This window comes from Neobacillus terrae, from assembly GCF_011393025.1.
Classification (GTDB): Bacteria; Bacillota; Bacilli; order Bacillales; family Cytobacillaceae; genus Neobacillus_A; species Neobacillus_A terrae.
Genome location: NZ_JAAOEO010000004.1, coordinates 173,015 through 230,685, shown reverse-complemented (window position 1 = coordinate 230,685; position 57,671 = coordinate 173,015). Strand labels below are relative to the sequence as shown.

Genomic DNA, 57,671 nt, shown 5'->3' with positions numbered 1-57,671 from the left:
CGATGCCCTTATGGTCCAAGGTCCAAATACGAAGTAAAAAAATTCACCTGGCAATTAACCAGATTTTTATTGAAAAGAAACATAAAAATGCTGGTCATTGCCTGCAATACAGCAACTGCAGCTGTATTGGAAGATATTCAGCAAGAATTATCGATTCCTGTAATTGGTGTAATTTTCCCTGGTGCCCGTGCCGCTATTAAAACAACAAATAATTATAGGGTAGGGATTATAGGAACTATAGGAACAGTAAAAAGCGGAGCTTATGAAAGAGCTTTAAAAGCGTTAAACAGCAGGCTGCATGTTGAAAGTCATGCGTGTCCAAAGTTCGTCCCTCTTGTTGAAAGCGGTGAGTATAGCGGGAGTATCGCTGAAAAGATTGTTTCTGAGGCGCTGCAGCCTTTATTAAATCAAAGGCTAGATACTCTCATCCTCGGATGTACCCACTATCCATTGCTAGAACCGTTAATTAAAAAGGTAATGGGTCCTGAAGTAAGTGTCATAAGCTCAGGAGATGAAACAGCAAGAGAAATCAGCACCATCCTTCAATATAAAGGTTTGTTGACTGAAAATGATGAGGAACCTGTACATGAATTTTACACTACAGGCTCCAGGGCAATTTTTTCACAAATTGCTTCACAATGGCTTCACGAGAAGATTGATCATGTTGAAACTATAAAGCTTGAACATTAACTCCCCAAGTGGGAGTTTTTTTGTTTTTTGAGGATTTTTCTCGCAGCCAGACCAAATTTTGTCTTTCATAGACCGGCAGAAGGACTTTCTTTTCAAGCAGCCACAACACGATTTGTCCTTCGAAGAACGGCTATCCCTGTAAATATTTTCAAAAGATTGTCCATAAATTTTCTCATTAAGGGTCTAAAATCTGAGCAGGCTCGTATACATGTAGTACAAACTGTCTCAGGAGGGATTTAAATGTCCAAAAATAAAACAACAACGATTGTTTCAGCTGTGCTTGTTTCGTCTGTCCTTTTGTCAGGCTGCGGGCTGTTTAATACGGAAACCCAGAAAAAAATTGATCCGCCCAAAAGTGTGACATATACAAGCGGAAAAACCAGCAACGCAGCATCAGGAAAAAAGGAGAATGCAAAGGGTGCAGTTAAAACAGAGCTGTATTTAATTAACAAAAATGGATATGTGGTTCCACAGACATTAACCCTGCCGAAGACATCCTCAGTCGCCAAGCAGGCACTGGAATACCTGGTAGATAGCGGTCCGGTTTCGGAAATCCTTCCTAACGGATTCCGGGCAGTGCTCCCGGCTGATACTGAGTTTACTATTGATATTAAAGATGGCATTGCAAGCGTAGACTTTTCAAAAGAATTTAAGAATTATAAAGCTGAGGATGAAATGAAAATCCTTCAATCGGTAACCTGGACCCTGACCCAGTTTGACTCTATTAAAAAAGTGAAATTAAAAATGGCGGGCCATGAGCTGAAGGAAATGCCGGTAAATGGCACACCTATTAGTGAAAGTCTATCAAGGGCCAGCGGTATCAACCTTGATACTGCAGATGTACTTGATATTACAAATACAAGGCCTGTTACTGTTTACTACATTGGCGGCAAAGAGGGAGCGTATTATTATGTTCCTGTCACTAAGCGTGTAAGCAATACGGAAAAAGACAATATTGCAGCTATTGTTGAAGAATTAGTAAAAGGGCCTAACCAAAAGTCGGATTTAGTAACCGACTTCCTTCCAACAGTTAAATTAAAAGAAGCACCTAAAGTAGAGAATGGAAAGGTGACCTTGAATTTCAATAACTCTATTTACGGCAGCTTTGACAAAAAGATCATTTCACAGCATTTACTTGACTCGCTGGTCCTTTCCTTAACAGAGCAAAAGGGAATTGAAAGCGTGGCTGTAACGGTAAATGGCAAACCAGAACTAGTTAAAGAAGATGGAAAGAAATTAACTGCGCCTGTAACCCGACCTGAAAAAGTAAATACGGGTAGTTTTTAAAAAAAAATTTTTGTTATACTATTATAGAGACAATGGAAGAGGTTGGCTGAAGGCCTGCCTTTTCTTTATTTAGCGGGAAAGCCATTATGGGTTGTTCATGATTGATAATAAGTATAAAGTTTTACCTATTAAATTGTGTCTAGCTCCAGCGCCCAGCGAGTTTTCAGCCTGAAAAGCTTCTTTGAATATCTTGCATTAAGTATGACCGTAGGTGATACTTGGTCCAGCTAGTGTCCATCCCGCTTCTCCCTACGATAAGTCAACATCGAAATGCTTTGCATTTCGTGTATCCTTTATCTCAGTCGAAGTGGAGGCCCACAGGATGCGGGTCAGAAAGGCGTTGCCACAGGAAGTGGCGACCTTAGCCTTTCTTCAAATGGCCATACGTCGCTGAACGGGCGCTTGCGCTTTTCTTATGAAGAGGAGGAAAAAATGTTGCGTTTTGATGGAAGAGAAAAACTACAATTAAGACCTGTACATATAGAAACAAATTATTTGATCCATCCGGAGGGTTCTGTTCTAATTTCAGTAGGAAATACCAAAGTCATTTGCACTGCCAGCATAGAAGATCGTGTGCCCCCATTTATGAGGGGCGGAGGAAAAGGGTGGATTACAGCAGAGTATTCCATGCTTCCAAGGGCAACAGGACAAAGAAACATAAGAGAGTCTTCGAAAGGAAAGGTATCAGGAAGAACAATGGAAATCCAGCGTTTAATTGGACGTGCCTTGAGAGCCGTTGTCGATTTGGAGGCAATTGGTGAAAAGACAATTTGGATTGATTGTGATGTCATTCAGGCAGACGGAGGCACACGTACAGCTTCTATTACCGGGGCATATACAGCATTGGCTTTAGCTTTAAATGGCCTCCTTGAAAAAAGGGCAATATCCAGATTTCCTGTGAAAGACTACTTAGCAGCTACTAGTGTAGGTATACTAGAGAATCAAGAAGTTGTATTAGATCTCAATTATCATGAAGATTCTCAGGCAAAGGTTGATATGAATATTGTAATGACTGGAAGCGGGGAATTTGTTGAGCTTCAGGGGACTGGTGAGGAGTCGACTTTTTCCTATAGTCAGCTTCAAGAACTATTAGCAGCAGCACAGACAGGTATAGCGGAACTTTTTGACTTTCAAAAAATGGCCTTGGGTTTGGAGATTTCTAATAAAATAGAAGACAACAGAAAAAATAACGAGGAGAAATAATCGTGAATGAAGTTATAATTGCAACCAAAAATCCTGGTAAAGCAAAAGAATTTGAACACCTTTTTGCCTCTAAAAATATTTCAGTACGTACTCTTCTTGATTATCCTGAGATTGATGACATCGACGAAACAGGTGAAACATTCGAAGAAAATGCAGTCATAAAAGCCGAAACCATTGCAGAACAGCTGAACAAAATGGTAATCGGGGATGATTCCGGACTTATAGTTGACGCTTTGGATGGCCGGCCAGGGATTTATTCTGCACGTTATGCAGGAGAGCAAAAAGATGATCAGGCTAATATAGATAAGGTTCTGGATGAACTATCTACTGTTGCTGAAGAGAACCGCAGTGCCCGATTTTATTGTACTTTGGCCGTTGCCATTCCTGGAAAGGAAACAATCACAGTTTCGGGTACCTGCGAGGGGGAAATCCTGAGTGAACGGCGTGGTATAAATGGGTTTGGTTATGATCCGATTTTCTTTGTTCCTGAATTAGGTAAATCAATGGCCGAGCTGCCTTCTGATGAGAAAAACAGAATCAGCCATAGGGCAAACGCTATTCAGGAACTTAGCGGAATCATTGAATCAATAATTGAAAGAGCCGATCTGTTATGAGCAAGGTTTTGATTGTAAGTGACAGCCATGGCTTAACAGAGGAACTTCAGCTAATTAAGGACACTCACGGTACCGACATTGATTTAATGGTCCATTGTGGTGATTCAGAACTTATGAAGGACGACCCTGCTATTCAGGGGTTTTTAACAGTCCGAGGGAATTGTGATTATGAAGCTGGATATCCTAACGAAACGACTGCAGATGCTGGAGGGAAAAAATTCTTTATTACCCATGGCCACCATTATTCTGTTAAATCAACATTAATGAATCTTCACTACCGAGCCAAAGAAGTGGGTGCCGATGTGGTGTGCTTTGGGCATTCACATCTTTTGGGTGCCGAAGAAGTGGATGGGATTCTCTTTCTAAATCCTGGCAGTCTTCGTCTTCCAAGACGCAGACTGGAAAAAACATATGTAATTCTTGATTTACAGGAAAAAGATATTGTTTTGAAGGTCTTTGACCTTGAAAATGGTGAGCTTAAAGAGCTTTCAAAAAAATTCACACTGTCAAAATAGCTAAAAAGCGTATATATTATAAGCAGGGGAGTAATTTATCCCCTTGCTTAAAAAAATGTGAAAATGAGTATTGACTTTTAAATGCTAGCCTAATATAATAAATATTGTCTTTAATAAATGTCCCAGTAGCTCAGCCCGTTCGAATAATCTTCTTAGTATAAGCTACAGCGTACTGATCGAGCTGCTCCTTGAATCTTCTTTCTGAGATCAGGACGGGATATGGAAACATTAATTGTGAAGACAAAATTATATATTTTACCATTACATGTCCCAGTAGCTCAGCCGGATAGAGCATACGCCTTCTAAGCGTACGGTCGGGAGTTCGAATCTCTCCTGGGACGCCACTTTTACACTACATAACCATTCAGCTTGCCGACACCGGCAAGCTTTTTTTATGTACATACCTTAAAGATAATCAACAAAAGCCCATGCTTTTGTTTTTTCGCGATTTACATGCTAAACTAGTTTTCAACAATAAACATAAGGACGGTAAATGACAATGAAAAAGCAGGATCGAATAAAGCAGGCAGACAATGTTGTCTTCTTTCCCGACCTGGACAAGAGGCTTACGGAAAAAGGGATAGATAGCCTTCAGCAAAAAAAATATAGAGATGCCATCCGTTATCTTGAGGAGGCAAAAGAACTTGACCCGGAAAATAGCGATATTTTGTTCGGATTGGTTATATCCTATTTTGAAGCGGGTTCCTATCGAAATGCCAGAGAGCTTGCAAAAGAGATGTTGTTTAAAGGTATAGGCGACTATATGCAAATGGTTGATTTGTATTTAACCATTTTGATCCAGCTTCATGAATACCACGAAATTGTTTCTGTTATTGAAGCTCTTTTAGATGAAAAAGAGGTTCCTCGAGAAAAACAAGATCATTTTTTAACATTGCTTCAATTTAGTAGAAGAATGGCCGAAAATCATATTCCTGTTCCAAGTGATGAAGAACTGCTAAAGATGGAAGAAAAAAGTGAGCAGCTTCAGGAATTGAATCTTTTTTCTTTGCAGGATCCGAAAGAACAACTTCTCCTGATTTCAAAACTTTCCAACCAAAACATAAGACCCTTTATGAAAGATATTAAAGCATACTTAATTGCTGAAAGTGGTCATCCGTTTTTAAAGACAATTTTAATCAATATTTTAAAAGAGCAGGAATATGAGAAAGAGGTAGAAGTAACAAAATTTGGATTGAAAGAGACTTGCGTTCCTGCTTTGCTGCCTGATATGTATTCGCAGGATGAAATGGTCACTATTATCTCGCTTCTTGGAAATGAAATCGAAAATGATGATCCTGTTTTATTTGAAAATTTGAAGAGCCTTATTGAACGTTATTTCTTCATTGCTTATCCTTTTTTACTAGAGCCAGGCAGCCCAGAGGCCTGGGCTGCCGCGTTCCACTTGACGGCCCTTAAATACCATGGGATGAATGAGGAAAAGCTTGAAATCCGAGGCAAGTACAATGCTTCCACCGAAGATATAAACCTAGCAGTAAGCAAAATAAAAGAAATTGAAGAAATTTCTTATCCGATAATATAGCCTTCACTGTTGAAAGAAAATAAACCTATGTTATAATGTAGGGGTTGTAATGTGAGAAAATGGGCATTACATGGTGCGTGGATATTGACTTGAAGGACAAGACGTATTCATAACAGATTCGTACAAATGGAAATGAGAATAGATGTTGGAGGGAAAAACGGTATGTCAGCAAAATGGGAAAAGTTAGAAGGAAACCGCGGTGTCCTTACAGTTGAAGTAAGTGCGGAAAAGGTAAACGAGGGTCTTGACGCTGCGTTTAAAAAAGTAGTGAAACAAATTAATGTTCCTGGTTTCCGTAAAGGAAAAATGCCTCGTCCAATGTTTGAAAAGCGTTTTGGTATTGAATCTCTTTACCAGGATGCTATAGATATTATTCTTCCAGAAGCATATTCTGAGGCTATTGATGAAACTGGCATTGAGCCAATTGATCGCCCTGAAATCGATATCGAACAAATCGAAAAGGGTAAAGAGCTTGTTTTCAAAGCTACTGTTCAAGTTAAGCCGGAAGTTACTCTTGGTGAGTACAAAGGTCTTGAAGTTGAAGAATTCGATACAAACGTTACAGATGAAGAAGTGGATGCAGAGCTAAAATCTCTTCAAGAGCGCCACGCTGAATTGGTTGTTAAAGAAGAAGGACCTGCAGAAAATGGTGATTCAGTTGTTATCGACTTTGAGGGCTTTGTTGATGGTGAAGCTTTTGAAGGCGGAAAAGCTGAGAACTATTCTCTGGAATTGGGATCAAATTCTTTTATCCCAGGTTTTGAAGAGCAATTGGTTGGTGTTTCTGCAGGCGAGTCAAAAGATGTTGAAGTTTCTTTCCCGGAAGAATACCACGCTGCTGAATTAGCTGGAAAACCTGCAGTATTCAAAGTAACTCTTCACGAAATCAAAACAAAAGAACTTCCTGAAATTGATGATGAATTCGCTAAAGATGCAGACGATGAAGTTGAAACTTTGGACGAATTGAAAGCAAAAATTCGAACACGCCTTGAGGACAGCAAGAAGCACGAAGCTGAGCACCAAGTTCGTGACACTGTTGTAGAAAAAGCTGGAGCAAACGCTCAAATCGAAATCCCAGAAGTAATGGTTGAAAACGAAGTAAACCGTATGCTTCAAGAATTCGAACAGCGTCTTCAAGCGCAGGGAATGAACCTTGAACTTTACTTCCAGTTCTCTGGCCAGGATGAAAACGCACTTCGTGAGCAAATGAAGGAAGAAGCAGACGGCCGCGTTCGCAACAACCTGACACTAGAAGCTATCGCAAAAGCTGAAAACCTTGAAGTTTCTGAAGAAGAGGTAAATGCCGAACTTGAAAAAATGGCTGAAATGTATAATATGACTGTTCCTAATATTGTGAACGCTCTTGGTGGCCTAGAAGGCGTTACAACTGATCTTCAATTAAGAAAAGCTGTTGATTTCCTTGTTGAAAATAAGAAAACTGTTACAAAATAATGTATATTACTTGCAGGGCACGATATTATTCGTGCCTTGTTTTATACTTTTTCTCCATTACATATTATAATAAGAATAGGCACAGTTTTAGGACTGGAAAATATACATAACAAAAGGAAAAATTTTTAAAAATCGTCACTTGCGATTTAATAGCCAAAAATATGGATAAGCTGAATGAGTACATAACTTTTCGAATAGGATATCTCAAAACGGATAATAAGAGTTCATAAAGAAAACTCTGCGATTGCGACTTTTAGTGAGAGCAGAGCCATATTTCCACTTATCACGCTCAAAACGGTACATCCCTGTGCCATACGCCTGAATAGTACTTCCCAGGAAAAGCAGGTGCTTTTCCGGCGTGCGTTCAGAATTTATGGATATAAATTCTGATTAGCTAAAAAAGAAATATGCTTTGAGAGTTTTCATTTCCAGTCCTTCGCCTATATATGTTACAATGCAATACATAACGCTGAATTTTTAGAAAAAATCTCTTGCTTCTATCCGTTTTGCTGGTGATCCGCAACTTTAAATATTGCTTAGACGTTTCCAAGGGGTGAAAGTATTGTTTAAATTTAATGATGAAAAAGGGCAATTAAAATGTTCATTCTGTGGCAAAACACAGGATCAAGTACGTAAATTGGTTGCCGGTCCTGGTGTTTATATATGTGACGAGTGTATCGAACTCTGTACTGAAATAGTGGAAGAAGAACTAGGAACAGAGGAAGAAGTTGAATTTAAGGATGTTCCTAAACCAAAGGAAATCCGCGAAATTCTAGATGAATACGTTATTGGTCAGGAGCAGGCAAAAAAGTCGTTGTCTGTTGCCGTATATAATCACTACAAACGAATCAATTCTAACAGTAAAATTGATGATGTTGAATTATCCAAGAGTAACATTTGTATGATCGGGCCAACAGGAAGCGGTAAAACACTTCTTGCCCAGACTCTTGCAAGAATTCTAAATGTACCGTTTGCAATTGCTGATGCTACTTCATTAACAGAGGCTGGCTATGTGGGCGAAGATGTTGAAAACATCTTATTGAAGCTTATTCAGTCTGCTGATTATGATGTAGAAAAAGCTGAAAAAGGCATTATTTATATTGATGAAATCGATAAAATTGCCCGCAAGTCAGAAAATCCTTCTATTACAAGAGATGTGTCTGGAGAAGGTGTTCAGCAGGCATTGCTTAAAATTCTTGAAGGCACAATAGCCAGCGTTCCGCCTCAGGGAGGAAGAAAGCATCCTCATCAGGAATTTATCCAAATTGATACCACAAATATTCTCTTTATTTGCGGGGGGGCCTTTGATGGCATCGAGCCAATTATAAAGCGCCGTTTAGGCCAGAAAGTCATTGGTTTTGGTTCGGATACGAAGCAGGTGGATATCAGTCAAAAAGAACTTCTTTCTAAGGTTTTACCAGAAGACTTATTGAGATTTGGTCTGATTCCAGAATTCATCGGCCGTCTGCCGGTTATTGCAAGTCTTGAACAACTTGACGAAGATGCCTTAATCGAAATTCTCACAAAGCCTAAAAACGCATTAGTTAAGCAATATCAGAAAATGCTTGAGCTTGATGACGTTGAATTGGAATTTGAAGAAGGTGCATTAAACGAAATCGCGAAGAAGGCTATTGAACGGAAAACAGGTGCCCGTGGACTACGTTCCATTATTGAAGGCATTATGCTTGATGTCATGTTTGACCTTCCGTCCCGCGACGATATCACAAAATGCATTATCACAAAAGAAACGGTTGCGGAAAACAGCATTCCAAAACTAGTTCTTGAAGATGGAACAGTTGTGGAAGCAGAAAGAAAAACTTCAGCTTAAAGAAAACTTATGCAGCACTGTGCTTTTGGCAAGAGTGCATAGAAGTTAGGCCTGGCAGACTGCCGGGCCTTTTTTACGCTTTTCTGAGTATGATTAATGTTTCTGTCAATTTCTTGTTTATTCCAACTCCTGAAAGGAAATACTATCAAGTAATCAGAGTTGATTTTTTCAGGAGGGAATAGGATGAGTTGGACGGGGATTGCTTTATTTATACAGCTCTTCTTTGGCATTGTTATCGGGCTGTATTTTTGGAACTTATTAAGAGGCCAAAGAACACAAAAGATTTCCATTGATAAAGAATCGCGTAAAGAGATGGAGCAGCTGAAAAAAATGCGGTCCATTTCCTTGACAGAACCATTGTCTGAAAAAGTACGGCCTACCAGTTTTGATGATATAGTTGGACAAAGCGATGGGATAAAGGCACTGAAAGCTGCACTTTGCGGTCCTAACCCACAACATGTCATTGTTTATGGACCACCAGGGGTAGGAAAAACAGCTGCAGCGCGTCTTGTGCTTGAAGAAGCGAAGAAAAATTCCAAATCTCCATTTAAAGCTGCATCTGTTTTTGTTGAGTTGGATGCTACAACCGCACGATTTGATGAAAGAGGAATAGCTGACCCATTAATAGGTTCTGTCCATGATCCGATTTATCAAGGGGCAGGTGCAATGGGGCAGGCGGGAATACCACAGCCGAAGCAAGGAGCTGTAACCAATGCTCATGGCGGGGTTCTATTCATAGATGAAATTGGCGAACTGCATCCTATCCAAATGAACAAACTTCTAAAGGTATTGGAAGATCGAAAAGTTTATCTTGAAAGTGCATACTACAATGAAGAAAATGCCCAAATCCCGACGCACATCCATGATATTTTTAAAAATGGCCTGCCCGCAGATTTTAGATTAATTGGGGCCACAACAAGGACACCAAATGAAATTCCGCCTGCAATTCGTTCTCGCTGTATGGAAGTTTTTTTCAGGGAATTATCTCAGGAAGAAATATCTGTTGTTGCTAAAAAGGCAGCAGATAAGGTAGAAATGAAAATTTCAGAAAAAGGTTTAAATACTCTTTCAAACTATGCTAGAAATGGCCGTGAAGCAGTGAATATGATTCAAACTGCAGCTGGTTTGGCTATTACGGAAGAAAGAAGTTATATAAAAGATGAAGATATTGAATGGGTGATCCATTCCAGTCAGTTAACGCCTAGAATGGAAAGAAACATTAACGATATTCCATGCATTGGTCTGGTAAACGGCCTGGCTGTTTATGGCCCGAATTCAGGTGCACTTCTTGAAATTGAAGTAACCGTTATTCCTGTTCGGGATAATAAGGGTACAATCAACATTACAGGCATTGTAGATGAAGAAAGCATTGGCGGACAGGGAAAATCAATTCGCCGAAAAAGTATGGCCCGCGGGTCGGTTGAAAATGTAATTACAGTCCTTCGTTCCATGGGTGTTCCGGCTGATGAATTTGATATACATGTTAATTTTCCTGGAGGGGTCCCAATTGATGGACCTTCCGCAGGAATTGCCATGGCTACTGGAATTTACTCTGCCATTTATAAAATCCCAGTTGATAATAGCGTAGCTATGACTGGTGAAATAAGCATTCACGGAAATGTTAAACCAATTGGCGGTGTTTATCCTAAAGTAAAGGCAGCTAAAAAAGCTGGTGCAAAAACAGTTATTATACCTGCTGAAAACATGCAGTCCATATTAAATGAGATAAATGATATAAATATTGTCCCAGTAACAAATTTGTCTGAGGTTTTTGATATAGCCCTTAATAAGGATAGGGGGAAAATTATTCCGGCTCCTATCGAGTTATCAAAAAAAGAGACCATTTAAAAATAAACTTCGGCTTTCCTCTTTTAACACAGGCGAGCCGAAGTTTCTCTTTTTACGTAAGGGTAGTTTTCCTATTCTTAGGCAAGGCATAAAGAATGGTTTTTTTAGGATACTAATAATATCTATCGACGGGCACTATTATTAGACACACTATTTTAAATAAGATAGAATTGTACAAAGGCTCATCCTGTTTTAGAATTGGAATGGAAGTAATTTGAATCGCATTTGGAGGTGCAATATTTATGGCGAAAGAGAAAGAAATGATCGTCCCCCTCCTGCCTCTTCGGGGCTTGCTAGTTTATCCGACAATGGTTCTTCATTTGGATGTTGGTCGTGAGAAATCGGTGCAGGCGCTTGAAAAAGCAATGGTAGATGACCACATGATCTTTTTGACTACACAAAAAGACATAACAATAGATGATCCATCAGAAGATGACTTGTATAAATTGGGGACCCTTACAAAGGTTAAGCAAATGCTTAAATTGCCAAATGGTACAATCCGCGTTCTGGTAGAAGGGCTTAACAGAGCAGAGATTGTCTCTTTTTATGATGAAGGGGACCATTTTGCTGTCAGTCTCAAAACATTTGAGGAAAGCACAGAAAAAGATGTAGAAGATCAGGCATTAATGAGAACTATGCTGGATTATTTCGAGCAATACATAAAGATGTCGAAAAAGATTTCTGCTGAAACTTACTCCTCGGTTGCAGATATAGAAGAGCCAGGCCGTATGGCGGACATTATCTCTTCACATCTGCCCTTAAAACTGAAGGAAAAGCAGGAGATTTTGGAGACGATTGATGCCAAAGAGAGAATGAACCGCGTAATTGATATTATTCATAATGAAAAAGAAGTTTTAAACCTGGAGAAAAAGATTGGCCAGAGAGTAAAGCGCTCTATGGAGCGTACGCAAAAGGAATATTATTTGCGCGAACAAATGAAAGCCATTCAGAAAGAATTGGGTGACAAAGAAGGGAAAACCGGTGAGATTGCTGATCTTACTGAAAAGATCGAGCTTGCCGGAATGCCTGAAAATGTAAAAAACATCGCTTTGAAAGAGCTGGACAGATATGAAAAGGTTCCAACAAGTTCAGCCGAAAGTGCCGTTATTCGAAATTATATAGAGTGGCTTGTATCCCTTCCATGGTCAAAGAAAACTGAGGACGATCTCGACATTTTGCGCGCGGAGAAAATACTAAATGAGGACCATTATGGCCTTGAAAAGGTAAAGGAACGTGTTCTTGAATATTTGGCAGTTCAAAAGCTGACTAATTCACTGAGAGGACCCATTCTCTGCCTTGCAGGACCTCCCGGAGTTGGTAAAACAAGTCTGGCAAAATCAATTGCAGCTTCCCTTAACCGTCATTTTGTTCGGGTATCTCTTGGAGGAGTTAGAGATGAATCAGAAATAAGAGGACACAGAAGGACTTACGTTGGCGCAATGCCTGGACGTATAATCCAGGGAATGAAAAAGGCAGGAACTATAAATCCTGTATTCCTTCTAGATGAAATTGATAAAATGTCCAGTGATTTTCGTGGAGATCCTTCATCAGCGATGCTTGAGGTATTGGATCCCGAACAGAACTTTAACTTTAGTGACCATTATATAGAAGAACCTTATGATTTATCTAAAGTTATGTTCATTGCAACGGCAAACAATTTATCCACTATCCCTGGCCCTCTTTTAGACAGGATGGAAATCATCACCATTGCGGGCTACACGGAAATTGAGAAGGTCCATATTACACGCGATCATCTTTTACCAAAACAAATCAAGGAAAATGGTCTTTCAAAGGGAACTTTGCAGGTTCGTGATGATGCCATTCTTAAAGTGGTCCGATACTACACCCGTGAAGCTGGGGTTAGGAGTCTGGAAAGACAAATGGCGACCATTTGCCGCAAAACCGCAAGAATTGTTGTTTCAGGAGAAAAGAAACGTGTGGTCGTTACGGAAAAAAATGTAGAAGAATTTTTGGGTAAACCAAGGTTCAGATATGGTCAGGCAGAACTTGAAGATCAGGTTGGAGTTGCCACTGGTCTTGCTTATACAACTGTAGGCGGAGATACACTTCAAATCGAGGTGTCTTTGTCACCGGGTAAAGGAAAGCTAGTTTTAACCGGTAAATTGGGAGACGTCATGAAGGAATCAGCTCAGGCAGCATTCAGCTATATTCGCTCGAAAGCTGAAGAGCTAGGAATTGATCCTAACTTCCATGAAAAATTTGATATACACATCCATGTTCCAGAAGGTGCCGTCCCTAAGGATGGGCCTTCTGCCGGCATTACAATGGCAACAGCCCTTGTTTCCGCTCTTTCAGGAAGAGCGATTCGCCGTGAAGTGGGAATGACGGGTGAAATTACGCTAAGAGGAAGAGTGCTTCCAATTGGCGGCTTGAAGGAAAAATCATTAAGTGCTCATCGTGCCGGTCTAACAAAGATTATTATTCCAAAGGACAACGAAAAGGATATTGATGATATTCCTGAGACAGTCCGAAATGAGCTTGACTTTGTTCTTGTATCTCATGTGGATGAGGTGCTCAAGCACGCACTTACGGAAGGTGCCGCTCAATGAAGGTAACAAGTTCGGAAATAGTTATAAGCGCAGTGAAGCCCGATCAGTATCCTGAAGGGGATATGCCAGAGTTCGCATTAGCTGGAAGGTCAAATGTGGGAAAGTCCTCTTTTATTAATAAGATGCTGAATCGGAGGGGGCTCGCCCGGATTTCTTCCAAGCCGGGGAAAACCCAAACTTTAAATTTTTATATCATTAATGAAATTCTGCATTTTGTTGATGTTCCGGGATACGGATATGCCAAGGTTTCCAAATCAGAACGTGAAGCCTGGGGGAAGATGATTGAAACCTATTTAACTAAGAGGGAGCAATTAAGGGCGGTTGTTCTGCTCATTGACCTTCGCCATCCTCCTACCCGTGATGATGTGACAATGTATGATTTTTTAAAGCATTATGAAATACCAGTTATTGTTATTGCGACTAAAGCAGACAAAATTCCCAAAGGTAAATGGCAAAAACATTTGAAAATTGTCAAAGAAACATTGGATATGGATCCTAACGATCATCTTATTCATTTCTCATCCGAAACAGGTGAAGGAAAAGACAAGGCTTGGGGAGTAATTGAGAGCTTTATGTAGGTTCGTAAAAAACGTCCGGACAATTGTCCGGACGTTTATTTTTTCTTTATAAAAAGGAGAGAACCTCCAATAATTATGAGAACAGCAGGCCAGAATTTCCACGCTATAGAAACTCCATTTTGTAAAAGGCCAAAATAGGCTGCAATTTTATCGTAGAACAAAAGAAGTACTGAGAGAATTAAAAATAATACTGCCTGAAAGAGTCCTGTACCTGTTTTCTGATACCTTAAAAGAAAACCAAAAGCAATTATAAAAATAAAAGTTCCTATATGATCAGGCCAGAAGGTCACTCGGTGAACAAGGTGGAAATGCAGTCCAAAGCCTGCCAGGATAACGCCCGGGAGAATAGCCTCGTAATCCTTTGCAAGATAACCTTGTCCTAAAAAGCCAAGTCCGACGATGAGTAAAAGTGTCGGCCATGTATAAAACTGCTGAAATAATGTAATGCCTGATTGCTGCATAAAAAAGTATGCCCCAAATCCTATTAAAATAATTCCAGGGAAAATTCTCTGATTTTTCATAAATACACCACTTCCAGAAAGGTTCACTTGAATCATTGCTTGTTTTTTGGTACTGTACTTAGGGAAGTATTTTGTCGACTTATCTGATGAATAATCTATTCATTTTAATATATTAACACACAGTTTCGTTTTCTGTTCACATTTTTTGGGCAAAATGCAATTATACACATGATATAATTAGACTAGTTAGGAATGGAAATTTATTTGGGGGTGTCATTATTAAATGCATATTTTAGTGGTGGGTATTAACTATAAAACAGCCCCTGTAGAAATCCGTGAAAGGCTGACATTTAATCAGCCCGATCTTGGAATAGCGACTGTTAACCTTAATGCGAAAAAGAGCATTCTTGAGAATGTTATCGTCTCTACCTGTAATCGTACGGAGATTTATGCAGTGGTTGATCAGCTGCATACAGGCCGTTACTATATTAAAGAGTTTTTATCTGAATGGTTTAACATAGATCAGGACGAATTTTCACCATTTCTTTTCATTTATGAGGAGGATGGGGCTGTCGAGCATTTATTTAAAGTAGCTTGCGGATTAAATTCAATGGTTCTTGGGGAAACTCAGATCCTTGGCCAGGTGCGAGACAGCTTTTTGCTTTCTCAGAACGAAAAAACGACAGGAACCGTGTTTAACCACTTATTTAAACAGGCTATTACTCTTGCCAAGCGCGCTCACTCTGAAACAGATATTGGAGCCAATGCTGTTTCGGTCAGCTATGCGGCTGTCGAGCTTGCGAAAAAGATTTTCGGTTCTCTTGAAAATAAGCATGTACTTATTTTTGGAGCAGGGAAAATGGGTGAACTGGCTGCTCAAAACCTCCATGGCAGCGGAGTTAGAAAGGTTACAGTTATCAACCGTACCTTTGAAAAAGCTGTAAGTCTTGCTGAAAAATTCGGCGGTCAGGCGAGAACTTTGGAAGAACTCCAGAGGGCCTTGGCGGAAGCTGATATTTTAATTAGTTCAACAGGTTCAAAAGACCTTGTTATTACCAAAGATATGATGGCAAACGTAGAAAAAATGCGTAAAGGTAAGCCTCTTTTCATGGTTGACATAGCTGTCCCAAGGGATCTTGACCCAAATATTGGGGAGCTTGAAAACATCTTTTTATATGATATAGATGATTTGGAAGGCATTGTGGAAGCAAACCTTCAGGAAAGAAAGAAGGCTGCCCAACAAATTATGTTAATGGCAGAAAAAGAAATTGTTGAATTTAAACAATGGATTGGAACACTTGGTGTTGTACCTGTTATTACAGCATTAAGAGAAAAAGCACTTGCTATTCAATCAGAAACAATGGAAAGTATCGAACGTAAAATTCCGAATCTCTCCGACCGCGATCGGAAGGTTTTAAATAAGCATACAAAGAGCATTATTAACCAGCTTTTAAAAGATCCAATTCTCCAGGCGAAGGAATTGGCTGCACGTCCGGACGCCGAGAACGCACTGGACTTATTCGTGAAAATCTTTAATATTGAGGATCTTGTTGAAGAGCAGGCAAATACGAAAGCAGCCGAAACTGAAAAAGTTTTTGTTCGAGCATCTCAGGCTTCCTTTCAGTCATAAGAGAGGTTAATCCTATGTATGACATTCAAATGACCCGCCTGCATGAGCTGACAGTAGTAATATATGCCTTCAGTGTGCTGTTATATTTCTTTGATTTTATTCACCATAACCGGAAGGCAAACCGCATTGCCTTCTGGTTACTTGCATTTGTATGGGTTTTACAAACTGTATTTTTGTTTTTTTATATGATGAAAACCGGGAGATTCCCGGTACTAACAATATTTGAAGGTCTTTATTTTTATGCCTGGGTCCTTGTCACCTTATCACTGGGAATTAACCGTTTGTTAAGGGTCGACTTTATCGTTTTTTTCACTAATATACTAGGTTTTATAGTAATGGTTATTCATACCTTTGCTCCTGTTCAATACCAGTCGCATGTTATGGGTGAAAAGCTTGTCTCAGAATTGCTTCTGATTCATATTACAATGGCGATTCTTTCTTACGGTGCATTCTCATTGTCCTCCGTGTTTTCTCTGCTTTATTTGATTCAGTATGATTTGCTGAAGAGGAAAAAGTGGGGTAAGAGACTTATGCGCCTTGCAGATCTTAGCAAATTGGAGCAATTATCCTATATATTAGCCGTAATCGGTGTTCCCATGCTCATGCTTAGTCTTATTTTAGGGCTTCAGTGGGCGATTCTTAAGGTTCCGGGAATGGCATGGTATGATATCAAAATAATAGGTTCTTTTATCGTTTTAACCGCTTACAGCATCTATCTTTATCTTAGAATTGCAAGGAATCTATCAGGAAAGTCACTTGCACTTTGGAACATTGGGTCTTTTCTAATTGTACTAATTAATTTTTTCCTGTTTGGCAAATTATCTTCATTCCACTTTTGGTATTCGTAAATTTAGGAGGCAGTCATGAGAAAAATTATCGTCGGTTCCAGACGCAGTAAACTTGCTTTAACACAGACAAATTGGGTTATTGATCAGTTGAAAAAGCTTGGTGCTCCATTTGAATTTGAAGTAAAAGAAATTGTAACCAAAGGTGACCGCATCCTCGATGTGACGTTATCAAAAGTTGGTGGAAAAGGTTTATTTGTAAAGGAAATCGAACAGGCAATGTTAAATAAAGAAATTGATATGGCTGTTCATAGTATGAAGGATATGCCTGCCGTATTGCCAGAAGGCCTTACTATAGGATGTGTTCCTTTCCGGGAGGATCATCGTGATGCTCTGATTTCAAAAGGCCACATTCCTTTGAAGGACCTTAAGGAAGGTGCCATTATCGGAACTAGCAGTCTTCGCAGAAGCTCTCAGCTTCTTCTTAAGCGTCCTGACCTTGAGATTAAATGGATACGTGGAAATGTTGATACCCGCTTAAGCAAACTCCAGGATGAGGAGTACGACGCCATTATTCTGGCTGCTGCCGGCCTGTCACGCCTTGGCTGGGCTTCTGACGTGGTTACTGAGTTCCTGGATGCTGATACCTGCATTCCAGCTGTTGGTCAAGGGGCACTTTCGATAGAATGCCGTACAGATGATCAGGAGCTTCTGGATCTTTTTGAGAAATTCACATGTAAAAAGACGGAAAGAGCAGTAAGGGCAGAGCGTGTATACTTAAATAAAATGGAGGGCGGCTGCCAGGTTCCAATTGCAGGATTCGCCCAAGTAGATGATAACGATGAAATCGTCATGACTGCTCTGGTTGCATCACCTGACGGTAAGGAAGTATACAAAGAAACAGTCCGTGGCACAGTTCCTGAAGAAGTTGGTGCAAAGGCTGCCGATTTATTGATAGAAAAAGGTGCGAAGGAACTTATTGAAAAGGTTAAACGGGAGCTTGATGGTGAATGATAAAACCATCGCCCTTGCTTGATAAAAAAGTACTCGTACCAAGAGGAAAAAAGCAGGCGAAATCATTTTCACAGCTAGTGGAAACATTCGGAGGGATTCCAATTGAAATCCCTCTTATTGCTTTTCGCCCTATACAGCCGAATGATGAGCTGGCAGCTATTTTTAATAACATAAAATCTTATAGCTGGATCATTTTCACCAGCAACACTACTGTGGATACATTTTTTTCGTTTCTTTCTAAAGATGAGATTAGCCATCTTCCCAAAATAGCAGTTATAGGCGAGAGAACACAAAAGGTAGTGAAGGAAAAAGGAGTGGAAGTATCTTTCCTACCTTCTGGATATGTTGCAGAAACCTTTGCAAAAGAATTTGTTTCTTTTATTAAAGAGGGTGATAAAATTTTCATTCCAAAAGGTAATTTAGCTAGGGATGTCATTGCTGAGGAATTGAGAAGGTTTGGGACGATCGTTGATGAGGCTATCGTGTATGAAACCTATCTTCCTGAAGAGAGCAGGTTAAAATTAGCTGATTTGCTAAAAAGGAATGAATTGGACATCCTGATGTTTACCAGCCCATCTACCGTGGACCATTTTATGGCGGTGGTGGAGGAAAACCATCTCCGGGATCAAATAAAAGAGTGTATGGTTGCTTGTATTGGTCCAGTTACGAAGGAAAAACTAAAGTCATACGGATTATTAGTCCATGCTTCTCCGAAGGTGTATACTGTAGAGGCGATGATTAAAAGCATGGCTGAATATATTAATTAATTTTTGGGGGTAGAAAATATGGAACTCCAATTTTCACGTCACCGCCGTTTGCGGAGCAGCGCAAGCATGCGCTCATTAGTAAGAGAAAACCACCTCAGGACTGAAGACTTTATTTATCCTCTCTTTATTTTAGAAGGAGAGAAAAAAAGAAATGAAGTAGCTTCAATGCCAGGTGTTTATCAAATATCTATGGATTATTTGCAGAAGGAAATGGATGAAATCGTTTCTCTTGGCATTAAGTCCGTTATTTTATTTGGCGTTCCTACCGAAAAAGATGAATGTGGTGGTGGGGCATTCCATGATCATGGTATTGTCCAGGAGGCTACCCGCTTTATCAAGGAACGTTTCCCAGAAATTATTGTAGTGGCAGATACCTGCCTTTGCGAATATACAAGCCACGGACACTGCGGTGTTGTTCAAGGTGACCGTGTTTTAAATGATGAGTCACTTGACTTGCTTGCGAGGACTGCTGTTAGCCAGGCAAAAGCTGGTGCAGATATTATTGCTCCTTCCAACATGATGGATGGTTTCGTTGCTGCCATCAGAGCAGGACTTGATGAAGCAGGCTTTGAGGAAGTTCCTATCATGTCTTACGCAGTTAAATACTCCTCTGCATTCTACGGACCTTTCCGTGATGCTGCAGACAGTACACCTCAATTCGGTGACCGCAAAACCTATCAGATGGATCCTGCTAACCGAATGGAAGCTTTCAGGGAAGCTGAATCGGATGTTGCAGAAGGAGCAGACTTCCTGATTGTTAAACCAGGAATGCCATATTTGGATATTGTTCGTGACATGAAAAACACTTTTAATCTCCCTGTTGTTACTTATAATGTAAGTGGGGAATATTCAATGGTAAAGGCTGCTGCACAAAACGGCTGGATCGATGAGAAAAAAATTGTTATGGAAATGCTCGTAGGCATGAAACGTGCAGGTGCTGACCTAATTATTACGTATCATGCAAAGGATGCAGCCCGCTGGTTAAAAGAAGAATAGAAAGTTTAAATAGGAAAGGCCAGCTTTCCTATTACATAATAGGGCATATATGCAATCCCAGTGCCCTGCTTTAAGGACATAAGGATTTCTAATGAAGAGAGGGAAAGCAATGCGCTCATATGCTAAATCTATTGAAGCCTTTAAGGAAGCAAAGAAATTAATGCCGGGCGGAGTAAACAGCCCTGTACGGGCGTTTAAATCAGTGAATATGGACCCTATTTTTATGGAACGCGGCAAGGGATCAAAAATTTATGACATTGATGGAAATGAATATATTGATTATGTGTTATCATGGGGTCCGCTTATTCTTGGCCATACAAATGATAAAGTAGTGGAAGCACTCAAAAAGGTTGCTGAATTGGGTACAAGTTTTGGTGCTCCAACCTTAATGGAGAATGAGCTGGCAAAGCTAGTAACAGAGCGTGTACCTTCCATTGAAATAATTCGCATGGTTTCCTCCGGTACAGAAGCGACAATGAGCGCACTGCGCCTAGCACGGGGATATACAGGCAGAAACAAGATTTTAAAATTTGAAGGATGCTACCATGGTCATGGAGACTCACTCCTCATTAAGGCTGGTTCAGGAGTAGCAACTCTGGGTCTTCCAGACAGTCCAGGTGTTCCTGAAGGTGTAGCTAAAAATACAATTACTGTCCCTTACAATGATCTTGAAGGGGTAAGGTATGCATTCGAACAGTTTGGTGAGGATATTGCAGGTGTTATTGTTGAGCCTGTTGCTGGAAATATGGGGGTAGTTCCTCCGCTTCCAGGGTTCCTTCAAGGTCTTCGCGATATTACAACTCAATACGGCGCCTTGCTCATCTTCGATGAAGTTATGACAGGATTCCGTGTTGGCTATAATTGTGCACAAGGCTATTTTGGTATTACTCCTGATATTACATGCCTCGGTAAAGTAATCGGGGGAGGCCTTCCTGTTGGAGCATACGGTGGAAAAGCAGAAATAATGGAACAGATTGCTCCTAGCGGTCCAATCTACCAGGCCGGTACACTATCCGGTAATCCATTAGCGATGACTGCTGGTTACGAAACTTTAAGCCAACTGACTCCGGAGGATTACGAAGAATTTATCCGCAAAGCAGATATGCTTGAAAATGGGATCAGTGCTGCTGCTGAAAAATATGAAATCCCGCTTACTTTCAACCGTGCTGGGTCCATGATTGGATTCTTCTTCACAAATGAAGATGTAATCAATTATGAAAAAGCAAAAACAGCTAATTTGGACTTTTTTGCCTCATATTACAAGGAAATGGCAGACCAGGGTGTTTTCCTGCCGCCATCCCAGTTTGAAGGCTTATTCCTTTCTACAGCACATTCTGATGAAGATATTGAAAAGACAATACAGGCAGCTACTACCGCCTTCTCAACGCTTAAGTAAGTATAGGAGCACTCGTACAAATAGTACGGGTGCTTTTTTATTTAGGCTCTGGTTAATCTGACTGTTGATTTTCGCTCACGGCGCCCACTTTCCCCGCTGGAGTCTCCCGCCTTCCTCTCCACTCAACATAGCAATATTCTTTAACACAGCAATTGATAAAAAGAGGGAGCCTGCTCTCTTTCCGCGGATGAACTGGCAGCCTCCGCTCTCGTACCTCGCTGTGTGGTCTTGCCACCCTCGTCTTCCAGCTGGAGTTTCGAAGATTTTATTACAATCAATCAAATCCTTTAACATAGCCTAATTAAGATAACACCAGCTTTTGCAATACTTTCCTTGTAGCGATAAGTTTTCTGCCTTCTATATAGCTTTTTTATCATAAAAAAAAGAAAATCTTCATAGAGTGTAAGTGACATAGTGATTTTACGTGAAGGAAACGAAAGGAGGAGTCGCTTTGTCTCAGGAAAATCAATCGTGCCTTCGATTTTCTTTGGAGGAGTCTTTATGGTTTCGAAAAGGACAGGAAGTCACTGAGCTAGTTTCCATCTCGCTTGATCCTGATATTACGATTCAGGAGAATGACCAGTATGTTACGATACGGGGATCATTAGAATTAACAGGTGAGTATGTGTGCAATAATGAAAATTCAGAAGGGGAAGAGGAATCTAATCCCGGACACAAATATGTCCAAATTGTCCAGGACCGAGAAAGCGGCACTTGCCAATTCTCACACAGGTTTCCTGTGGACATCACCATTCCCAATAACCGAATTAAAAGCATCTACGATATTGATGTAGTAGTAGAATCATTTGACTATTCTTTTCCTGAAAGGAGTTGCATGAAACTTACTTCTGATTTAACCATCAGCGGGTTATATGGTGAACAGCAGCATGAGAGGGAAGAGGAGAAGGTTGAAGCTCGCAGCCAGAAAGAACTAGCAGCGGAAGAACAGGAAGCTTTTGAAGAGGAGACTGCCTCGGTTCAAGAGGATGAGGCTTATCCAGTTCTTGAGGAAGAAGATACTTTCCATGCAGAAGCTAGAAAGCAAGTAACAGAAGAAGCTCCAGTGGAAGTACTTGAAATCCCTTCATTCGCGTATCAAGCATTAAAGGAAAATTATCACCAAGACTTTCTTGCAGAATTTGCAAGGAGCGAGGAAAAGCAGAAGCAAGAAGTTGCAAGGAGCGAGGAAAAGCAGGAATCAAAAGTTGCAAGGAGCGAGGAAAAGCAGGAACCAGAAGTTGCAAGGAGCGAGGAAAAGCAGGAAGTAGTAGTACAGGAGCAAGCACAGCCTGAAATGGTAACAGTCATTGAAGAAGAGACTGCAGTAGCAGAACTAGAGCCAGAAAGTTCATCCAGTCCTGAAAAGATTCAGGAGGCAAAACCGAAAAAGAAAAAACAGGGCAATAAGAAAAGCATGAGTCTCACTGAGTTTTTTGCAAGGAGAGAAGAAACCAACGAAAGTGCAAAGCTTAAGGTATGCATTGTTCAAAAAGGAGATACCTTAAATCTTCTTTCAGAAAGATATGATATTCCCGTTCAAAATCTTGCACGAGTAAATCAAATGGAATTAAACCAGGATGTTTATGAAGGTCAGGTTCTATACATTCCGGTAGCGGTGGGAAAAAAATAACATAGAAAAGACATGATGAGCGGGTCTTCGTGCCTGCTCAACTGTTTTTTTAGTAGCATCAGCGTGCGTGATACTCGAGTAAACCATGCAGATATTGCATTTTATGTGTGTTTACGGTTTTCTAATGAAAGTGAGCTGAGTTTCGGTGAATAAACCAAATCTAATTGCAGCAGTTGCTCCTATTTTAAATAGTTATTATATTGACCCTTATTTTGTTGAGAATTTTGGTAAAATCCAAAAAATTTACTCCAATAAAGGCACCTTTGCCCTAAAAAAAATCCCTCCTCAAAGAGGAACAGATTTTATTCGGCATGTCCATGAGCTATACCAAAAAGGGTTTAATAGGATTGTTCCTGTTTATCCAACCATGGATGGCCGTTATGCTGTTCTAAATGACCAAAGCCTGTATTACTTAATGCCCTGGCTGCCCAATGAAGAAAGGGAGGACAGGAAAGAAAAGCATCAGCAGCTTTTTCGTGAATTGGCCAGACTTCATACCTTGTCCGCCAAAGAAGTAACTGTAAAAAAGGAGGACCGTACTGAGCATTATGAAAAAACAATACAGCGGTTAGAAAAAAATCAGGAATTACTTGACGGTATGATAGAACAATGTGAAAAAAGATCCTATATGTCGCCATTCGAATTGCTTTTTTCGATGTATTACACGGAAATAAGTCAGGCTATCCGTTTTTCAAAGGAAAAGTTTGAAGAGTGGTATGAGAAGACAAAAGATCAGGAAAAGGCAAGAATGGTGATTACACACGGAAAAATATCTTCTGAACATTTTTTATATGATGAAAGAGGATATGGGTATTTTATAAACTTTGAAGAGGCCGGATACGGATCACCTATTCATGACATGCTTCCTTTTTTAGCCAGAACCCTAAAAACCCAGCCTAAACGAAATGAAGAGGCAATTGACTGGGTTTATTACTATTTTAAGTACTTCCCCTACAAGCCGGATGAAAAGTTATTGTTTTTAAGTTATTTGGCCCACCCAGCCCCTATTCTGCAAGTGACAGAAAGATATCTTCAAAAAAAGAGAACTGCTAATGAGATGAAATTTGTCCAGCAGCTGCATCGGAAATATTGGCACTTGAAAAACACAGAATATGTAGTCATGCGGATTAGTGAAATAGACAGCCAGGAACAGACGGCAAAAGAAACAGGAGCCCAGTAGCACAAAGTGGGCTCCTAAAAGTATTCCAGTTGAATGGCAAAGGCAATAGCAATAAAAACGATAAGGAGCAAAACATCAAAGAAGGTTGGAATCAGGATTGCCCTTATACCCTGAAATATGCAAAAAGGAATAATAAACTGTGCACATACGGCTCTTATTTTCCTGACCCATGGCGGCTTGGAGTAGATTTTAAAGTTTCTTTTCATCAGAACACTCTCCCCCCCTCAGTTCTTTCTCCTCATATTATGTATATTCCACACAATAAGTGTTTAAGCTAAAAGGAACTATTTTGCTTCAAATGTATAATATATAAAAAAGTTGGCTATCATTGTTGACTACAATCCCCTTTTTTAGGTAGTATATCTTATATAATTAAATGAAAAGGCAACGATAGGGAAGAGTACAATGTGATACTGTTTCAAAGAGAGGGAACCATTTGCTGAAAGGCTCCCAGACAGTCAGTTGGAAAGTCACCCTTGAGCTTCTTCCGCCAAAGAATAGTCATTCAAGTAGTGGAAGACGGATCGAATCCGTTATCCTGTTAAGAGCCAGCCTCTTTTTTATTCAGGCTGGAAAAAAGGTGGTACCGCGAAGCAAACTCCATTCGTCCTTTTATGACGGATGGGGTTTTTTTGTATTTATTTTTAAAAAATAAGGAGGAATTTCAATGGAGACAAATGACATACAGATGCCGACAAAATATGATCCAGCCTCGATCGAACAGGGACGTTACGATTGGTGGGTAAAAGGAAAGTTTTTTGAAGCGAAAGATGACCAGGAAAAACAGCCTTACACAGTAGTAATTCCACCGCCCAATGTAACTGGAAAGCTGCACTTAGGGCATGCATGGGATACTACCCTGCAGGATATTATGACAAGAATGAAGCGGATGCAGGGATATGATGTACTTTGGCTGCCGGGAATGGACCATGCAGGAATCGCGACTCAGGCCAAGGTTGAAGCAAAGCTTCGTGAAGAAGGAAAAAACAGATACGACCTGGGCCGTGAAAAGTTTGTTGAAGAAACTTGGAGCTGGAAGGAAGAATATGCAGGCCATATTCGCCAGCAGTGGGCCAAGCTCGGACTTGGACTTGATTACAGCCGTGAACGCTTCACTCTTGATGCGGGGCTCTCAGACGCCGTTAAAGAAGTATTTGTAACACTTTATAATAAGGGTTTAATTTATCGCGGCGAGTATATTATCAACTGGGATCCATCCACCAAAACAGCATTATCAGATATTGAGGTAATTTATAAAGACGTACAAGGTGCCTTTTATCATATGAATTACCCACTTGCTGACGGAAGCGGGCATATTGAAATAGCCACAACACGCCCAGAAACGATGCTTGGTGATACAGCTGTAGCGGTACATCCGGAAGATGACCGGTATAAGCATTTAATCGGCAAAACCGTTACTCTTCCAATTACTGGACGTGAGATCCCTATTGTAGGGGATGATTACGTTGATATGGAATTCGGTTCCGGGGCAGTTAAAATTACTCCAGCACATGATCCGAATGATTTTGAAATAGGAAACCGCCACAATCTTGAGCGTATTCTAGTTATGAATGAAGACGGCACCATGAATGACAGGGCAGGAAAGTATAAAGGAATGGACCGTTTTGAATGCCGTAAGCAAATTGTAAAAGACCTTCAGGAGCTTGGCGTTTTATTTAAAATTGAAGATCATTTGCACTCCGTTGGGCACTCTGAACGGAGCGGAGCAGTAGTTGAGCCTTATCTGTCAACACAGTGGTTTGTTAAGATGGCACCTCTTGCTCAGGAAGCTATTGAGCTTCAGCAAAAAGAAGACAAAGTAAATTTTGTTCCAGGACGCTTTGAAAATACTTACCTTCGGTGGATGGAAAATATCCGCGACTGGTGTATTTCCAGACAGCTTTGGTGGGGCCACCGCATCCCGGCCTGGTATCACAATGAGACAGGAGAGGTTTATGTAGGTCTTGAGGCTCCTTCAGATGCAGAGAAATGGACCCAGGATAAGGATGTTCTTGATACATGGTTTAGTTCCGCACTATGGCCATTTTCTACAATGGGCTGGCCTGATAAGGAAGCAGCTGATTTTAAACGCTACTTCCCTACTGATGTTCTTGTTACAGGATATGATATTATCTTCTTCTGGGTATCAAGAATGATTTTCCAAAGTCTTGAGTTTACCGGAGAGCGTCCATTCAAGGATGTTTTAATTCATGGATTGGTTAGAGACTCTCAAGGCCGTAAAATGAGTAAATCACTTGGCAATGGTGTTGACCCAATGGAAGTGATTGACCAGTACGGGGCTGATTCCCTGCGCTACTTCCTTTCTACAGGAAGCTCACCTGGCCAGGATCTTCGCTATATTCCTGAAAAGGTTGAAGCAACCTGGAATTTCGCCAATAAGATTTGGAATGCATCCCGATTTGCTCTTATGAATATGAATGGTATGACTTTTGAAGAAATTGATTTAAGTGGTGAAAAGTCCGTTGCAGACAAATGGATTCTAAATCAATTAAATGAAACAATTGAAACGGTTACGCGCTTATCTGACAGATATGAGTTTGGAGAGGTTGGCCGTGCTCTCTATAACTTCATTTGGGATGATTTGTGCGATTGGTATATTGAAATGGCGAAGCTTCCCCTCTATGGTGATGATGAGGCTTCTAAAAAGACAACACGTTCAGTTTTGGCACATGTTCTAGATCAAACAATGAGACTTCTTCATCCGTTCATGCCATTTATTACAGAAGAAATCTGGCAAAACCTCCCGCACTCCGGAGAGTCAATTACAATAGCTAAATGGCCTGAAGCAAATCCGGAATTTACGGATGAGCAGGCAGCATCAGAAATGAAAATGCTTATGGAAACCATTCGTGCTGTTCGTAATATCCGTGCGGAAGTTAATACACCAATGAGCAAGAAAATTAAAATGCTTGTTAAAGCAAAGGATGAAACGATTCTTGCTTCGCTTGAAAGAAACCGCGGCTATATTGAACGTTTTTGCAACCCAGAGGAATTAGAAATGGGAACCGAGATGGATACACCTGATAAAGCCATGACAGCAGTGATTACCGGCTTGGAAATCATTCTGCCGCTTGAAGGTCTGATTAATATCGATGAAGAAATCGCCCGTCTTGAGAAAGAATGGGAAAAATTGAATAAAGAAGTAGAAAGAGTTCAAAAGAAACTTGGGAACGAAGGCTTTATGAAAAAAGCTCCAGAAAATGTAATTGCAGAAGAACGTGCAAAAGAACAGGATTACATGGAAAAGAGAAATGCTGTGGAAGCCCGTAGGAAAGAATTAAGAGGCTAAAATGGGTGGAGGCGAATCCGTACAGGCGGATTCGTCTTTGTCTGTATGAGCCTGGAATTGAGGTGCAAAATGTTTAATACTTACGAAGAGGCGCTTGATTGGATTCATGCCCGATTAAGACTTGGTATTAAGCCAGGATTAAAAAGGATGCAATGGATGATGGAAAAGCTGGATCATCCGGAAACTAAAATTAAAACGGTTCATATTGGAGGAACAAATGGAAAGGGATCCACCGTCACTTTCCTGCGGTCGATTCTCGAGGCGGCTGGCTATAGAGTCGGGACCTTTACTTCCCCTTACATAGAGCATTTTAATGAGCGGATAAGTGTAAATGGCAAGCCTATCAGCGATGAAGAACTGGTGGAACTAACAAATGCAATTATGCCGCTGGCTGATCAATTGGAAGAAACTGAACTTGGCGGCCCTACAGAATTTGAAGTGATAACAGCCATGTCTCTGCTGTATTTTGCAAAAGTGGCAAAGGTGGATATAGTTCTGTATGAAGTCGGGCTCGGGGGGCGCTTTGATTCAACCAATGTTATTTATCCTTATCTTTCTGTGATTACGAATATTGGCTTGGACCATACAGCTATACTTGGAGATACACATGAACAGATTGCTTTTGAAAAGGCCGGGATTATAAAAAAACACACTGCTGTTGTAACCGGAGTTAAAAGAGAGGACGCACTGAAGGTTATTGCAGCAAGGGCAGAAGAAGAGCAATCGACTTTGTTTCGGATAGGCAAAGATTTCTCTATTTCGGAGCATATCTCACTCTCAAATGGAGAAGAATTCAGCCTTAAATCTCCCTTTGGGATTCTGGATAATTTAAAAATAGGAATGATTGGGCAGCATCAGACAGAGAATGCATCGTTAGCAGTTTTAGCTGCTCAATATCTGAAGGAAAAGCTTGGATACAGTATAGGTGAACAGGAGATTCGTTTGGGTCTGATGGAGGCATTCTGGCCAGGACGTTTTGAGGTTATTTCTGAAAAACCGCTAGTCATTTTGGATGGTGCCCATAATGATGAAGGAATTCAGGCGCTGACAAATGAAATAACAAACAGGTATTCTGACAAAAAGGTTCATGTAGTCTTCACGGCATTAAAAGATAAAAAGCTCGACAAAATGATTGCCCAGCTGGACGATGCTGCTGATAAGATTGTTTTTGTGTCCTTTGATTTTCCACGTGCCTCTTCTACCGCTGATTTAATGGCACTATCCAAGTCGGAAAATAAGTCCTTTAACGAGGTATGGAAAACCGCAATACTAGCAGAAATAGAAGAATTGGGAGAAGATGATGTTCTTATAATTACAGGTTCTCTTTACTTTATTTCTGAGGCAAAACCAATTTTAAGGAAATTTTTTAAAAAATGCGACGATTTACTGTGACAAACCGTTAAAGGAGTGCTAAAATTATTGTAAAATCGTGACTATTTTACTAACAATTCTGCGGGAGGAGGCGGCCCTGTGAATATAAAGCCCATTGTGAAAAGAATTAATTTATTAATATGGTTTTTGTTAGTTCCGGCAGGGTTTTTTTATTCTTTAAAAGCTTATCCTCCGCATTTTTCAGGACATATTCCTGAACTGCTGGCATTTTTATTGTTAACCTGTATTGTGTCTGCCATGCCAATGGTTATTAATAACAACCCCGTTTTTATATCTCAATGGGTTGCGTTGTCCGTTTTCTTAAATTATGGGCTAACTATTGAAATGCTGTTTTCCCAGATTGCCTTTATTGTCCTGCTTCTTAGACTAAGGGTGGGAAAAGAGGGCTGGTTCCGCTATCTGATTAATTCCCAGATGTTTTTCGTAGTGTCATTTGCCAGCGGAATAATTTATTATGCCTTAGGTGGCGAAACTGGCATAGATGTTCTAAATGGACCGCTTTCCTTTATTTTAGCTGCAACTTACGCTGTTTTAAGTTATCTGATAAATCAAATAGTTCTTTTTGTGTATTTTAAATTCTTATATAAATATAACGAGAAATTTTTTGATAAAAGCCTGCTTTGGGAAACAGTTACAACGGTCATCACCTTTCCAATCGGATTTGTCCTTTATACGATATACAGAGAAGTGGGGATATCAGCCTTATTGTTTGTTGGGATCCCATTTGCCAGCTTGTCTATTATTCTTAATCTCTATTATTCCAGTCAAAATGTGAATGAGTATCTGCAAAAAGCAGCCGAAATTGGACACCAGCTGGCAGAACGTGTTCATGTAAATGATGTAATTGATCTGTTTGTCCAAAAATTAATTGAGATGCTTCCTGTTGATTTTGCCTATGTACTGGATGTGGTTAATCGGGAGGAGCTCGTGCTAATCAGAAGGATTGAGAATGGTGAAGTGAAGCCAAATGACCTGCCGCCATTACGAAAAAATCAGGGCATCAGCGGAATAGTCTGGTCATCAAAAAAATCATATCTTTTTTCTGCAAAAAAAGAGTGGTGGCATTATGAAAATGGTTATCTTCCTACTTCAGTGGAAAGTGTTATGGGTGTTCCAATTGTTCGAAACAATGAAGTAGTAGGCGTGCTGATTCTCGCTTCACGAAAAAAACGTGCATTCGAAAAAATGCAGCTTATGATTGTCGATATCCTTTGTTCCCATTTTGCAGTAGCCATTGAAAATGCAAAGCATTATGAGATAACAAAAGAATACAGTGAACGCTGTCCGCTTACCAAACTGTATAACTACAGATACTTTGAAAGTATGCTTACTGCAGAGTTTACAAAGCTTCATCAATTTGAACGAAAGCTGTTGTCATTGATCATTCTGGATATTGACCATTTCAAAAAGGTTAATGACACATATGGACACCAAAGCGGAAATGAAATCCTATGTGAGCTGGCTCGACGACTTGAAGGGCTAACTGGGGGCAGGGGAACCGTTGCGCGGTATGGTGGAGAAGAATTTGTCATCTTATTGCCTGATATGGAGAAAGAAGATGCCTATGATACGGCAGAAAGAATCAGGAAGACAATTGCAGACATGCCTTTTACTTTAAAAGAGCATCTCGGAGAAGAAAAAATTCCTCTCCTTGTTAATATCACTGCATCTATTGGTGTTGCAGCTGCCCCCCAGGATGCAGACGATTCACTGGCTTTAATAAGGCATGCCGACCGGGCTCTCTACGTAGGTGCGAAACGAGCGGGCCGTAATAGAGTTGCAGAATACGTTAAATAAAACGAAAGCCGGCTCCCACAAGGGACCGGCTTTAATTTTTTTCTAGGCTAATCAGAATTTATATCCATAAATTCTGAACGCACGACGGACAGGATGTCCTAGTCAGGCGAAAGGCACACGATGTGCCGTTTTGAGCGTGATAAGAAAAGCTAAGGCATCCGCCAAAAAGGACTTGGAGAATGCCAAGTTTTTCTAATAATCTACGGATAATCCATTTTCCGCATCAATATACCAATCGGCATTAGAATTAACACAAGTGTTGGTAAAGTAGTTTGAGAAATCGGTGTACTCCATAATTTGATTGTTATCAACTTTGTATATATTACCCTTTATGCAGAGGGTGGGATGACCTACAAATTTTTCGATAATGGGGGTGGCTTGGAAATATGCATCTCCCTCCACGATTAAAAGGGTATTTCCATTCATAGAAGTTATTTGCTGAAACACAGCATTTCCCCCGATTAAAACCTCAGCATTCCCATCAAGAGTAAGGCTTTTAAAATATGCACTCTTTTCAATCCTCAAAGAACTGCCGCCAGTTATTTTAAAATTATCGTTGGTAAAGTTCACTGGATCTGTTAATGATAAGTCTTTATTTAATTTATCGTCCTCATATTTCTCAAACGCAGAATAGTCCGGTCTTACAGAAGCTATCCTTTTTGATATTTTTAAATGGCCAATAATAGCTTTTTCCTCTGTTCCTGTTTTCCCTGTACTTATAAAATTTAGGAGAATATTGTTTGGATTGCCTATGCATGCTGGAAAGACAGGGGAACTAATTTGATATTTGTTACTGCTTTCAACCGTCTTGGAATCATAAATCCCCACCTGTCTGTCATGCAGTCTTTTTAACTCCTGGCAAAAAGTAGTCTTGTTAGTTCTTGCTGCCGCTACAGCAGATGGGATTAGACTGTTAATTACCGATTTATAATAAGTTGCACCCATTTCTGCAAGATCCGTAGCACGGTTGAGATTGTCTGTTTTATGAAATTGTTTATTTGCTGTGAGGGCCATTCCGCTTAAGGCAAGCCCAAAAACAATTACTAGGGTCATCACGACCATCACTATAACCAGTGTATAACCTTTTTCATTTTTAATGGCCTTCGCCCTCCATCCTCTTAATATCTTTTGACGCTTGTATTTATTTGGTAGGTTTGTCCCTGTTTGTTTTTTAGCTTAATACAGATAAACAACTGTTTTTGTGATGGAGGTATAACAGTGAAATTGCCTATATCTAAGATATTGGTATCATTGCATTCAAAATAGTTGTTCCCTGCTTTAAAACTGGTAACTGTTATATCATTTCTGTGCAGGGGCAGTTTAGCTTCAGATTTTCCGATAAAGGCTTTGTCCTTAGAAGAATCATAGCTAAGCAGGTAACTATCTTCCTTTTGTTGATAACTTTTTATAGTCATAATCATCAAATTAGCTTCCTGCTGTAAGCTTGTTTTTTCCGAGAATCGGCTGTAATTTTTATTAGTGTCAAAAAACACCCCATAAATAAGTAAAGAAACAACCATCATAAGTGAAAGTGCAGCAAGTAGTTCTATTAAAGTAATTCCTTTTTCGTCCCTCATAGATACAGCTCACTTTCTTATATATGTATAGGTAACAGACTTATTTTTTGTATCGTTTGGGTCCTGAACAATAATTTTAAACTGAGTCAGCCCTTTGGGAGTGTCAGTATTAGTTATAAATCCTTTAATTCTAAATGAAGAACTGTCAATGGATTTATTAGTATTCTTTAATATCAGCTGATCAATAGCCTTCTTATCAATCTCGGTTCCTATTTGAATACTGTTCAGGTCAGAAAGTCCTACATTTTCCTCTATTAAATTAATATATTTCTGGGCCATTTGCATGGTTCCAAGCTTTTCCTCATTTGAATGAATAAACATTGCAGACTGGAAAAAAAGACTTAGAAAAGATGTCAAAATAATAAAAAGCAATATAATTGAAACTAAAACTTCAACTAAAGTAAACCCTTTTTCTTTCAGGTTTTCCCCCATAATCTTTTTTCCGCCTTCTTTTAAAATCCATGTAATTATTATACAATATTAGATAGTATATCATGTCAAAAATTCCAATAAATGCTCATATTATTATAGAATTTGTATGATAAATTTACCGGTACATTCGGCTCGTGGAGAGTGAGTAAATGGAAAATGTTGTTTTGGCTGTTCTGTCATTGGTACTTTTGGTTCCCATTCTATTTTTATTACAGCTTGGGATTACTGCAAAAGGAAAAATATCAATCTTAATTCTAGCTCTTTTAATATCATTTATTTCTGAAGCAGCAGGAAAAACTTTTAATCTGCTTCTTGCCTTTCCTGTGCTGATTATTCTTGTTTTCCTATCTGTATACATAATGGACAATCGGCTTGCTTCTGCTTTATATAAAAAAGGTTTATCGCAAAAAAACCTTGATAATGAAATACATATTGATTTTCAGCCCCTTCCCATAAAAGCAATTATCGAGGTCTCTACTTATGAAAGGGAAGCTATCAAAGAGGGTGAGAGAGTTATTTTGCTCGATTCAGCTTTGGAGAAATCTGAATCTATACAAGCGAAAGAGACAGTTCAGCTTACCGAAGATTCGCTGGAGGATTTATCTTTTTTATTTAATCGCAGCATAGAACAGGATGAAAAAGGCAAAGTACCGGATCAAAGTACGAAAAATGAGTCTAAACAAGAAGCGGCGCTTTCGCCAGAGGTGTGGGCCCGAATGGAGGAACTTGAAGTCCTTATCACCTATTCTTCATCTCCTGCTCTACAGGAGGCTGCTGCAGGAAAGCAAGAACCGAGTTTCGAATGGGAGACACTTGAGCCTTTAGATGAAAAGAATGTTAGATAGTCAAAATCATGGCTCGTTTATGGAGGCCTCTATGTGAAGAAAAACAATCAGGCTATAAAGCTATTTGTCGTATTACTGTTATGCACAGCATATATCTTTGCTTTTTCACATTTTGGCGCTTTAGCTTTTGAAAAGTATAATAAACAGCCAGGTGTTTTTTCTCCTGGAACGGAAATTGGACCTGTAAGCGTTGGGGGAAAGAACCAGAATGAGGCGCTTGCATTGATTAATCAGCAATATTCAGACTGGCTGAAAACCACAAAAATAATTATTCATTATAAAGAAAAGGAAGCTGCAATTGACCTTAATCAATTCCAATTTAATTTGGAGGACTCTGTTTCAACAGCTAAAGATGGACTGCATAATCCTCTTATGGCAGGGCTTGGGAAGGATCAGGCTGAAGAAATTGCCGCCCTGAAGTTCCCAGGTATCGATATTAATGTGGATGCTTTTACAAAAAAACTTAACATCGTCGCTTCTTCTCTGTCAGAAGGAGAGAATGTTATTAATTTAAAGGAGTTTATTAAAAACAGTGACGAGTCATCGTCCATTTGCGAGTCGGTATTAACACCCAAAACAGCACCGGATGAAGTAGAAAGGGCAGTGGGACAGTTGGCAAAGATACAGGTCCACGCCAATTCCACTTTCTCTTTTAATGAATTATTAAAGAAAGAAAAGCTAAACAATTTATCTGGAAACACTCTTAGTTTTATCGCTTCTGGAATATATAAAGCCATTCTTCCTACAAACTTTTCCATTATTGAGAGAAACATTGGCCGGGAATTGCCGGACTATACAGAATTGGGATATGAGGCAAAAATTGATTTTGCCCAAAAGGATGATTTAGTTTTTTCGAATCCTAATGAATCTGACTTTAACATTGAGATAAGTTGGGATGGCAAACAACTTAAGACCAGCCTGGTCGGACAAAAACTTTTTTACGAGTATAAAATAACTGAAACTGATAAACAGCAATTTATGCCGAAAACCGTACTTCAATACAGCCCGCTTCTTGCTGGTAACCAAAAGAAGGTACTGAAGGAGGGCTCAGAAGGATATTTGATTAGAATTACCAGGGAAATCTATGAAAATGCAAATTTTAAAAAATCAGTTCTGCTTTCAGAAGACTATTATGCACCCGTACCTAAAATTACTGTACGAGCTATCCTTGCTGCAGTGGAGCCTGCCACAGATACTTCCCAACAAGTAACAGGAGAAACTGTTGCAGATCAAAAAAATAAGAATGAAGATATGGTAGGCACAAATGCTGGTCCGGGAAATTCCGACCCACAAAGCAACACTAAAATGCCTTCAAATCAACAAAAATCCAGCCAAGGGGAATCAACTGAAAATTTATGGGGCAAGCCAAACGAGGAGCCAAAATAATCTTTAGAATAGGGGGGAAGATAATGCCTTTAAGAAAACGGCTTGGTGATTTATTGGTTGAATCAGGATTAATCAGCATGGAACAGCTTCAGACAGCTTTAAAGGAGAAAGGGAGCAGTCAAAGGCTTGGTGATGCCCTGCTCCAAAGAGGATATATTACAGAGCAGCAATTAATCGAAGTTCTTGAATACCAATTAGGAATTCCTCACATAAGCTTGTACCGTTACCCGTTTGATACTAATTTATTTACACTTATCCCAAAAGAAATGGCTAGAAGAAACCTGATAATTCCTTTAAAAAAAAATGGGGATAAGCTATTTGTTGCAATGGCAGACCCAATGGACTTTATAGTTATAGACGATTTACGCCTTTCAACAGGATTTCAAATTGAAACCGCCATTGCAACCAAAGATGACATTCTGCGCGCCATTAATAAATTTTATAACATTGATGAGGGCTTTGAAGAACTTATTGGAGAAACTCCCCAAAGAGAAAACGCAAGAGAAGAGGATGTAACGGATCAAAACTCACCGGTTGTCCGGCTTGTCAATCAGATACTCTCTAATGCGGCGGTCCAAAGGGCAAGTGATATCCATATTGACCCCCAAGAGACAAAGGTGGTTATTCGCTACCGGATAGATGGTGTGCTTCGCAGCGAACGTGTTTTACCAAGGCATATGCAAAGTGTGATGACAGCCCGAATTAAAATTATGGCCAATATGGACATTACTGAACATCGGGTGCCTCAGGACGGAAGAATTAGAATAAACCTGGATTTCCAGCCAATTGACCTGCGTGTTTCAACCCTTCCAACCGTCTTTGGTGAAAAAATAGTTATGCGGCTTCTCGATATGAGCGCCAATTTAAATGATATTTCAAAAATTGGTTTCAACCAGTTAAATTTAAATAGATTCAAAGAAATGATAGAAAAGCCCACCGGTATTGTCCTGATTACAGGGCCCACTGGTTCTGGAAAATCGTCCACGCTTTATGCAGCCTTAAATAAGCTGAACAGTGAAGAAGTAAATATTATAACGATTGAGGACCCGGTTGAATATCAGCTGGAAGGAATCAATCAAATTCAGGTAAACCAGAATGTTGGCATGACCTTTGCGGCTGGCCTTCGTTCTATTCTCCGACAGGATCCGAATATCATTATGGTTGGGGAAATCCGGGATAAGGAAACAGCAGAAGTGGCGATTAGGGCATCCCTAACAGGACATCTTGTACTCAGCACGCTTCATACAAATGATTCAATAGGTACGGTAACTAGATTGCTTGATATGGGGGTTGAGCCCTTCCTTCTGGCATCATCCCTGAGTGGAATTGTATCTCAGCGCCTTGTCAGAAGGGGATGCCGGGATTGCATGGAAGTCCATGAACCCTCAAAGCGGGAACAGGAGATTTTTATGCGAAGAGGAATAAAAATTGACAGGATTAGCCGGGGCAGAGGCTGTTCTTCCTGCAATATGACGGGCTATAAAGGAAGGATTGCCCTTCATGAGGTTCTGATTTTAAATGATGAAATTAGACGGGTTATTATGAACGGGGAATCACTACAAACCCTTCGAGAGCTTGCTGTGAAAAATCAAACCATTTTTCTTATCGATGATGGCTTGTTAAAAGTCAAGCAGGGTTTAACAACAACAGAAGAAGTGCTTAGGGTTGCTACCCTGGAGTAGGAGTAGGGGAAAATGAAAGAAAAAATAGATTTAATTTTGAGAGCGGCATTTGAATTTAAGGCTTCTGATATTCATCTGACAGTAGGAGTTCCCCCGATTATGCGTATTAACGGTGAACTTAAGCGCTATGGCCAGGAGGCTCTCAAGCCGGCAGATACAGAAGAGATGGCCCGTGCAATCGTTCCAGCTAATATGTGGGAGGTATTTAAGGAGAAGGGGGAACTAGACTTTTCATATGGCCTGCCCGGGGTTTCGCGTTTTCGTGTGAATACGTACCATCAGAGATCTTGTGTATCGATGGCGCTGAGAATAGTACCGTCAACAGTTCCAACTATTGAAGATTTAAATATGCCAGAAACGTTGAAAAGAATAGTGGAAAAGCCACAGGGCCTGCTTTTAGTAACAGGACCAACGGGCAGTGGAAAATCAACGACATTAGCAGCAATGATTAATTATATGAACGAGTCAATGCGTAAGCATATCATCACACTGGAAGATCCGATTGAGTACCTGCATAAACATGGACATTGCATTATAGACCAGCGGGAAGTGGGATTTGATACGAAAAATTTCGCTAATGGCCTAAGGGCTGCCCTAAGGCAAGACCCGGATGTAATCCTTGTCGGAGAAATGAGAGACCTTGAAACCATCCAAACAGCCATAACGGCAGCCGAGACGGGCCATTTGGTTCTTGGAACGCTTCATACGTCAAGCGCTCCTGCAACTATTAATAGGATTATAGACGTCTTTCCGCCAGCACAGCAGCCGCAAATCCGGATTCAGCTTGCAACAGTACTTGTAGGCATTATCTCTCAAAGGCTTTTTCAAACAGCGGACAGGCAGGGAAGAAGAGCTGCAACGGAGATTATGATCAATAATCCAGCCATTGCCAACCTGATTCGGAATGAAAAAATCCATCAGATTCCAAGTATCATGCAAACATCCCGAGCACAGGGAATGCATACACTTGATACAAGCATTAAAGAGCTTGTCGAAAACGGAATTGTTACCAGGGATGCTGTAATACCATTTCTTCAGGAGAAGATGAACTAATATGGCCAGGTTTAAGTATTCCGGGAGAGATAAAAGGGGAAAACGCCAGGGAACTATTAACTCAAGTTCAAGACGCGAAGCGCTTCTAAAGCTGAAAGAGGAAGGCATTAGGATTAATGACATCACCGAAATTCCTGAATCGATTTTAACAAAGGATATAACTTTCGGTAATCCAGTAAAGCTTGAACACTTTGTTATTTATCTAAGACAATTTTCAACTCTGCTTAAAGCGGGAGTAACCGTGGTTGATGCTACTGCTATCTTGGCTGAACAGACAGAAAGCAAGGCTCTTAAGAAGGCATTAATTGTCATCGAGCAAGACCTGAGAGAAGGAAATCCGCTTTCTGAATCAGTAAGAAAACAAAAAAAAATATTTTCACCGATCTTTGTGAGTATGATTAAAGCTGGTGAAGCAGGCGGAAACATGGACGAGACGCTTGAGCGTCTAGCGGTGCACTTTGAAAAACAGCATCATACACGGCAGAAGATTATTTCTTCCTTGACTTATCCGCTTGTCATTGGAATTATTGCCATTGCGGTTGTCATTTTTCTTCTCGTTTCTATTGTCCCGACCTTTGTGAAAATGTTTGCTGATATGGGGGGAGAGCTTCCTGCCATTACACAGTTTGTTTTAAATGCAAGCAGCTTCATGCAAAAGTTCTGGTGGCTGCTTGCCCTCATAATGATTCTATTTTCAGTGGTCATCGTCTATATGAGAAAAAGCAAGGAAACGAAATTTTATCTGGATTACGCAGCTTTGAGATTACCGATTTTCGGAAAAATGCTTCAAAAGGCTGTTCTTGCGAGGATGACGAGGACACTAAGCTCACTCTTTTCAAGCTCGGTGCCCATTCTTCAGGCAATGACAATCGTTGAAGATGTAGTCGAGAATGAGGTGATTGCAAGAGTGATCCGAGATTCAAGGGACTCATTGGAAAAGGGACTGTCGATGACCCTTCCGATGAAGCGCCACTGGGCCTTTCCTCCCCTTGTCACTCAAATGATTTCCATTGGAGAAGAATCAGGAGCACTGGATAGTATGCTAGATAAGATAGCAGACTTTTATGAAAAAGAAGTGGATATTGGAACAGATCGCTTAAAGTCATTGATTGAACCCATTATGATCGTCGTATTAGCCTGTCTCATTGGTGGAATTGTGACATCTATTATGGTTCCAATGTTCGATATGTTCAACCAATTTGACAAGAAATATTAAAAGACGATAGAGTTGAGCAATTTCTTGTAAAAAAAGACAAAATAAACATATTGGAGATTCCCTTTACATTGACAAATTTAGTATAATCAAAGGGTACATACTAATAGGTTAAAAGAACCATAGGGAGAGTGGTAAATTTGTTGAAAAGCTTAAAGTCAAATATGAAAGAACAAAAAGGTTTTACACTTGTTGAACTATTGGCCGTTATTGTTATTTTGGGGATTATTGCTGCGATTGCTGTGCCGTCGATTGGTAATCTTATAAAAAATACACAAGATAAGGCTACTGTAGCAGAGGGAATTCAAATTATTAATGCTGCTAAAATGTATGCTTCAGAAAAGACACCAGATTCAACAGAACTTACAGACACAACCTTAGCTCCATATCTAGACAATGTAAAACTTTCATCAGCTGGATATAAGGTAGTGGTAACAAAAGACTCAACGTCTGGAAAATATACCTATGAATTGAAATTGCATCCAGCAGTCTCACTTGCTGATAAGGATGCAGCTAATACTTCAGGGAATGGTCTTGCTAGTGAGCAAGAGTTACTATCATATAAGTAATGTTAAATCTTTTACTTTTTCTATACGGTCTCCTCTTCGGCTCCTTCTTTAATGTAGTTGGCCTTAGGGTGCCGTTAAACCAATCAATTATCAAACCACGGTCTGCGTGCCCAAAATGCGGGCATCAGCTTCGGTCATGGGAATTGATTCCGGTAGTTTCATATGTAGTCCTAAGGGGGAAATGCCGTGTCTGTGGGACGCGGATTTCCCCTATTTATCCGATTACAGAGCTTATTACTGGAATCCTTTTTGCTTTGGCTCCCTTTTTCGTAGGCTGGGGAAGTGAGCTTATTGTTGCCTGGACGCTTATCTCCCTATTTATGATTATTTTTGTCTCAGACATTCACTATATGCTGATACCTGATAAAATTCTGCTTTTCTTTGCAGGAGTTTTTTTATTAGAACGCTTAATTTGGCCTCTGGCTCCCTGGTGGGATTCTTTGCTCGGAGCGGCTGCCGGTTTCCTGCTCCTGGCTTTAATTTCGTTCCTAAGTAAAGGCGGCATGGGCTTTGGTGATGTTAAACTGTTTGGCTTGATTGGTTTTGTGGTTGGCACGAGACTTATGCTGCTTTCCTTTTTTCTCGCCACATTATTCGGTGCTGTGTTTGGAATCTTAGCCCTCCTTCTTAAGCTGGTTAAGAGAAGAGAGCCCATTCCGTTTGGACCCTTTATAGCTATTGGGACATTAACAGCTAATTTTTACGGAAACCAGCTGATAGACTTATATTTAAAATTTATAACTGCGGGACTGTGAGAAGTACAGTAAGGCTTTGTAATTCGATTAATGTAATATCTGATTTGCTAAATTAAGGGGTAGTCATTATGCCGTTTTCACTCCAATTACGAAAAAATCGTATAGCTAACATAATATTAAATGACCATTCCATTCGTTATGTTGAATTGAAGCAGTTCCATCCTCCAACTGCACAAAGGTGGGGAGAACGTTTCCTTCCGCCGGGCATTATTTCAGACGGTAAAATTACTGATCTGGACGCCCTTGAAAATATCCTGGATGAGTGTATAGAAGACTGGAAACTCCACAAGCGTCAGGTCCGATTCTTAGTCCCTGATTCCCTTGTTATTATCAGAAAAGTAGCTATACCTGCAGATGTGGAAGAAGACGAGTATAGAAGCTATCTTTATTTGGAGCTCGGGTCAAGCATTCACCTTCCCTTTGAAGATCCGGTTTTTGATATTTTCCCACTTTCAACCGAGGGGCAGCAAAAAGAAATATTGCTTTTTGCATCTCCTGAAAAATATGTGATGGAGTATGCCGACCTGTTTTCATCGCTTAAGATGAATCCCATTGCTGCAGATATTTCTCCATTATCTGTTTACAGGCTCTATCACTCTCTCGACAATGCAAGAAACGGGGAAAGACTTTTCCTTGTTCAATTCTCGCTAACACAGGTGACAATGAGCATTTTTGCGGATCATATTCCACAATTTATGCGGCATTTCCCATTGGAATTGGATTGGGAAAAATGGTCCATTCAGATGGATTCCGAAGAAACCAACAGTCATAAATATAACGGGGATATAGAGGTATTAAAGCTTCAGTTAGAGGAAATCTTCAGGGAAATGACTAAATTGATGGATTACTATCGATATTCTCTTCACAATGGCAAGGAAGAAGTCACAAAAATTCTTTTGACAGGTGACCACCCTATGCTGGATCTAATAATTGAAGAGGTAAATAATCGTTATGAGATTCCTGTACAAACTCTTGCTGCAGAATCCTTATCAACCAACAGGACTAAAAGCTTACCATCATCCCAATTGCTAGGTTTGGGTCTTGCGTTAAAAGGGGTGGAATAAATGCTCGTCGAAATTAACCTACTTCCTAGGAAGGAAAGTAGAAACTCAGCTTTTATTCTGGCGGTATCAATTTTAGCCAGTTTCTTTTTGATAGCTGCTTGTTTGTTTTTCTGGAAGGTCTACACTATTGATCAACAAGCGAGCCAAATAAGCAGAGAAACAGCACATACTGAGCAAATTACTACAAAGCAGCAGGAATCAGTCTCTGCTATTGTATCCTCCAATTCTATTAAAAAGCTGGAAACCTCTGCTGACTGGGTGAAAAAATATCCAATAAAAACAGTCCCAGTAATGAGAGGTTTGACCGCTATGCTTCCTGAAAGAGGATTTATACAAAATTTCGCCTATGATGAAGCTGGAACTTTCTCTCTTACTATCCAGTTTGATACAAGCCAGGAGGCAGCTTTCTATCTTGCAAGGCTAAATGGAGCAGAATGGATTAAAGATGCAAGTCTCAAGTCACTGTCCGCGCAGGACTCTTCCTCCCAGAAACCGGCTGGTTCTGCTGTTGCAGACACTCTAAATGACACTGAAAAAGAATCCTACATGCCTCGTTATTTTGGAGTTTATGAAATTAAATTGGACGAGGAAGCAGCCAAAAAGAATGATGACAGCAAATGGTATGGTACGACAGTATCAGAAGGAGAGACCAGCAAATGAGATTTTACTTCTCCAAAAAAGAAAAATGGATACTGTCTGTTCTTTCTGTAATGTTAGTGGCTTTCGTAGGCTTAGGGTATATATGCTTTATTCAGCCAGCAAAAGCTGATTTTCAAATAAAACAGCAGTCTCTGCAAACACAAAAGCAGATATTAAACGCCGTATTGGAAAAAAGGGCAAGCGTGAAAAATAGTACAGTTAAAAGCACTACTGAGCTGCAGAAATTGCTGCCAGTAAAACCTTTTGAGGAACAGCTTGTTGTGGATTTGGGAAAAGCTGAGGTTGTTTCGAACAGCACAATAAAAACAATGACATTTAGCGAAGGATCAGGGTCTCTAAATAAGGGCAATAGTGGACAGGAAACAGCAACAAATAATTCTGCTAACCCTGTATCAAATAATGCAAACACCACACAGTCAACTACTGTTTCCGGCAATGTGGCAGCGGCCTCAAATACAACAGAACAAGGACAATCATCTAATCCACAGCAATCAAACACTCCCCTTCCAGCTGGGATTGAAAAGGTAACTGTTGATATGAATATAGAATCTTCGACATACGAAGACCTTGAGAAATTCCTGACGACTCTGGAAAATCAAAAAAGGATCACCGTTATTGAAAAAATCAATTTCACTGGTACAAAAGAAATTACTAGTCTTGAGGATACTGAGGGGCCGTTAAATTATAACGTAACTTTTTCGGCCTTTTATATGCCCGGGTTAAAAGACCTGGAGGACGAGCTCCCGAGATTTGAAACTCCTCCACCGTCAAACAAACGAAATCCTCTGAGCAAGTTTGCTGATACGGGTGACCCGGAACGAGAAGACTCGCAGAATAACTAAAAATATGACGAAATCATTCGATAACAGGACGACAAAAGTCTTGTTATTTTTTTTTGCCCTTATGGTAGGATGAAACAAAACTAGCCGGTTAGAATAGGGGGGATAAAAATGGACAAGCCGAAAAATAACAGGATTATCATTAAATTAAATGGCAATGAGCAAAGCTACATAGAAAATAATGGAGAAACAGACGAGGATTCCATTGAAACTGGCAGTCCTGAACCCGGTTACCTGGAAGCTGCAGCTGGTGAAGCAGCAGATGAAAGCTTTGACTGGATTCTTCCAGAGATAAACCAAAATGATATAGAAGAAATAAAAACTGTTAAACCAGAAAAGAAAAAAGGTTACAATTTTAATCAGATAATATTCAATCCCGGCAAAAAAAATAAAGGATTTCTAAAATCAATTCTATTGGCATCAATTTTTGCGGTTCTTCTTGGGACAAGTTTTGGTATTGTAATGCTTAAACTGGTTCTTACAAATCACAGCAATACAAATGGTACGGAGTCGATTGAAGCGGCAGCACAGCCACAAACAGTTGGAAATCAAGCACCTGCTAAAAATGTATACATATTCAGCCCGTTATCATTGTTTGTTGTCCAGGAAGGTGTCTACTCTTCCAAAGAAGCTGCCAACAAGGCCGCAGATCTGGCAGAGCAAAAAGGGGTTTCTTCCATTGTGGATGTATTGAATGGAAAAACGTATCTGTTTCTGGGGGTGGCTGGAAGCATTGAAGATGCTAAAAAACTTGGAGGTGTATATCAGGAAAAGGGTGTAGATTTTTATGCCAAGTCATTGGAAACTCCGGAAAAGGAATTAAAGAATTTGTCTCCGGATGAAAAGGCTTTTCTAAAATCAGTACCTGTCCTCTTTAACGGTTTATCAGCAGCTTCTTCAAGTGTGCTAATTAATCAGCCCTTATCAAAAGATGCGGCAGCCAATCTTGAAGGAATTCAAAAAATAACAGAAAAAGCTGCAGAACTTAAAATTGATGATGAGGCTATTAAGCAGTTAAGAAAAGAATTGACAGCAGCTTCGGAAAAAATGAAGTCTTTTCAAAAGGGTGGGGAGAATAAACAGGCTGTTAGCGCACAACAGCATTTATTGAACTCCCTGGCAATAATCTCTTCAATATAGGTTGGTTTCGACAAATTATTTTCTGGGAAATGATGGCCGTCTTTAATGACGGTCTTTTTATGTTTAAAGAATAATAAGGATAACTAAATCAAATACTGTCTAGCATCTTACAAACAGGGTTTAATTAATCATTGTATTTTCATAGACAATTAATTTAATTCTCTTCTGTTTTTCACATTGGAAGAAGATAATTTGCATAATTCGACAATATTTTCCCAACTTTAATTGATATAAATTGTTTGATGAGTGAAAGTCTGATACGATGAAAATGTATCTCCCTAAAACGAATTAAAAGGTATGGTGATGGAATGCATAACCTCATTTTAGCCTCTTCTTCTCCCCGGCGAAAAGAGCTCCTAGAAAATCTTCAATTACAGTTTATTACCTCCAGCAGTGAAGTAGATGAAAGCTTTGAATCAGGCTTACCGCCGGAAAAGGTAGTTATGGAATTGGCCCAGCGGAAGGCGGCTGCTGTTTTCCGAGAGTATCCTGATTCGTATGTAATAGGCTCCGACACCATTGTATCAGCTGATGGGGAAATTCTTGGCAAACCAAAAGATAAAGCCGAAGCCTTTCAGATGCTTAGGCAACTATCAGGAAAAAGCCATAAGGTTTACACAGGGGTTTCGATTATTGCTCCTGAAACGTCTGTTGCTTTTTATGAAAAAACGGAAGTTGTATTTTGGGAGCTGAGCGATGAAGAAATAAACTGGTATGTGCAGAGTGGGGAACCCTTTGATAAAGCCGGTTCCTATGGCATTCAGGGTCTTGGCAGCATGTTTGTTAAGCAAATTTTCGGTGACTACTTTGCGGTGGTGGGGCTTCCTGTTTCCAGGACCATCCGTGAATTGAAAAAAGCCGGTTTCCAGCTGCCTTACTAACTATTTGTACATTTATGGGCTCCCATAAGGGAGGAAATATAATGAATGCAAATACGCTAATGATCCGCGACTTTCCCCAGGATGAGAGACCTAGGGAAAGATTTATTCAGCATGGTCCTTCTAGCCTTTCCAATAATGAGTTAATTGCCCTTCTGCTAAGGACTGGAACAAAGGAGGAGTCTGTCCTCCAATTGTCGAATCGCCTGTTGACGCAATTTGAAGGCTTGCGCCTTTTGAAATCCGCCACCCTTGAAGAAATAACAGAAATCAAAGGAATAGGAATGGCTAAGGCAATTCAGCTTTTGGCGGCAGTAGAATTGGGCCGAAGAGTAGCGAATTTATCGTATAACGATCGGTTTGTTATCCGTTCTCCTGAAGATGGAGCCAAGTATGTCATGAATGATATGCGTTTTTTATCACAGGAGCATTTTGTCTGTCTTTATTTGAACACCAAAAATCAGGTCATTCATAAACAAACCATCTTTATTGGAAGCTTAAATGCCTCGATTGTACATCCTCGCGAGGTTTACAAAGAGGCAATTCGGCGGTCAGCTGCCTCCATTATCTGTATCCATAATCATCCTTCAGGAGATCCCGCTCCGAGCAGGGAGGATATTGAGGTTACCAAGAGGCTTTCCGAGTCAGGGAAAATAATCGGGATTGATTTACTTGATCATTTAATAATTGGTGAGAACAAATTTGTTAGCCTTAAAGAAAAAGGCTATTTATAATGCTATGTTTTTGATTGATGTTGGGTTATAATATTGTTTATGATTTTTCGGGGATATTACACACCTGATTAACTTATTTTATACCAAAATTAACGGTCGGCTTCCATGTGTGGAGGAATGGACTAATTTATCATTAAACCTTATCGCAAATAAATGCATTCGTATCAGAAAGGGAGATACATTTTATGTTTGGAATTGGAACTAGAGATCTGGGTATTGACTTGGGTACAGCCAATACTCTTGTATATGTAAAAGGAAAAGGGATTGTTTTAAGGGAACCGTCAGTGGTGGCACTTCAAACAGATAACAAAAACATCGTAGCAGTTGGAAACGATGCTAAAAATATGATTGGCCGCACACCAGGAAATATAGTTGCTTTAAGGCCGATGAAGGATGGAGTCATTGCAGATTATGAAACTACAGCTACAATGATGAAGTATTACATTCGCCAGGCTACCAAAAATAAAGGATTGTTTGCAGGTAAGCCTTATGTAATGGTTTGCGTTCCATCAGGAATTACTGCAGTGGAAGAAAGAGCCGTTATTGATGCAACGAGACAGGCTGGAGCTAGAGATGCATTCACTATTGAAGAACCGTTTGCCGCAGCTATAGGTGCAAATCTTCCTGTTTGGGAACCAACTGGCAGCATGGTTGTTGATATTGGCGGAGGAACCACTGAAGTAGCTATCATTTCTCTTGGCGGTATTGTAACCAGCCAGTCTATTCGAATAGCCGGTGATGAAATGGATGATGCTATCGTCCATTATATCCGTAAAAACTATAATCTCATGATTGGTGACAGAACTGCTGAAACCATTAAGGTTGAAGTGGGTTCTGCCGGAGATCCTGAGGGCGTTCCAAATATGGAAATCCGTGGCCGAGATCTATTGACTGGACTTCCAAAAACAATTGAGATTACAGCAAAAGAAATTGCGGCTGCTCTTCGTGATACTGTATATGCAATTGTGGACGCGGTTAAAAACACATTGGAAAAGACTCCGCCAGAACTTGCTTCTGATATTATGGACCGAGGTATTGTTCTGACTGGCGGAGGTGCGCTTTTGCGGAATTTGGACAAGATTATCGCTGACGAAACAAAAATGCCTGTCCTAATTGCCGAAAATCCATTGGATTGTGTAGCCATTGGAACAGGAAAAGCACTTGACCATATCAACTTATTTAAAACAAAAGCGAAAGATTCTCGATAAAAGACAAAATTTAGAGGTGTAGATCATGCCACAATTCTTTTTGAATAAACGCCTGATTGTTTTGCTTGTCAGCATCATTATTCTCGTGGCATTGATTGGGTTTTCTTTGAGGGAACGTTCTGAATTGACCTGGCCGGAAAAGTTTGTAAAAGATACAACCGGCTGGGTTGAATCCCTCGTTTCCAAGCCTGCCCACTTTTTTGCAGGCTTTTTTCAAAATCTCGAGGACTTGCAAAATACATATCATGAAAATAAAGAGTTAAAAACACGCGTAGAAAAAATTGCAGAGCTTGAGAAACAGGTTCAAATTCTTGAAAAAGACAATAAAGAACTGCGTGTGATTCTTGATAAGAAGAAAACACTGAGAGATTTTAAACCATTACAGGCTACGGTAATTGGCAGAAACCCTGATCGCTGGCAAGAGATGATCATCATTGATAAAGGAAAAACAAGCGGATTAAAACAAAATATGGCTGTTATTGGATCCAACGGCAGCCTTCTTGGAAAAATAAAGCATGTGAATCAATTTAGTTCAACCGTTCAGCTTTTAAGTGCAGCTGATCCTAAAAACCAGATATCGACTATTATTCTAGGGGATACAAGTTCTTATGGTCTTGTTGATGGCTATGATAAAGAAAAAAGGCTTATGGTTAAAAGGATACCAGCAGATGCCAAAATTAAAAAAGGCCAACTGGTAGTGACCTCAGGTTTGGGCGGGGTCTTTCCTAAAGGACTGTTGATTGGAAAAGTAGTAGAGGTCAAGCCGGATCAATATGGTTTAAATCAAACTGCTTATGTTAAACCTGGCGCCAATTTTTATGATATCGAAAATGTTATGGTCGCTAAGAAGACAATGAGAGTGCCAGAGGCCACGGACTACCTGGAAAGTAAGGGGGAGGGACAGTGAGCCGACTCCTGCTTCCCATTCTGTTTGGTGCTTTGTTTATTGTGGAGAGCTTGTTTGTCCAGTATACCCCTGCGGATTTATTTGGTGACGGAAAAATATTCGCTCCGCACTTTTTGCTTGCCGGCATTATTTTTCTAAGTGTTTTTGGCAGTAAAAAGCATGGTATTATTTACGGATTTGTTTTTGGAGCATTATTTGATATCGTCTATACGGAAATTCTCGGAGTTTATTTATTCCTATTTCCTTTGACTGCCTATTTTGCTTCAAAAGCCATGCGGGTTATCCATGCAAATCTTTTTACAGCTTCTGGTGTTTCCCTAATTGCAATTGCTCTTGTGGAAATAGCCGTTTACTGGATAAACTTACTTATTAACGTTACAGATCTCAGCTTCGTCAATTATTTAGAGATCCGTTTTTACCCTACTATTTTACTTAATCTTGCCTTTGTTGTTTTGGCGGCCTTCCCCTTTAAATGGCAATTTGAAAAATTTGCAGAAGAGCTGGGGAACGACTAATTGCAAAAAAGGAATTTTGGCTTTTATGTCGAATTCCTTCCTTATTGAGGTGAAATTTCTCCATGAAAAAAAGGCAAAATGTAATTATAAAAGGAACCAAGGATGGATTAACCCTTCATCTTGACGATTCCTGCTCCTATCAGGACCTGAAAAGGGAACTGGATCTGAAACTTTCGGCCAATACCAGGGCCAATGGCGAGAACCAGCTTATCCCTGTCCATGTCCAATTAGGAAACCGCTATCTTTCTGAAGAACAGAAAGAGGAAATAAAGGCACTTATCCGCCAGAAAAAGAATTTAGTAGTGGATAAAATTGATTCTAATGTTCTTACTAAAGAGGAAGCAGAATCAATTCGAGGCAAGGCTGAAGTATTGACGGTCGCCAGAATAATCCGTTCAGGCCAGATTCTAGAGGTTCCTGGTGATTTGCTTTTGGTCGGTGATGTCAATCCGGGAGGTACGGTAAGAGCCGGAGGAAATATCTTTATTATGGGTGCCTTAAAAGGAATCGCCCATGCTGGGTGCGGAGGAGATGAGCAAGCTATTATAGCTGCCTCGAGCATGAAGCCTTCACAGCTGCGAATCAGCGATTGCATTAATCGGGCCCCTGATATCGTGGAATCAGAAGAGAAGCACGAAATGGAATGTGCATACATAGATGATAACCGGCAAATAGTTGTTGATAGATTACAGGGTTTAATCCATCTTAGACCTAATTTAACTAGATTAGAAGATTAGAAGATTAGAAGATTAGAAGGGGGACATTAGCGTGGGAGAAGCAATTGTAATTACATCCGGTAAAGGCGGCGTCGGGAAAACAACCACTTCGGCTAATTTAGGAACGGCTCTGGCTCTCCAGGGAAAAAAAGTCTGCCTGGTTGATACAGACATTGGCCTGCGCAATCTTGATGTGGTAATGGGGCTGGAAAACCGTATTATCTATGATTTAGTCGATGTGGTAGAGGGAAGATGTAAAATACATCAGGCTCTTGTTAAGGATAAGCGTTTCGAGGATTTATTGTATCTGCTTCCTGCAGCCCAAACAACCGATAAATCAGCTGTGACCCCTGAACAGATGAAAAAGCTGATTGAACAATTAAAACAGGATTATGATTATATTGTCATTGACTGTCCTGCGGGAATTGAGCAAGGCTATAAAAATGCAGTTGCGGGTGCAGACAAGGCGATTGTGGTAACGACACCTGAAGTATCTGCTGTAAGAGATGCAGACCGGATCATCGGTCTTCTTGAAAAAGAGGAAAATATCGAGCCGCCAAAATTAATCATCAATAGAATCCGTAATCATTTAATGAAAAATGGAGATATGTTGGATGTGGATGAAATCACAACACACTTATCCATTGACTTAATCGGGATTGTAGCTGATGATGACGAGGTTATTAAGGCGTCAAACCATGGTGAGCCTATTGCCTTAAACCCGAACAGCAAGGCATCGGTCGCTTATCGTAATATAGCCAGGAGAATCCTGGGAGAATCAATTCCTCTTCAGTCTTTAGAAGATAGCGGAAAAGGAATGTTCTTTAAAATAAAAAAATTCTTTGGTGTTAGATAAATAAAAACGGGTGCTGCAATTATGCAGCATCCGTTTTTTATCGGTTAGGAATTATAGATTTTCACCTTGTGGAAAACTCCGAACTAGGTTATTGTAATCCAGCTCCAGCGCCCAGCCCCTCGGGGTCATAAGCCAAATCACTTCAGAAATCAGGATTTCTTACGTGATTCGTCTTATGCCTGTCGGAGGCCCACAGGATGTGGGTCAGGAAGGCGTTGCCACAGGATGTGGCGATTTTAGCCTTTCATCATCTGATCAGGGCGCATGCGACTTTTGTTCTTTTTGAAATATTTTCTCCCTGCGCACTCAGAGGACCGATGTTCTGCTGCTGAAGTATATCTCCAGGAAGCCATGAGAATATGCCCTTCGCTTTCACTTTTCTTGGTAATACTCCTATTGGACAACTCATAAACTTTTAGAAAAAGGAATAAGGGCTGGTGGGTGCAGTGAATTCAAGATCGGATGATATCCGCAAAAGAATAGCAAAAAGGAAGAAGGAAAGGGATCGTAAGGAGAAGTTCAGTCCTAATCGGGTTAAGTGGGCTGCTGATGAAGAGAGATATGGTTTTGGCAGCCAGGTAGCTTCCTTTGAGGGAGGAAGGCAGGAAGAAAATCATCCATTATTTAAAAAGGAAGTATTTTTATTTAAAATACTAGCTTCAGTCTTCCTCTTTTTACTCGTTGCAATCCTGTTTAAAAATCATAACAGCATGTTTGATACAGCAAGGACCACTTTAAAAAAATCAATGAATGAAGAATTTCAATTTGCAGCTGTATCTGATTGGTATGAGCAGAAATTCGGAAAACCTCTGGCGCTGCTTCCAGTACCGGGGAAAAAAGAAAATAAGGATACTGCTTTAAATGATCAGGAATATGCCCTTCCTGCGGCCGGGAAAATCCTTGATAAGTTTGAGAAGAATGGACAGGGTATCATGATTGAGACAGGTAAAGGTGACCCAGTTAAAGCCATGAATGAAGGTATTGTTCGGTTTGCTGGTGTTAAAGAGGGCATTGGCAAAACTGTTATTATTCAGCATTCAGATAAAACGGAGTCGTGGTACGGGAATCTGGAAAATATTAAGGTAAGTCTCTATGAATATATAGATAAGGGTAAGGAAGTTGGTACAGTCTCTCCTTCAAAGGGAGAGGATTCAACAAAAGGGGAGTTTTATTTTGCGATCAAAAAGGGAGAAGACTTTATAGATCCTATCCAGGTGATCCGTTTTGAATAAAACAAAAACCTTAATCAGCAAGATTCACTTTCATCCCCTTCTATGGATAGTGATAGCAGCAGCAGTGGCAACAGCACGCTTTCTGGAGGTATGTCTGCTTCTTGGCATTATCTTTATTCATGAACTGGGCCATGCTGCCGCTGCTTCATGCTTTAACTGGAGGATCAAGAAAATATCCCTGCTCCCTTTTGGAGGAGTGGCCGAGATGGATGAGCATGGAAATCGTCCTTTAAGAGAAGAAGCGATTGTGGTACTAGCCGGTCCCGCCCAGCATTTATGGATGATCGGATTGGCATACTTATTATCCAATTTCTCTATACTGCCTGAAAGTGCAATAAATTTATTTATTCAATATAACCTTATGATACTTATTTTTAATCTTTTCCCTGTCTGGCCACTTGACGGAGGTAAATTGGTATTTATGCTGTTTTCTTTGAAAATGCCTTTTCTTAAAGCGCATTTGTGGGCCCTCAGGGTATCTTTCATCTATTTGACTGCTTTCCTTCTATTTTTTTTATTAAGGTTTCCGCTGAATTTAAATATCTGGATTGTGTCAGGATTTTTATACTTTTCTCTTTATCATGAATGGAAACAAAGGCATTATGTTTTTATCCGCTTTTTGCTGGAACGATATTATGGGAGAAAAGAGAGTATTGGCTTGTTAAAACCCCTGATTGCCGGGGATGATGAACTGCTGCTGGATGTTTTAACAAGGTTTCAGCGTGGATGCAAACATCCTGTTCAGGTAAAGGGGTCTGAAGAGAATTTGTTTTTAGATGAAAATGAATTGCTGCATGCCTATTTTACTGAAAAAAGAGTAACCGATAAAATCGGGGACCTCTTTTATATGTACTGAAGTTTTTACGGTATAATATAAGAAATTACTCAGATAAAGTAGGGATACTTCTTTGCAAAGACTAATTGTAAATTATGAATCAAGAGAAAAAAGATATGCATTGCTTAGCGGTAAGACGGTTGATAAGCTAATGATCGACCAGCCTGATCAGATATCCCTGGTAGGAAATATCTATTTGGGAATAGTGACCAAGGTATTGCCTGGGCTAAATGCTGCTTTTATTGATATAGGTGAGGAAAAAAGCGGTTTTTTGCCAAGAAATAAAGTAGCTGCGTTTATCCATTCCGACGATCCCCAAAAAGAATCGAAAGGAATATCTTCTTTTTTACATCAAGGTGAAAAGCTTCTGGTACAAGTTGAAAAGGACGCAACTGGAACGAAGGGTCCACGTGTTTCAGGAATACTTGAATTTTCCGGCCCAAATGTAGTTTATATGCCACAAGGACGATATGTTGCAGTGTCAAAAAAAATAGATGATGAAGCAGAAAGGGAGCTTCTCAGAAAACTTGGTGCCGGCGCTAAAGATGAACACGAAGGAATGATCTTTCGTACATCTTCAGCAATGATGAAAGAGTCTGCGCTCCTCGGTGAAATAGAAGCTTTAAGAAAGGAGAGCAAAGAGCTTTTAGAAAAAGCCTCTAGCCTAAAAAAAACAGAACTTCTTTTACGAAAAGACCTATTTTGGGAGACTCTTCTTGATGAAATCGGAAAAATGGATTCAGGAGAGGTAGTGATTGATAATCTCTCGCTAAAATTGAGACTTGAAGCCCAAAAGCCAAAAGAAAATAAAGAGGAACTTCATTTTACTTTTTATAACGGAAAAGAAAATGTTTTTTCATTTTATAAAATCGAACAAGAAATAAATAAAGCATTAAAGAGAATTGTATGGCTGGAAAATGGAGCATATTTGATCTTTGATGAAGCAGAAGCCTTGACGATTATTGATGTAAATACAGGAAAATTCTCTGGAAAATCCAGCCTTCGTGATACGGTTAAAGAGACCAATATGATGGCAGCACGAGAAATTGCCCGGCAGCTAAGTCTTAGGGACCTTGGGGGTATTATCCTTATTGACTTTATTGATATGAAGTTTGAAGAAGACAGACAGGCCATTCTGGAACGAGTAAGATCATCCATGGCAGGCAGCGGAAAACAAACTAAAGTAATAGGGTTTACCCCCCTCGGCATCCTTCAGTTGACAAGAAAAAAAACAAATGTAAGTCTGTCTGAAGCACTTACGGAAAAATGCCAGACATGTGAAGGCACGGGACGAATCCTTAGTGCTGAGACAATTGCTTTTCGTCTCGAGAGAGAGCTTTTTGAACATCGAAATTCAGAATACGAAGCGGTTCTGATCGAAACCACAGAGGAAGTAAAAAATATGTTTACTGGCGGGCGCTCCAGCTATCAGGCTTTTCTTGAAGAAGCAGCCGGGTTTAAAATATTCTTTGTTATTCGTCCATCCTGCCATCACTTTTATACGATCAAACAATTTGGAGATATTGATGCAATAGAGCAAAAAACAAAGGAATTGTATTGACACTATCATGCAAATTATGATAGTATTTTCATGTTATGTTTGTAGCACCCGTGCTACAACCGCTCAGAACAGGTACTAAGATTTTGCCATGAGCAAAACGCCTGGGTTGGCGAGTCTGAGTTTACAAGGAGGTGCAGTTATGTACGCAATTATCGAAACTGGCGGTAAGCAAATCCGTGTAGAAGAAGGCCAAGCCATCTACATCGAAAAACTTAACGCAGAAGCAGGCGAAACGGTTACTTTTGACAAGGTTCTTTTCGTTGGCGGAGAAAATGTAAAGGTAGGCAGCCCTGTTGTTGAAGGCGCTTCTGTTACAGCTACTGTTGAAAAACAAGGCCGTCAAAAGAAAATTATCGTTTTCAAGTACAAAGCAAAGAAAAACAACCGTAAAAAGCAAGGTCATCGTCAGCCGTACACTAAAGTTGTTATTGGCAAAATCAACGCGTAAGGCGTAGATAAAATGATTGATGTTATTATTAATCGAACGAACTCCGGATCTATTCAATCTTTTGAAATCAGCGGGCATGCATTTTTCGCAAACAAGGGAAATGATATTGTCTGTGCAGGTGTTTCAGCTGTTTCCGTTGGGACTGTTAATGCCATTCACATGCTGACCGGCATTACTCCTGAAATTGAGCATGATTCAGGCTTGCTTCAATGTGTTATCCCGGAAAATATTCCGGAGCAGCACATGGAGAAAGTTCAGATTCTTCTCGAGGGAATGGTTGTATCACTTCAGACTATTGAAGAAGAGTACGGAAAGCACATAAGAATTACCTTCAAAAAATAGGAGGTGGAATACATGTTATTAAAATTGGATCTTCAGTTGTTTGCTTCCAAAAAGGGAGTAGGTTCAACAAAAAACGGACGTGACTCAATCTCTAAGCGCCTTGGTGCTAAACGTGCAGACGGTCAATTCGTATCCGGTGGTTCTATTCTTTACCGCCAGCGCGGAACAAAGATTTACCCAGGTGAAAACGTTGGCCGCGGTGGAGACGACACTCTATTTGCAAAAGTAGACGGCGTTGTAAAATTCGAACGCTTCGGTCGTGACCGTAAAAAAGTGAGCGTTTATCCAGTAGTTCAAGAAGCTTAAGCTATTGCATAAGAACTCTAACCTGACTTGGTTAGGGTTCTTTTTTTTCAAATAAGAGAGTTCCTATATTCTCCCTGATTGGCCAGACTTATCATTTCTGCATAAATTTGCTTACTACGGGTTGCTTTTTTGATATACTTACAGCAAAAGCATTCCGACTTTTATAACAGGAGTTAAGTATGGAAAAAGAATGGGATATAATAGAAGTGCTAAGGCACTCACGCCATGATTGGCTTAATAAGCTTCAGTTAATTAAAGGAAATATGGACTTAAACAGAATTGAACGGGTAAAAGAAATTGTTGAAGAGATTATCATTGAGGCACAGCAGGAATCAAAGCTTTCAAATATTAAGCTTCCCCTGTTTGCATCTTTATTATTAACAGCTAACTGGGAAAGCCACCAATTTCAGCTCGAATATGAAGTTCTTGGTGAAGGCGGTTTACCAGATCTTAATGAAGATCTTCTTACCTATTGGACAAAATCCTTCTTTGCCTGCCTTGATAATTCCGTGGAACCATTTCAGGAGAATCATTTGTCAGTGGGCATTGAAAAGCAGGATGAAGGAGCCCGATTCTTTTTTGATTTTAGAGGAATAATAAAACAAGTTAAACTGATTGAACAATTCCTGGCAGATTCGAATAATCAGGAGATGGAAATCGTTGTCGAGGAATTCTCCGAGAATGAGTTTGCTCTGGAAATTTTTATGCCAGTTGTTTAGAAGAGGTATAAAAACAGCGATTCTCGTCGCCCATCAGTTTATGCTGCAGAAAGCAGACGGGAGGAACAAAAAATGTTTGTCGATCAAGTCAAGATATATGTAAAAGGTGGAGACGGCGGTAATGGAATGGTCGCATTCCGCCGTGAAAAATATGTACCAAAGGGCGGCCCTGCCGGCGGAGACGGCGGTAGTGGAGCCGATGTCATTTTTGAAGTCGAAGAAGGTTTGCGAACCCTTATGGACTTCCGGTATCAGCGCCATTTTAAAGCCCCTCGGGGTGAACATGGCATGTCTAAGAACCAGCATGGCAGAAACGCAAAAGATATGGTGGTTAAAGTGCCGCCTGGTACAGTTGTTATGGATGATAAAACAAAAGAGGTTATTGCTGACCTTGTTGAACACGGGCAGCGGGCCGTGATTGCCAGAGGCGGCCGCGGAGGACGGGGAAATTCACGTTTTGCCACTCCCGCCAATCCAGCACCTGAACTTTCGGAAAATGGAGAGCCAGGACAGGAGCGGGATGTTATTCTTGAATTAAAGCTTCTTGCCGACGTAGGTCTTGTTGGATTCCCGAGTGTTGGAAAGTCGACTCTTTTATCGGTTGTATCATCTGCCAGACCAAAGATTGCAGAATATCACTTTACAACCATTGTCCCAAATCTGGGTATGGTTGAAACAGAGGATGGCAGAAGCTTTGTTATGGCTGATCTACCAGGATTAATTGAAGGAGCCCATCAGGGGGTTGGTTTAGGCCATCAGTTTCTCCGTCATATTGAAAGAACAAGGGTAATTGTTCACGTGATTGATATGGCGGCAATGGAAGGCAGAGACCCTTATGACGATTATCTTACAATTAATAAAGAATTACAGGAATACAATCTGCGTCTTACAGAACGTCCACAAATTATTGTAGCCAATAAAATGGACATGCCTGAAGCAGAAGAAAATTTAAAAGCTTTTAAAGAAAAGCTAAACGAGGAACATCAAATTTTCCCTATTTCTGCTGTGACACGTTCAGGACTTAGGGATCTCCTATTTACAATTGCTGATACGATTGAAAAAACACCTGAATTCCCGCTTGAACATGAAGAGGAAGAAGAGACCGGTGTACACCGTGTCCTATATAAACATGAAGCAGATCCTGATGCCTTTAAAATTACAAGGGATCCAGACGGTGCTTATGTAGTTTCCGGTGAAAAGGTAGAAAAGATGTTTAAGATGACTGATTTCTCAAGGGAAGAATCTGTTCGGCGCTTTGCAAGGCAGCTTCGTGGGCTTGGTGTGGATGATGCACTGAGACAAAGGGGCGCCAAAGATGGTGACATTGTAAGACTATTGGAATTTGAATTCGAATTCGTGGAGTAAACCATAGAAGTAAATGGGTGAGAGAGATGAGAGCCAATAAATCCGATAAAAAGTTTTATTTAGTCAGGGAAGATGTACTTCCGGAAGCTATGAAAAAAACACTTGAAGTAAAAGAAATGATTGACCGTGGTAAAGCTGATTCCGTGTGGGAAGCCGTACATAAGGTAGACTTAAGCAGAAGTGCTTTTTATAAGTACCGGGATACCGTGTTTCCTTTTTCAACCGTCAGCAAGGAGCGGTTAATCACTCTTTTCTTTCATCTGGAGGACCGGTCTGGAACGCTTTCCCATTTGCTTGGTGTGGTTGCAACTTCAGGCTGCAATGTTCTTACTATTCATCAAACTATTCCTTTGCAGGGAAGGGCAAATGTTACCCTTTCATTAAACACAGCTGGAATAGTAATGGAGATTGAAGATCTTCTGACTCAATTAAGAAGGCTGGAATTTGTGGAAAAGGTTGAGGTGCTGGGTACGGGCGCATAATGCTCGAAGGCTAGACCCTGTTTTTCCTTGGAAAATTGAAACTCGGCAAATGCCGGGTTTCTTCTTTACTTCTATATAAAATTCCGCAAGAATCTTCGGCCCAACCTGCCTCTGGGTTGTAGAAGACAACTGTAAATTTACAGTATTGAATTACCGGATCGGAGTTGGCGATCAGTAAAAAGTAGTCATCAGGGTTATGAACGACCAAATCGGATTGGCCGATTATCGAGTACAATTTCGTATGGTCCCAAACAAAGACTAGTTCCTGAGACTGACTTTCGCGGACATTTGGCATCGTTTTAATCAAAGATTTGTCCTCGAGCCAGACTTCGAGGATATTCCAATTCGTTAAAAATCATTCATCCGGATTTTATCGCAAAAATAAAAAAGATCAAGAGAAAAATAATGTCAGTAAGGTGTATAGGCCAAGGGAGAATAATGGTTGTTATAGGGGGAAAAAAGAGTGAGAATTGGGTTTTTAGGTCCGAGGGCAACGTTTACAGAGATAGCAGCAAGAAGCTTATTTCCGGGAGAGGATCTTCAGCCTTTTCAATCTATACCAGATTGTATGGATGCTGTGTCTGACGGAAGTGTTGATATTGGTATAGTACCTCTTGAAAACGCCATTGAGGGGTCTGTTAATATTACACTGGATTATTTAATACATGAAACCGATTTGCCAATTGCAGGAGAAATGACTTTGCCCATCAGGCAGCATTTGATGGTTCACAGTCAAAATCGAGGTAAAAAAAGAGAGATCACACAAATCTTTAGCCATCCTCATGCCCTTGCGCAATGCCATAAGTTTTTGCATACATCCTTTAATGGAGTAATGCTGGAGAGCAGTGCATCCACAGCTGCTGCAGCAA

The 57,671-nt window shown here is 40.2% G+C and carries 55 protein-coding genes, 1 tRNA gene and 2 other annotated features (2 of these 58 running past the window's edge); of the genes, 51 read left to right on the top strand and 5 right to left on the bottom strand.

Annotation, left to right across the window (positions count from 1 at the left end):
* The 12 genes from racE to yihA form a co-directional block, all read left to right on the top strand.
* Window positions 1-690: the 3' portion of a glutamate racemase gene (gene racE, locus G8761_RS07790; RefSeq protein WP_166025299.1), read on the top strand. It extends 111 nt beyond the left edge of the window; only the last 690 of its 801 coding nucleotides appear in the window; the start codon falls outside the window, past its left edge; the stop codon is at window positions 688-690.
* 240 nt (window positions 691-930) lie between these two features.
* Window positions 931-1,977, top strand: coding sequence for a GerMN domain-containing protein (locus tag G8761_RS07785; protein ID WP_166025297.1), 1,047 nt, complete (start codon window positions 931-933; stop codon window positions 1,975-1,977).
* Window positions 1,978-2,412: 435 nt separating this feature from the next.
* Window positions 2,413-3,180, top strand: coding sequence for a ribonuclease PH (gene rph / locus G8761_RS07780; protein WP_166025545.1), 768 nt, complete (start codon window positions 2,413-2,415; stop codon window positions 3,178-3,180).
* 2 nt (window positions 3,181-3,182) lie between these two features.
* A complete protein-coding gene (locus G8761_RS07775; protein WP_166025295.1) occupies window positions 3,183-3,794 on the top strand; it encodes an XTP/dITP diphosphatase in 612 nt (203 codons plus the stop codon).
* Window positions 3,791-4,309: a metallophosphoesterase gene (locus tag G8761_RS07770; protein ID WP_166025293.1), complete on the top strand. Its 519-nt coding sequence runs from the start codon at window positions 3,791-3,793 to the stop codon at window positions 4,307-4,309. Before G8761_RS07775 ends, G8761_RS07770 begins: the two co-directional genes overlap by 4 nt.
* A gap of 267 nt (window positions 4,310-4,576) precedes the next feature.
* Window positions 4,577-4,653 (top strand) — tRNA-Arg (locus G8761_RS07765).
* A gap of 155 nt (window positions 4,654-4,808) precedes the next feature.
* Window positions 4,809-5,849, top strand: coding sequence for a tetratricopeptide repeat protein (locus tag G8761_RS07760; RefSeq protein WP_166025291.1), 1,041 nt, complete (start codon window positions 4,809-4,811; stop codon window positions 5,847-5,849).
* 162 nt (window positions 5,850-6,011) lie between these two features.
* The gene (tig, locus tag G8761_RS07755; RefSeq protein WP_166025289.1) at window positions 6,012-7,301 is read left to right on the top strand and encodes a trigger factor; all 1,290 of its coding nucleotides are present in this window, start codon (window positions 6,012-6,014) and stop codon (window positions 7,299-7,301) included.
* 562 nt (window positions 7,302-7,863) lie between these two features.
* Window positions 7,864-9,129, top strand: a complete 1,266-nt coding sequence (gene clpX, locus G8761_RS07750) for an ATP-dependent protease ATP-binding subunit ClpX (RefSeq protein WP_166025287.1) — start codon at window positions 7,864-7,866, stop codon at window positions 9,127-9,129.
* A gap of 183 nt (window positions 9,130-9,312) precedes the next feature.
* Window positions 9,313-10,977, top strand: a complete 1,665-nt coding sequence (gene lonB / locus G8761_RS07745) for an ATP-dependent protease LonB (RefSeq protein WP_166025285.1) — start codon at window positions 9,313-9,315, stop codon at window positions 10,975-10,977.
* A 242-nt stretch (window positions 10,978-11,219) separates the two neighbouring features.
* Window positions 11,220-13,547: an endopeptidase La gene (lon, locus tag G8761_RS07740; protein ID WP_166025283.1), complete on the top strand. Its 2,328-nt coding sequence runs from the start codon at window positions 11,220-11,222 to the stop codon at window positions 13,545-13,547.
* Complete coding sequence (gene yihA, locus G8761_RS07735) at window positions 13,544-14,125, top strand: ribosome biogenesis GTP-binding protein YihA/YsxC (protein ID WP_166025281.1); 582 nt, start codon at window positions 13,544-13,546, stop codon at window positions 14,123-14,125. The genes lon and yihA overlap by 4 nt, the downstream gene beginning before the upstream one ends.
* Before the next feature lie 35 nt (window positions 14,126-14,160).
* Here yihA and G8761_RS07730 read toward each other — a convergent pair whose 3' ends face one another.
* Window positions 14,161-14,646, bottom strand: a complete 486-nt coding sequence (locus G8761_RS07730; RefSeq protein WP_166025279.1) for a LiaI-LiaF-like domain-containing protein — start codon at window positions 14,644-14,646, stop codon at window positions 14,161-14,163.
* Window positions 14,647-14,869: 223 nt separating this feature from the next.
* Between G8761_RS07730 and hemA the strand changes: the two genes are divergently transcribed.
* From hemA to ysxE, 8 genes are all read left to right on the top strand, one after another.
* Complete coding sequence (gene hemA, locus G8761_RS07725; protein WP_166025277.1) at window positions 14,870-16,216, top strand: glutamyl-tRNA reductase; 1,347 nt, start codon at window positions 14,870-14,872, stop codon at window positions 16,214-16,216.
* Window positions 16,217-16,230: 14 nt separating this feature from the next.
* Window positions 16,231-17,064 carry a cytochrome C assembly family protein gene (locus G8761_RS07720; RefSeq protein WP_166025275.1) on the top strand — a complete coding sequence of 278 codons (834 nt, stop codon included), beginning with the start codon at window positions 16,231-16,233 and terminating at the stop codon, window positions 17,062-17,064.
* Window positions 17,065-17,079: 15 nt separating this feature from the next.
* Window positions 17,080-18,015, top strand: a complete 936-nt coding sequence (gene hemC / locus G8761_RS07715) for a hydroxymethylbilane synthase (RefSeq protein WP_166025273.1) — start codon at window positions 17,080-17,082, stop codon at window positions 18,013-18,015.
* Complete coding sequence (locus G8761_RS07710; protein ID WP_166025271.1) at window positions 18,012-18,782, top strand: uroporphyrinogen-III synthase; 771 nt, start codon at window positions 18,012-18,014, stop codon at window positions 18,780-18,782. The genes hemC and G8761_RS07710 overlap by 4 nt, the downstream gene beginning before the upstream one ends.
* An 18-nt stretch (window positions 18,783-18,800) precedes the next feature.
* Window positions 18,801-19,778 carry a porphobilinogen synthase gene (gene hemB / locus G8761_RS07705; RefSeq protein WP_166025269.1) on the top strand — a complete coding sequence of 326 codons (978 nt, stop codon included), beginning with the start codon at window positions 18,801-18,803 and terminating at the stop codon, window positions 19,776-19,778.
* A 109-nt stretch (window positions 19,779-19,887) separates the two neighbouring features.
* Window positions 19,888-21,174 carry a glutamate-1-semialdehyde 2,1-aminomutase gene (hemL, locus tag G8761_RS07700; RefSeq protein WP_166025267.1) on the top strand — a complete coding sequence of 429 codons (1,287 nt, stop codon included), beginning with the start codon at window positions 19,888-19,890 and terminating at the stop codon, window positions 21,172-21,174.
* Between the two features lie 451 nt (window positions 21,175-21,625).
* The gene (gene spoVID, locus G8761_RS07695; RefSeq protein ID WP_166025265.1) at window positions 21,626-22,804 is read left to right on the top strand and encodes a stage VI sporulation protein D; all 1,179 of its coding nucleotides are present in this window, start codon (window positions 21,626-21,628) and stop codon (window positions 22,802-22,804) included.
* Between the two features lie 145 nt (window positions 22,805-22,949).
* Window positions 22,950-23,984, top strand: coding sequence for a spore coat protein YsxE (gene ysxE / locus G8761_RS07690; RefSeq protein WP_166025263.1), 1,035 nt, complete (start codon window positions 22,950-22,952; stop codon window positions 23,982-23,984).
* Between the two features lie 14 nt (window positions 23,985-23,998).
* Here the strand turns inward: ysxE and G8761_RS07685 are convergent, their stop codons facing one another.
* Entirely contained in the window at window positions 23,999-24,190 is a 192-nt protein-coding gene (locus G8761_RS07685) for a hypothetical protein (protein ID WP_166025261.1), read from the bottom strand.
* 172 nt (window positions 24,191-24,362) lie between these two features.
* Window positions 24,363-24,599, top strand: a binding site (T-box leader).
* 52 nt (window positions 24,600-24,651) lie between these two features.
* Here G8761_RS07685 and G8761_RS07680 point away from each other — a divergent pair.
* The 3 genes from G8761_RS07680 to G8761_RS07670 all read left to right on the top strand — a co-directional run bounded on the left by G8761_RS07680 (window position 24,652) and on the right by G8761_RS07670 (window position 30,483).
* A complete protein-coding gene (locus tag G8761_RS07680) occupies window positions 24,652-27,294 on the top strand; it encodes a valine--tRNA ligase (protein ID WP_166025258.1) in 2,643 nt (880 codons plus the stop codon).
* 69 nt (window positions 27,295-27,363) lie between these two features.
* The gene (locus G8761_RS07675) at window positions 27,364-28,686 is read left to right on the top strand and encodes a bifunctional folylpolyglutamate synthase/dihydrofolate synthase (RefSeq protein WP_166025256.1); all 1,323 of its coding nucleotides are present in this window, start codon (window positions 27,364-27,366) and stop codon (window positions 28,684-28,686) included.
* Window positions 28,687-28,764: 78 nt separating this feature from the next.
* Window positions 28,765-30,483 carry a sensor domain-containing diguanylate cyclase gene (locus tag G8761_RS07670; RefSeq protein WP_338000922.1) on the top strand — a complete coding sequence of 573 codons (1,719 nt, stop codon included), beginning with the start codon at window positions 28,765-28,767 and terminating at the stop codon, window positions 30,481-30,483.
* Window positions 30,484-30,675: 192 nt separating this feature from the next.
* Here G8761_RS07670 and G8761_RS07665 read toward each other — a convergent pair whose 3' ends face one another.
* From G8761_RS07665 to G8761_RS07655, 3 genes are all read right to left on the bottom strand, one after another.
* The gene (locus G8761_RS07665; protein WP_166025254.1) at window positions 30,676-31,536 is read right to left on the bottom strand and encodes a hypothetical protein; all 861 of its coding nucleotides are present in this window, start codon (window positions 31,534-31,536) and stop codon (window positions 30,676-30,678) included.
* Window positions 31,537-31,601: 65 nt separating this feature from the next.
* Complete coding sequence (locus G8761_RS07660; RefSeq protein ID WP_166025252.1) at window positions 31,602-32,060, bottom strand: PilW family protein; 459 nt, start codon at window positions 32,058-32,060, stop codon at window positions 31,602-31,604.
* A gap of 9 nt (window positions 32,061-32,069) precedes the next feature.
* Window positions 32,070-32,492 (bottom strand): type IV pilus modification PilV family protein, encoded by a 423-nt coding sequence (locus G8761_RS07655; protein WP_166025250.1) that lies wholly within the window; start codon window positions 32,490-32,492, stop codon window positions 32,070-32,072.
* Window positions 32,493-32,641: 149 nt separating this feature from the next.
* On the opposite strand from G8761_RS07655, the gene G8761_RS07650 reads away from it, so the two are divergent.
* The 28 genes from G8761_RS07650 to pheA form a co-directional block, all read left to right on the top strand.
* A complete protein-coding gene (locus G8761_RS07650) occupies window positions 32,642-33,337 on the top strand; it encodes a hypothetical protein (RefSeq protein ID WP_166025249.1) in 696 nt (231 codons plus the stop codon).
* 33 nt (window positions 33,338-33,370) lie between these two features.
* Complete coding sequence (locus tag G8761_RS07645) at window positions 33,371-34,723, top strand: VanW family protein (protein WP_166025247.1); 1,353 nt, start codon at window positions 33,371-33,373, stop codon at window positions 34,721-34,723.
* A gap of 23 nt (window positions 34,724-34,746) precedes the next feature.
* Complete coding sequence (locus G8761_RS07640) at window positions 34,747-36,405, top strand: GspE/PulE family protein (RefSeq protein WP_207789147.1); 1,659 nt, start codon at window positions 34,747-34,749, stop codon at window positions 36,403-36,405.
* A gap of 12 nt (window positions 36,406-36,417) precedes the next feature.
* The gene (locus G8761_RS07635) at window positions 36,418-37,458 is read left to right on the top strand and encodes a type IV pilus twitching motility protein PilT (RefSeq protein ID WP_166025245.1); all 1,041 of its coding nucleotides are present in this window, start codon (window positions 36,418-36,420) and stop codon (window positions 37,456-37,458) included.
* 1 nt (window position 37,459) lies between these two features.
* Window positions 37,460-38,674: a type II secretion system F family protein gene (locus G8761_RS07630; protein WP_166025243.1), complete on the top strand. Its 1,215-nt coding sequence runs from the start codon at window positions 37,460-37,462 to the stop codon at window positions 38,672-38,674.
* Window positions 38,675-38,811: 137 nt separating this feature from the next.
* A complete protein-coding gene (locus tag G8761_RS07625; RefSeq protein WP_243449934.1) occupies window positions 38,812-39,240 on the top strand; it encodes a type II secretion system protein in 429 nt (142 codons plus the stop codon).
* The gene (locus G8761_RS07620; RefSeq protein ID WP_166025241.1) at window positions 39,240-39,995 is read left to right on the top strand and encodes a prepilin peptidase; all 756 of its coding nucleotides are present in this window, start codon (window positions 39,240-39,242) and stop codon (window positions 39,993-39,995) included. The genes G8761_RS07625 and G8761_RS07620 overlap by 1 nt, the downstream gene beginning before the upstream one ends.
* Before the next feature lie 68 nt (window positions 39,996-40,063).
* The gene (gene pilM, locus G8761_RS07615) at window positions 40,064-41,059 is read left to right on the top strand and encodes a type IV pilus biogenesis protein PilM (protein WP_166025239.1); all 996 of its coding nucleotides are present in this window, start codon (window positions 40,064-40,066) and stop codon (window positions 41,057-41,059) included.
* Window positions 41,060-41,719, top strand: coding sequence for a hypothetical protein (locus G8761_RS07610; protein ID WP_166025237.1), 660 nt, complete (start codon window positions 41,060-41,062; stop codon window positions 41,717-41,719). It abuts the gene before it with no gap.
* On the top strand, window positions 41,716-42,561 hold the full coding sequence (locus G8761_RS07605) for a hypothetical protein (protein WP_166025235.1): 846 nt from the start codon (window positions 41,716-41,718) through the stop codon (window positions 42,559-42,561). Before G8761_RS07610 ends, G8761_RS07605 begins: the two co-directional genes overlap by 4 nt.
* 108 nt (window positions 42,562-42,669) lie before the next feature.
* Entirely contained in the window at window positions 42,670-43,698 is a 1,029-nt protein-coding gene (locus G8761_RS07600; RefSeq protein ID WP_166025233.1) for a hypothetical protein, read from the top strand.
* Between the two features lie 308 nt (window positions 43,699-44,006).
* Window positions 44,007-44,579, top strand: coding sequence for a Maf family protein (locus G8761_RS07595; RefSeq protein ID WP_166025231.1), 573 nt, complete (start codon window positions 44,007-44,009; stop codon window positions 44,577-44,579).
* Window positions 44,580-44,620: 41 nt separating this feature from the next.
* Complete coding sequence (gene radC, locus G8761_RS07590; protein WP_166025229.1) at window positions 44,621-45,310, top strand: RadC family protein; 690 nt, start codon at window positions 44,621-44,623, stop codon at window positions 45,308-45,310.
* Between the two features lie 185 nt (window positions 45,311-45,495).
* Entirely contained in the window at window positions 45,496-46,518 is a 1,023-nt protein-coding gene (locus tag G8761_RS07585; protein WP_166025227.1) for a rod shape-determining protein, read from the top strand.
* 25 nt (window positions 46,519-46,543) lie between these two features.
* A complete protein-coding gene (gene mreC, locus G8761_RS07580; RefSeq protein ID WP_166025225.1) occupies window positions 46,544-47,425 on the top strand; it encodes a rod shape-determining protein MreC in 882 nt (293 codons plus the stop codon).
* Window positions 47,422-47,940 (top strand): rod shape-determining protein MreD, encoded by a 519-nt coding sequence (gene mreD / locus G8761_RS07575; RefSeq protein ID WP_166025223.1) that lies wholly within the window; start codon window positions 47,422-47,424, stop codon window positions 47,938-47,940. Before mreC ends, mreD begins: the two co-directional genes overlap by 4 nt.
* A gap of 62 nt (window positions 47,941-48,002) precedes the next feature.
* Window positions 48,003-48,677 carry a septum site-determining protein MinC gene (gene minC, locus G8761_RS07570; protein ID WP_166025221.1) on the top strand — a complete coding sequence of 225 codons (675 nt, stop codon included), beginning with the start codon at window positions 48,003-48,005 and terminating at the stop codon, window positions 48,675-48,677.
* A 31-nt stretch (window positions 48,678-48,708) separates the two neighbouring features.
* Window positions 48,709-49,512, top strand: coding sequence for a septum site-determining protein MinD (minD, locus tag G8761_RS07565; protein WP_166025219.1), 804 nt, complete (start codon window positions 48,709-48,711; stop codon window positions 49,510-49,512).
* A gap of 446 nt (window positions 49,513-49,958) precedes the next feature.
* Window positions 49,959-50,744, top strand: a complete 786-nt coding sequence (locus G8761_RS07560; RefSeq protein ID WP_166025217.1) for a peptidoglycan DD-metalloendopeptidase family protein — start codon at window positions 49,959-49,961, stop codon at window positions 50,742-50,744.
* On the top strand, window positions 50,737-51,600 hold the full coding sequence (locus tag G8761_RS07555) for a M50 family metallopeptidase (RefSeq protein ID WP_166025215.1): 864 nt from the start codon (window positions 50,737-50,739) through the stop codon (window positions 51,598-51,600). Before G8761_RS07560 ends, G8761_RS07555 begins: the two co-directional genes overlap by 8 nt.
* Window positions 51,601-51,652: 52 nt before the next feature.
* Entirely contained in the window at window positions 51,653-53,140 is a 1,488-nt protein-coding gene (locus tag G8761_RS07550) for an Rne/Rng family ribonuclease (protein ID WP_166025213.1), read from the top strand.
* 47 nt (window positions 53,141-53,187) lie between these two features.
* Window positions 53,188-53,267 (top strand) — a sequence feature (ribosomal protein L21 leader region).
* Window positions 53,268-53,279: 12 nt separating this feature from the next.
* Window positions 53,280-53,588, top strand: a complete 309-nt coding sequence (rplU, locus tag G8761_RS07545) for a 50S ribosomal protein L21 (RefSeq protein ID WP_027320144.1) — start codon at window positions 53,280-53,282, stop codon at window positions 53,586-53,588.
* Window positions 53,589-53,600: 12 nt separating this feature from the next.
* On the top strand, window positions 53,601-53,930 hold the full coding sequence (locus G8761_RS07540; protein ID WP_166025211.1) for a ribosomal-processing cysteine protease Prp: 330 nt from the start codon (window positions 53,601-53,603) through the stop codon (window positions 53,928-53,930).
* A 12-nt stretch (window positions 53,931-53,942) separates the two neighbouring features.
* The gene (gene rpmA / locus G8761_RS07535; RefSeq protein ID WP_027320142.1) at window positions 53,943-54,236 is read left to right on the top strand and encodes a 50S ribosomal protein L27; all 294 of its coding nucleotides are present in this window, start codon (window positions 53,943-53,945) and stop codon (window positions 54,234-54,236) included.
* A gap of 179 nt (window positions 54,237-54,415) precedes the next feature.
* The gene (locus tag G8761_RS07530) at window positions 54,416-54,955 is read left to right on the top strand and encodes a sporulation initiation phosphotransferase B (protein WP_166025209.1); all 540 of its coding nucleotides are present in this window, start codon (window positions 54,416-54,418) and stop codon (window positions 54,953-54,955) included.
* Window positions 54,956-55,027: 72 nt separating this feature from the next.
* Window positions 55,028-56,320 (top strand): GTPase ObgE, encoded by a 1,293-nt coding sequence (gene obgE, locus G8761_RS07525; RefSeq protein ID WP_166025207.1) that lies wholly within the window; start codon window positions 55,028-55,030, stop codon window positions 56,318-56,320.
* 26 nt (window positions 56,321-56,346) lie between these two features.
* Complete coding sequence (locus G8761_RS07520; protein WP_166025205.1) at window positions 56,347-56,802, top strand: ACT domain-containing protein; 456 nt, start codon at window positions 56,347-56,349, stop codon at window positions 56,800-56,802.
* Window positions 56,803-57,265: 463 nt separating this feature from the next.
* Window positions 57,266-57,671, top strand: the 5' portion of a protein-coding gene (gene pheA, locus G8761_RS07515) for a prephenate dehydratase (RefSeq protein WP_166025203.1). It continues 443 nt past the right edge of the window; 406 of the gene's 849 nt are visible here — the first part of the coding sequence; the start codon lies at window positions 57,266-57,268; the stop codon falls past the right edge of the window.

Coding starts and splice junctions, on each gene's coding strand:
- G8761_RS07785 (WP_166025297.1), top strand. CDS start 931: ATGTCCAAAAATAAAACAACAACGATTGTTTCAGCTGTGCTTGTTTCG.
- G8761_RS07770 (WP_166025293.1), top strand. CDS start 3,791: ATGAGCAAGGTTTTGATTGTAAGTGACAGCCATGGCTTAACAGAGGAA.
- G8761_RS07760 (WP_166025291.1), top strand. CDS start 4,809: ATGAAAAAGCAGGATCGAATAAAGCAGGCAGACAATGTTGTCTTCTTT.
- tig (WP_166025289.1), top strand. CDS start 6,012: ATGTCAGCAAAATGGGAAAAGTTAGAAGGAAACCGCGGTGTCCTTACA.
- lonB (WP_166025285.1), top strand. CDS start 9,313: ATGAGTTGGACGGGGATTGCTTTATTTATACAGCTCTTCTTTGGCATT.
- lon (WP_166025283.1), top strand. CDS start 11,220: ATGGCGAAAGAGAAAGAAATGATCGTCCCCCTCCTGCCTCTTCGGGGC.
- yihA (WP_166025281.1), top strand. CDS start 13,544: ATGAAGGTAACAAGTTCGGAAATAGTTATAAGCGCAGTGAAGCCCGAT.
- G8761_RS07730 (WP_166025279.1), bottom strand. CDS start 14,646: ATGAAAAATCAGAGAATTTTCCCTGGAATTATTTTAATAGGATTTGGG.
- hemA (WP_166025277.1), top strand. CDS start 14,870: ATGCATATTTTAGTGGTGGGTATTAACTATAAAACAGCCCCTGTAGAA.
- G8761_RS07720 (WP_166025275.1), top strand. CDS start 16,231: ATGTATGACATTCAAATGACCCGCCTGCATGAGCTGACAGTAGTAATA.
- hemC (WP_166025273.1), top strand. CDS start 17,080: ATGAGAAAAATTATCGTCGGTTCCAGACGCAGTAAACTTGCTTTAACA.
- G8761_RS07710 (WP_166025271.1), top strand. CDS start 18,012: ATGATAAAACCATCGCCCTTGCTTGATAAAAAAGTACTCGTACCAAGA.
- hemB (WP_166025269.1), top strand. CDS start 18,801: ATGGAACTCCAATTTTCACGTCACCGCCGTTTGCGGAGCAGCGCAAGC.
- hemL (WP_166025267.1), top strand. CDS start 19,888: ATGCGCTCATATGCTAAATCTATTGAAGCCTTTAAGGAAGCAAAGAAA.
- G8761_RS07685 (WP_166025261.1), bottom strand. CDS start 24,190: ATGAAAAGAAACTTTAAAATCTACTCCAAGCCGCCATGGGTCAGGAAA.
- G8761_RS07680 (WP_166025258.1), top strand. CDS start 24,652: ATGGAGACAAATGACATACAGATGCCGACAAAATATGATCCAGCCTCG.
- G8761_RS07675 (WP_166025256.1), top strand. CDS start 27,364: ATGTTTAATACTTACGAAGAGGCGCTTGATTGGATTCATGCCCGATTA.
- G8761_RS07665 (WP_166025254.1), bottom strand. CDS start 31,536: ATGACCCTAGTAATTGTTTTTGGGCTTGCCTTAAGCGGAATGGCCCTC.
- G8761_RS07660 (WP_166025252.1), bottom strand. CDS start 32,060: ATGAGGGACGAAAAAGGAATTACTTTAATAGAACTACTTGCTGCACTT.
- G8761_RS07655 (WP_166025250.1), bottom strand. CDS start 32,492: ATGGGGGAAAACCTGAAAGAAAAAGGGTTTACTTTAGTTGAAGTTTTA.
- G8761_RS07650 (WP_166025249.1), top strand. CDS start 32,642: ATGGAAAATGTTGTTTTGGCTGTTCTGTCATTGGTACTTTTGGTTCCC.
- G8761_RS07640 (WP_207789147.1), top strand. CDS start 34,747: ATGCCTTTAAGAAAACGGCTTGGTGATTTATTGGTTGAATCAGGATTA.
- G8761_RS07635 (WP_166025245.1), top strand. CDS start 36,418: ATGAAAGAAAAAATAGATTTAATTTTGAGAGCGGCATTTGAATTTAAG.
- G8761_RS07630 (WP_166025243.1), top strand. CDS start 37,460: ATGGCCAGGTTTAAGTATTCCGGGAGAGATAAAAGGGGAAAACGCCAG.
- G8761_RS07620 (WP_166025241.1), top strand. CDS start 39,240: ATGTTAAATCTTTTACTTTTTCTATACGGTCTCCTCTTCGGCTCCTTC.
- pilM (WP_166025239.1), top strand. CDS start 40,064: ATGCCGTTTTCACTCCAATTACGAAAAAATCGTATAGCTAACATAATA.
- G8761_RS07610 (WP_166025237.1), top strand. CDS start 41,060: ATGCTCGTCGAAATTAACCTACTTCCTAGGAAGGAAAGTAGAAACTCA.
- G8761_RS07605 (WP_166025235.1), top strand. CDS start 41,716: ATGAGATTTTACTTCTCCAAAAAAGAAAAATGGATACTGTCTGTTCTT.
- G8761_RS07600 (WP_166025233.1), top strand. CDS start 42,670: ATGGACAAGCCGAAAAATAACAGGATTATCATTAAATTAAATGGCAAT.
- G8761_RS07595 (WP_166025231.1), top strand. CDS start 44,007: ATGCATAACCTCATTTTAGCCTCTTCTTCTCCCCGGCGAAAAGAGCTC.
- radC (WP_166025229.1), top strand. CDS start 44,621: ATGAATGCAAATACGCTAATGATCCGCGACTTTCCCCAGGATGAGAGA.
- G8761_RS07585 (WP_166025227.1), top strand. CDS start 45,496: ATGTTTGGAATTGGAACTAGAGATCTGGGTATTGACTTGGGTACAGCC.
- mreC (WP_166025225.1), top strand. CDS start 46,544: ATGCCACAATTCTTTTTGAATAAACGCCTGATTGTTTTGCTTGTCAGC.
- minC (WP_166025221.1), top strand. CDS start 48,003: ATGAAAAAAAGGCAAAATGTAATTATAAAAGGAACCAAGGATGGATTA.
- rplU (WP_027320144.1), top strand. CDS start 53,280: ATGTACGCAATTATCGAAACTGGCGGTAAGCAAATCCGTGTAGAAGAA.
- G8761_RS07540 (WP_166025211.1), top strand. CDS start 53,601: ATGATTGATGTTATTATTAATCGAACGAACTCCGGATCTATTCAATCT.
- rpmA (WP_027320142.1), top strand. CDS start 53,943: ATGTTATTAAAATTGGATCTTCAGTTGTTTGCTTCCAAAAAGGGAGTA.
- G8761_RS07530 (WP_166025209.1), top strand. CDS start 54,416: ATGGAAAAAGAATGGGATATAATAGAAGTGCTAAGGCACTCACGCCAT.
- obgE (WP_166025207.1), top strand. CDS start 55,028: ATGTTTGTCGATCAAGTCAAGATATATGTAAAAGGTGGAGACGGCGGT.
- G8761_RS07520 (WP_166025205.1), top strand. CDS start 56,347: ATGAGAGCCAATAAATCCGATAAAAAGTTTTATTTAGTCAGGGAAGAT.